Source organism: Variovorax sp. (genome assembly GCF_965279555.1).
In the GTDB taxonomy this organism is placed as follows: Bacteria; Pseudomonadota; Gammaproteobacteria; order Burkholderiales; family Burkholderiaceae_C; genus Variovorax.
Map to the genome: position 1 here is coordinate 57,672 of NZ_OZ257247.1, position 55,761 is coordinate 113,432.

Consider the following 55,761-nt stretch of genomic DNA (forward strand, 5'->3'; position numbering starts at 1 on the left):
ACATCCGCACCGGCGAGATGACCGTGGTCACCGGGCCGAGCGGCTCGGGCAAGTCGAGCCTCGTGTTCGACACCCTCTATGCCGAAGGACAGCGGCGCTACGTGGAGACCTTCTCCGCCTACGCGCGCCAGTTCCTGGATCGCATGGACAAGCCGGCGGTCGACAAGGTGGAGGGCGTGCCGCCCGCCATCGCCATCGACCAGACCAACCCGGTGCGTTCCTCGCGCTCCACGGTCGGCACCATGACCGAGCTGAACGACCACCTGAAGCTGTTGTTCGCGCGCGCGGCCAACCTGTTCGACCGCGAGACCGCGCTGCCGGTGCGGCACGACTCGCCAGACAGCATCTATGCGCAGATCGTCGAGCGCGCGGCCGCCGCGGGTGACCCACGTCTGGTGGTCACCTTCCCGGTCGAGCTGCCCGCGAGCACCACGGCAGAGGAAGTCACGCAGTGGCTGTCGGCCAGCGGCTTCACGCGTGTGCAGGCTGAGCGCGAGGTGGCCACGCCCACCGGCCCGCGCAAGGTGCTCGACGTGGTGGCGGACCGGTTCCGCGCCTCGAGCGCCGAGCGTTCGCGCGTGGTGGAGGCCATCGAGGTCGCGCTCAAGCGCGGCAGCGGGCGCGTCACCGTGCATGCCACGGGAGCCGAGGAAAACGCTGCAACCGACGTGTGGAAGTTTTCGACCGGCCTGCACTGCCCCGAGAGCGACATCCGCTACGCCGACCCGATCCCGTCGATGTTCTCGTTCAACTCGGCCGTGGGCGCCTGCGACACCTGCCGCGGCTTCGGACGCGTGATCGGCGTCGACCTGGGCCTTGTGATTCCGAACGACAAGCTCACGCTGCGCGCCGGCGCCATCAAGACCATCCAGACGCCCGCCTGGAAAGAAGCGCAGGACGACCTCATGCGCCATGCCGAGACGGCAGGCATTCCGCGCGACACGCCCTGGAACAAGCTCACCGACGAGCAGAAGCACTGGGTGATCGAGGGCACGCCCAACTACAAGGAAGGCAACTGGAACAAGCAGTGGTACGGCGTGCGCCGCTTCTTCGCCTACCTGGAGAGCAAGGCCTACAAGATGCACATCCGCGTGCTCTTGTCCAAGTACCGCAGCTACACGCAGTGCCCGACCTGCAGCGGCGCGCGGCTGAAGCTCGACAGCCTCATCTGGCGCATCGGCAGCAAGGAAGACGCCGACGCGGTGCTGCCGCCCGGGAAGCGCTTCATGCCGACCGGCGCGAAGTGGACCCGCGCGCAGCTGGAGGCGCTGCCGGGTCTGTGCCTGCATGACCTGATGCTGCTGCCTATCGAGAGGCTGCGGAGGTTCTTCGACCGCATGGGCCAGGGAATGGCTCCCTCCCCCTCCGGGGGAGGGCAGGGGTGGGGGCAGGCGGCGCTAGCAAGCCCGGCTGCCTCGAATGAGGCCGAGAGCCCCCATCCCAACCTTCCCCCAGCGGGGGAAGGGGCAAGACAGGGCGAGGCCCAGGCGCTGAAGCTGCTGTTCGAAGAAATCACCACCCGCCTGCGCTACCTCCACGACGTCGGCATCGGCTACCTGACGCTCGACCGCCAGAGCCGCACGCTCTCCGGCGGCGAAGTGCAGCGCATCAACCTCACCACCGCGCTCGGCACTTCGCTGGTCAACACGCTGTTCGTGCTCGACGAGCCCAGCATCGGCCTGCATCCGCGCGACATGAACCGCATCACCGAAGCCATGCTGCGCCTGCGCGATGCCGGCAACACGCTGGTGGTGGTCGAGCACGACCCGGCCGTGATGCTGGCTGCCGACCGAGTGATCGACATGGGCCCCGGCCCAGGCGCGCGCGGCGGGCAGATCGTGTTCGACGGCACCACCGACCAATTGCGCGACGCCGACACGCTCACCGGCCAGTACCTGGGCGGGCGCAAGAAGATCGGCATGGGCTTCAAGCGGCTGGTGAGCGAGAACACGCACCGGCTCATCCTCGAAGGCGTGCGCGAGCACAACCTGAAGAACGTGACGGTCGAGTTCCCGCTGGCGCGGCTGGTGTGCGTCACCGGCGTCAGCGGCTCGGGCAAGTCCACGCTCATACAGGACGTGCTGGCGCCCGCGCTCATGCGCCACTTCGGCAAGGCCACGGAAACGCCCGGCGCGCACGACCGCATGCTCGGCGCCGATCACCTGGGCGACGTGGTGTTCGTCGACCAGTCGCCCATCGGCAAGACCGCACGCTCCAACCCCGCGAGCTACGTGGGCGCGTGGGACGCCATCCGCGAAATCTTCGCCACCGCGGCGCTCTCGCGCCAGCGCGGCTACACCGCGAGCAAGTTCAGCTTCAACTCCGGCGACGGGCGCTGCCCGACCTGCGGCGGCTCGGGCTTCGAGCACGTCGAGATGCAGTTCCTGTCCGACGTGTACCTGCGCTGCCCCGACTGCGACGGCAAGCGCTACCGCCCCGAGATCCTCGAAGTGCGCGTGGAGCGCAAGGGCAAGAGCTACAACGTGGCCGACGTGCTCGACCTCACCGTTGCCGAAGCGGCGGCGGTGTTCGAGGCCGACCGCGACGTGCTGCGCGTGCTGCAGCCGATTTCCGACGTGGGCCTGGACTACGTCAAGCTCGGCCAGCCCGTGCCCACGCTGAGCGGCGGCGAGGCGCAGCGCCTGAAGCTCGCCGGTTTCCTGGCCGAGGCCGCGAAGAACGCGACCGCGAGCAAGCAGTCGGTGGCGCGCAAGGGCACGCTGTTCCTGTTCGACGAGCCGACCACCGGACTGCACTTCGACGACATTGCGCGGCTGATGCGCGCGCTGCGCAAGCTGCTGGACGCTGGCCATTCGCTGATCGTCATCGAGCACAACCTCGACGTGATCCGCGCGAGCGACTGGCTCATCGACCTCGGCCCCGAAGGCGGCGAAGGCGGCGGCCAGGTGGTTGCCGAAGGCACGCCGGAGCAGCTGCGCGAGAACCGCGCATCGCTCACCGGCGCCGCGCTGGCCGACTACGAACTGGCCATCGGCCCCGATGCCTACAAGGTGGCCGAGCGCGCCGCGCGCCGCTACATCGCCAACGCGAAGACGGCGCCGGGCAGCAACGCGATCGAGATCGTCAACGCGCGCGAGCACAACCTGAAGAACCTGAGCGTGGACATTCCGCGCGGCAAGTTCAGCGTGGTGACCGGCGTGAGCGGCTCCGGCAAGTCGACGCTCGCGTTCGACATTCTTTTCAACGAAGGGCAGCGCCGGTACCTCGAATCGCTCAACGCCTATGCGCGCAGCATCGTGCAGCCGGCCGGCCGGCCCGAGGTGGACGCGGTGTACGGCATTCCGCCGACCGTGGCCATCGAGCAGCGCCTGTCGCGCGGCGGCCGCAAGAGCACGGTGGGCACCACCACCGAGGTGTGGCACTTCCTGCGGCTGCTGTACGTGAAGCTGGGCATCCAGCACTGCATTCACGACGGCGCCGCCGTGCAGCCGCAGACGCCCGACAGCATCGCCGCGCAGCTGATGCGCAACTTCAAGGGCCAGCACATCGGCCTGCTCGCGCCGCTGGTGAGCAACCGCAAGGGCGTGTACACCGAGCTGGCCGACTGGGCGCGCCCGCGCGGCTTCACGCACCTGCGCGTGGACGGCGACTTCCTGCCGACCACCGGCTTCCCGCGCATCGACCGCTTCAAGGAGCACAGCATCGAGCTGCCGGTGGCCAGCCTCGACGTGCTGCCCTCGAAGGAGACCGAGCTGCGCGAGGCGCTGACCAAGGCGCTCGAACACGGCAAGGGCGTGGTGCATGTGCTGAGCGAACTCGACGGCCTGCGCGCCGCGATGATGGCGGGCGTGTCCGCCGCGGGCATCGGCCGCGTGAACGTGTTCTCCACGCTGCGCGCCTGCCCGGTGTGCAGCACCAGCTACGCCGAGCTCGATCCGCGCCTGTTCAGCTACAACAGCAAGCACGGCTGGTGCCCCGATTGCGTGGGCACCGGTGTCAAGCTCAGCAAGGACCAGCGCAAGGTGTTCGACGACTCCGTGCGCGACGACGACAACAAGGGCCGCGAGCAGACCTTCGCCGAACCCGAGGTGGAAGACCTGGCCGACGTGGTCTGCCCGACCTGCGAGGGCACGCGCCTGAATGCCACGGCCCGCGCCGTGGGCTTCGGCACCGCGGCCGACGGCACGGGCGGCATCGGCATCACCGAGCTGGCACGCATGAGCGTGACCGAGGTGCGGCAGTGGTTCGAAGGGCTGGCGCTCACGGGCCGCGAAGCCGAGATCGCGCGCGACCTGGTGCCCGAGATCAAGAGCCGGCTCGAATTCCTCGAAGAAGTGGGACTTGGCTACCTCACGCTCGACCGTGGCGCGCCAACGCTCTCCGGCGGCGAGGCGCAGCGCATCCGCCTGGCGGCTCAGCTCGGCAGCAACCTGCAGGGCGTGTGCTACGTGCTCGACGAGCCGACCATCGGCCTGCATGCGCGCGACAACCAGATCCTGCTGAACGCGCTGCACAAGCTGGGCGACAAGGGCAACACGCTGGTGGTGGTGGAGCACGACGAAGACACCATCCGCCGCGCCGACCACATCATCGACATCGGCCCGAGCGCGGGCAAGCGCGGCGGCCGGCTGGTGGCCGAAGGCTCGGTGGCCGACATCCAGAATGCCGGCGATTCGCAGACCGGCCGCTACCTGCGCGATGCCATCCGGCATCCGCTGCAGGCACGCCGCACGGTCCCCTCGCCCGACCCGAAGGCCGAGGAGAGCGGCGAATGGCTCACCGTGCACGGCGCCGACCTCCACAACCTGCAGGACGTGACCGCCACGCTGCCGCTGCACCGCCTGGTGGTGGTCACCGGCGTCAGCGGCTCGGGCAAGTCCACGCTCGCGCGCGATGTGCTGCTGGCCAACGTGCAGGGCATCGTGGTGCAGCGCATGACCAAGGCGGGCCGCGACGCCGACGCAGCCGGCAAGCGCCCGGCGTGGGCCGGCTGCAAGAAGGTCGACGGCTACGAGACCATCGACCGCGTGCTCGAGGTCGACCAAACGCCCATCGGCAAGACGCCGCGCAGCTGCCCTGCCACCTACATCGGCTTCTGGGACACTATCCGCAAGCTGTTCGCCGACACGCTCGAAGCCAAGGCGCGCGGCTACGGCCCGGCGCGCTTCAGCTTCAACACCGGCGAAGGCCGCTGCCCTGGTTGCGAGGGCGCGGGCGTGCGCACCATCGAGATGAGCTTCCTGCCCGACGTGAAGGTGCCCTGCGAGGTCTGCCACGGCGCGCGCTTCAACCCCGAGACGCTGGCCGTGAGCTGGCGCGGCAAGAGCATCGGCGATGTGCTGAAGATGGAAGTCGACGAGGCCGTCGAGTTCTTCGCGAGCATGCCCAACATCGCCCATCCGCTGCAGCTGCTGAAGGACGTGGGCCTGGGCTACCTCACGCTGGGGCAGCCATCGCCCACGCTGTCGGGCGGCGAAGCGCAGCGCATCAAGCTGGTGACCGAACTGAGCAAGGTGCGCGACGACATCACCCGCCGGGGCCAGAAGCCGCCGCACACGCTGTACGTGCTCGACGAGCCGACCGTGGGCCTGCACATGGCCGACGTCGAGAAGCTGATCCACGTGCTGCACCGGCTGGTGAACGGCGGCCACAGCGTGGTGGTGATCGAGCACGACCTCGACCTGATCGCCGAGGCCGACTGGATCCTCGACCTCGGGCCCGAGGGCGGCAATGCCGGCGGGCGCATCGTCGCGGCAGCGCCGCCGGAAGAAGTGGTGCGGCTGGGTACTCACACCGGGGTGGCGCTGGCGCCAGTCCTGGCGCGCTGACCGCCGCAAGAGTGCGCGCGCTTTCCAGCTGAACGCATAGGCCTTTCGGGGGCCTCGCCAAGGTCTTGGAAAGCGGCGCACAATGGCTTCAACCCTTGGCGCAGGCGCATCCTGAATCAGCCATGGTGGAGACCATGTGAAGGGGTGAAGCGCCGTGTCGTGGGCTACGCAAGGAGCCATGTCATGACCCGCTTCATCGATGTTCACAGCCTGGTCCGCCTGGTGGACGAGACCGGCGTTCCGCAATTCCTCGAGGCCCTGGCCGACTCATTGCGCGACGACTTCCTGCGGTGGCGAGAGTTCGACAAGAAAGCGCGCGTGGCCAGCCATTCGCACCTCGGCGTGATCGAGCTGATGCCGGTGGCCGACGACGGAGCCTATGCCTTCAAGTACGTCAACGGGCATCCCCACAACACGCAGGTCGGGTTGCCCACGGTCATGGCCTTCGGCGTGCTGGCCGAGGTCGACACGGGCTACCCCGTCCTGCTGTCGGAACTCACCCTCACCACCGCGCTGCGCACGGCCGCCACCTCGGCGATGGCCGCGAAGGCGCTGGCGCGGCCCGATTCGCGCAGCCTCGCGCTGATCGGCAACGGCTCGCAGAGCGAGTTCCAGGCGCTGGCCTTCCATGCGCTGCTGGGCATCGAGGAAGTGCGCGTGTTCGACACCGACCCGCACGCCACCGACAAGCTGGTGCGCCATCTCTCTGCCTGCACGCCGCTGGAGATCGTGCGCGCGCGCTCCGTGGCCGATGCCGTGCGCGGCGCCGACATCGTCACCACCGTCACCGCCTACCAGGGCCGCGCGACCGTGCTCACGCCCGACATGATCGAGCCCGGCATGCACATCAACGCCGTGGGCGGCGATTCGCCCGGCAAGACAGAGCTGCACCCCGACGTGCTGCGGCTCGCGCGCGTGTTCGTCGAATACGAGCCGCAGACCCGCGTGGAAGGCGAGATCCAGCAGGTGGAGGCCGACTTCCCGGTGCACGAGCTGTGGCGCGTGCTGCTGGGCGAAGTGCCCGGCCGCGAGAGCCCGGGGCAGGTCACGCTGTTCGATTCGGTCGGCTTCGCTCTGGAGGACTACACCGCGCTGCGCTACATCCAGCGCATTGCCACCGAGCGCGGCATCGGCCAGCAGATCGCGCTGGTGCCCGAGCTGGACGACCCGAAGGACCTGTTCGGCCTCACGGCCTCGGGCCGGCGCCGGGCGGTGCTGCGGCGTGCGGCATGATGGGCGGCTTCACCACCGCAGATGCCGCCTTTCTTCATCCATGCTCACCATCTACAACGACCAGCACGTTCTCCACCAGGGCAAAGTCGAGATGTTCCGCGGCGAGCTCGTGCCGTGCTTCGAGGTGCCCGCCCGCGTCGACCATGTGAGGCATGAACTGGAGCGCCGCGGCCTCGGCACGCTGCAGGCGCCCGATGCGTTCGACGAAGCCTTGCTGGCCAGGGTGCATGCGCCGCGCTACCTGGACTTCATCGCGCATGCCTGGGACGAGTGGGTGGCGCTGGACCCGGCCAACGTGTCGCGCGATGCGCTGCCGTCGTACTGGCCCACGCGCGGCATGCGCACAGACGTGCTGCCGAAGAGCTTTCCGGCGCGCATGGGGCTGTTCTCGTTCGACTCCGGTACGCCGCTGATGGCCGGCAGCTGGGCGGCGGCGCGGCATGGTGCGGCCTGTGCGTGGACGGCTGCGCAGCGCGTCATCGGCGGCGAGCGCGCGGCCTTTGCCCTCACGCGACCGCCGGGCCACCATGCGGGCGCCGACTTCTTCGGCGGCTACTGCTTCATCAACAACGCCGCCGTCGCCGCGCAGGCACTGCGTGACGCGGGCGTCGAACGCGTGGCCGTGCTCGACGTGGACTACCACCACGGCAACGGCACGCAGGCCATCTTCTACGAGCGCGACGACGTGCATTTCGCCAGCCTGCACGGCGACCCGCTGACCGACTACCCGTACTACCTGGGCCATGCCGACGAGCGCGGCGCGGGCAGGGGCGAGGGCTTCAACCACAACCTGCCGCTGCCGCGCGGCACCGACTTCCCGACCTGGCGCGCGGCGCTGAAGACCGCGCTGGCCCGCATCGCCGAGGTGAAGGCCGGCGCGCTCGTGGTCTCGCTCGGCGTCGACACCTTCGAGGGCGACCCGATCTCCGGCTTCAAGCTGAAGAGCGACGACTACCTGCGCATGGGCGAGGACCTGGCGCGCGCCGGCCTGCCGACGGTGTTCGTGTTCGAGGGCGGCTATGCGGTGGCCGAGGTGGGCGTGAACGCGGTGAACGTGCTCGAAGGCTTCGGGCAGGCATAGCCGCCGGCTGGCTGACGCGCAGGTGACTCGGATCGCCCGAATCACCCCTTGCCGGGCGGGAAATCAGGGCAGTCCCGATTGCCTTCGCTCACCGGGCGAGGCCCAATCGGCGCTTTTCCAAGTCAGGATCCAGTCAGCCATGCTCCGCCGCTCCACTTTCATTCGTGCCGCCTCTCTCGTTGCCGCGTGCGGCCTCGTCTCTCCCCTGGCGGCTTTCGCGCAGGGCTTTCCCACCAAGCCGGTCAAGCTGGTCATCGCCTTCCCGGCGGGCGGCCCGACCGACATCACCATGCGCCAGCTTGCCGACAACGCAAGCAAGATCCTCGGCCAGCCGGTGATCATCGACAACAAGCCCGGCGCCGGCGGCACCCTGCCCGCGCAGGCGCTGCAGACCGCGCAGCCCGACGGCTACACCGTCGCGCAGATCCCGCTGGGCGTGTTCCGCCTGGGCTACACCACCAAGATCAATTGGGATCCGCTGAAGGACATCACCTATGTGCTGAACGTCACCGGCTACGCCTTCGGCATCGTGGTGCCGGCCGACAGCCCCTTCAAGACCTGGGCCGACTTCGTCGCCTACGCCAAGGCCAACCCCGGCAAGCTCACCTACGGCTCCACCGGCACGCTCACCAGCCCGCACCTGACCACCGAAATCGTCGCGCAGAAGGCCGGCATCGAGCTGCAGCACGTGCCCTACAAGGGCAGCGCCGACCTGATGCTCGCGGTGGTCAGCGGCCAGCTGATGGCCGCCGCCGACAGCACCGGCTTCGCGCCGCAGGTCGAGGCCGGCAAGCTGCGCGTGCTCAACACCTGGGGCGACAAGCGCCTGGCCAAGTTCCCCGACGCGCCCACGCTGAAGGAACTGGGCTACGACGTGGTGCAGAACTCGCCGTTCGGCATCGGCGCACCCAAGGGCACGCCGCCCGAGGTGGTGAAGAAGCTGCACGACGCCTTCAAGCAGGCGATGGAAGAACCCAGCTACGTGGCGTCGCTGGGCCGCTACGACATGCTGCCGAACTACATGAGCTCGGCCACGTACACCAAGTTCGCGCAGGACACGGTGGTGCGGGAGAAAGCGGTGATCGAGAAGCTGGGGTTGGCGAAGGAGAAGTAAGCCGACTTACTTGTCGGCTCGCAGGATGGAGGCTAGCGCTGTGTTGATGTAGTAGTTGCTGCGCCCGATCTTCTGCTTCTGCACAAAGCCGCCTTCGGCCAGCGAGTCGAGATACTTGGTTGCCGTGAGGCGCGAAACCTGCAAGTCGCGCTGCACGAATTCGATCTTCGTGTACGGGTGCATGAAGAGGTTGTTGATCAGGTCCTGGCTGTAGAACCTATAGCTATCGCGAATGCGGTGCTTGTAGTCGAACAACGCCGACTTGATCGCGTTGATGGTTTCAATGGTCTGGCCGGCGGTCAGCTCCACTGCCTCGAGCAGGTAGAGCACCCAGTCCTCCCATGCATCGTCATCTCGCACGGCCTGCAGCAGCCGGTAGTAGTCGGCCTTCGTTCGCACGATGTGACTGCTCAGATAGAGCACCGGGATGTCGAGCAGGCGTTCTTTCACCAGATAGAGCACGTTGAGAATTCGTCCCGTGCGTCCATTGCCGTCGTAGAACGGGTGGATGCTCTCGAACTGGTGATGGATCAACGCCATCTTGATCAAGGGATCGACGGCAAACAGATCGGCCTCGTTGGCGAAGCGTTCCAGCGCCCGCATCAGCGTCACGATCTCATCGGGATCCTGCGGGGGCGTGTAGACAGTTCGGCCGGCTCCGTCTCTCAGCGCCGTCCCCGGCAGCTTGCGAAACCCCGCGTTGTTTCTTTCGAGCTCCGACTGAATCTGGATGACGTGATTCGATGTAATCAAGCCGCTTTCGCGCACTTGTTCGAAGCCCACGCGCAAAGCTTGCCGGTATCGCAACACCTCCTTGGCCGCTGGATTTGCGAAGGCCTCGGGTAGTACGTCGTCCTTGAACAACTCGTCGTGCGTCGTGACGATGTTTTCGATTTCCGAACTGTCTTTGGCCTCCTGCAGCCCAAGGGTGTTGATCAGGATTCCTTGATTGGGGATGGCTGCCGCAATCCCCTTGAGCTCGGCCAGTTGGCGGCTTGCGCTCGCGAGCTTTTTCAGAATCGCAGGCGTGTCGAAGCGGGCGGGGTCGAGCTGATCAAGAGGCGCAAGCGTGTGCATAGGAATTGAGAGTTTTCATGCATGTTAGGCCTGACATGTATAGAAAACTCGAATTTCTATACATGTTGATGCTCGCATGTCTAGAAATGCTCTAAAACTGCACACCGATCACCGATCACCGATCACCGATCACCGATCAGCGATCAGTCAATCCGATCGCAAACAGCTCGTCCACCAGCCGCCCCGCCAGTTCCGGCTCTACCGGGTCGCCTCCGAACACCAGCCGGAACACGATCGGCGCGATCAGGTGATCGATCACCTGCTGCGGCTCGGGCGCGTGCTCGCCACGGGCGCGCGCCTGTTCCACCAGCGCCAGCGCTTCCTTGCGGCGGTTGCGCAGGCAGTCGGTGTCCGAATCGCCGTTGGCCAGCGCGGCCGCGGCTTTCAGCAATGAGGTGTTGCACGGCTTGGCCAGGTGCTCGATGAGTTCGCGCGCCCAGGCTTCCAGGTCCTGGTGCAGGGTGCCGGTGTCCGGCAGGGGGCGGTTGGGGTCCAGCCGATGGGTGGCCGTTTCGGCCAGCAGCCCTTGCAGGTCGCCCCAGCGGCGGTAGATGCTCGACGCGCTGACGCCCGCGCGCTCCGCCACGGCCGGCACGGTGACGCGCTCGCGGCCCTGCTCGGCCACCAGTTCTTCCAGCGCGGTACGCACCTGCGCCTGCACCTGCGCGCTGCGGCCGCCAGGCCGCTTGTTGGGGAGGGTGACGTCGTTCATGTTCGGACTTTAACGCAAAGATATTTGCTTTAGATGGTTCTCGAGTCTAGAATCACAAAAGCAAAAAAAGTTGCATTAAGGATTCGACATGCCGTCCACCTGCCCAGACCTCGCAGTCGCCACTGCCGACATCGCCGTCCGCGCCAAGCCCCGGCGGCTGCCGGGGAACGTGGCGTTCCCGTTGCTGGCGGCCGTGCTGTTCGCCTTTTTCTTTGCGGCCGCCGCGCCATCGCCGCTGTTCGTGGTGTTCCAGCACGCCTGGCATTTCTCGTCGTCGTTGCTCACCGTGGCCTTCGCGATCTACGCGATCGCGCTGCTGATCTCTCTGCTGGTGGCGGGCTCGCTGTCCGACCACATCGGACGGCGGCCGGTGGTGCTCGGGGCGCTGGCGCTGCAGGCGGTGGCGATGGGGCTGTTCCTGCTGGCGCAGGACATCGGCGGGCTGATCGTCGCGCGCGTGGTGCAGGGCGTGGCCACCGGCGTTGCGAGCGGTGCGCTGAGCGCGGCGGTGGTCGAGGCCGCGCCGGCATCGCGCAAGCGGTTGGGCGCGTTGATCACCAGCGTGTCGCCGATGGCCGGCCTTGCGCTGGGCGCGCTGCTGACGGGCATGGCGGTGAAGTTCTCGATCCAGCCCGTGGCGCTGGTGTTCGGCGTGCTGGCCGGGGTGTTCGCGCTCGGCGCGGCGGTGGTGCTGTGGATGCCCGAGACGGTGACGCGCCGCCCCGGCGCCTGGGCTTCGCTGGTGCCGCGCGTGTCGATCCCGGCGCGGGCGCGTGCCGAGTTCGCGCGCGGCCTGCCGGTGTTCGTCGTGGTATGGGCGCTCGGCGGGTTGTATCTCTCGCTGGCGCCGTCGCTGATGCTGCATGTGTTCGACGTCGACAACGGGGTGGTCAACGGGCTCACCGTGGCGGTGCTGTCGGGTGTAGGTGCGATCGCGCCGACGGTGCTGGGGCGCCTTGCCGCGCCGCGGCCCGCCATCGTCGGCATGGCCAGCATCGCGGTCGGGCTGGTGCTGCTGCTTGCGTCGCTGGCCACGCGCTCGCTCGCGCTGTTCTTCGTCGGCACCGCGGTCGCGGGCGTGGGCTTCGGCGGTGCGTTCTCGGCGCTGGTGCAGACGCTGGCGCCGCTGGCGCAGTCGCACGAGCGCGGCGAACTGTTCGCGGCCATCTTCGTGGTGAGCTATCTCGCGTTCAGCCTGCCGGCGATGCTGGCGGGCTTCCTCGTCAAGCCGCTCGGCCTGCTGGCCACGGTGGAAGGCTATGCCGCCGTGCTGCTGCTGATTGCAGCCTTCGGCGTCTGGAACTACTGGGCGGTACTGCGGAAGGCGCCTGGGGCTTGAGCCCCGGCGTTGGCTATGCGCGGCGCGCGGCCAGCACGGCGCGCGCCGCTTCGGCAAACCCCGTGCCGCGCTCCCCCTGCGTCACGTAGCGCGGCAGGTGCGCCAGTTGCGGCACGAAGCGCGCCACATTCGCCACGCCGATGCTGTGCGCGAAGGTGTGGAACATCAGCTGGTCGTTGGTGGAATCGCCCACGTAGGCCCAGCGGTCCATTTCGTCGTCGAGCGTGCGGCTCCACAGCTCGCGCACGATCCAGCGCGCGCCTTCGAGCTTGTCGTTGTCGCCGTGCCAGCCGTTGATGTGGATGCTGCTCACCGTGGCGTGCATGCCTTCGCCGCGCATCAGCGCCACCACTCGCGCGACGGTGGCGTCGTCGAGCTGGACGAACTCGCTGTGGTCGATGGCGATGTCGGTCTCGCGGCCCGGCGAGTCGGTGGCGCGCGCAGCGCCCGGAATTTCGCGCTCGATGCGCGCCAGCACGGCCTGCATGCGCGCGAAGTTGGCGCGCGCGTGGCTGCATCCTGCTGGTAGCGCTTCTCGACCTCGCCGCCGGCGGCAGGCAGCAGCGCCACCGCACCGTTCTCGGCCACGATGGCATCGACCGGCCAGGCATTGACGAAGGGCAGGCTCCAGCCCACCGGTCGGCCCGTGATGGCAACCACCGAGAGGCCCGCGGCCTTGAGGTCGGCCAGCGCCTGCAGGGCGTCCGGCGTGATCGCGCCCTCGCTGGTCAGCGTGTCGTCGATGTCCGTGAAGATGCCGACCAGCGCGCCGCGCGCCGATGCCTCCCAACGGGTCAGCGGCAGCAGGTGGTTAGGCGAAGCGGGCAGGGAAGACGGCGCGGACATGGCGTGCAAGAGAGGGCTGATGAGGATGAGGGGAGGCGTGATCGTAGCGGCGCTTTTCGTGTAGCATCCCGCCCCCGCCGCGCATCGAGCCCGGCGCGGCGCCCTTCATGCCTCACATCCTCGTCGACAACCTCCTCAAGACCTACCGCATCTCCGAGCGCGACCCCGGCGTGATGGGCGCGCTGCGCGGGCTCGTGCACCGCCGCCATCGCACGGTGGAGGCGCTGTCGGGCGTGTCGTTCTCGCTTGAGCGCGGCGAGCTGCTGGGCTTCATCGGGCCCAACGGCGCGGGCAAGTCGACCACCATCAAGATCCTCGCGGGCATCCTGCGGGCAGACGGCGGGCGCGTGGAGATCGACGGGCGCGACCCCTTCGCCGACCGCGAGCGGCACGTGGGGCGCATCGGCGTGGTCTTCGGCCAGCGCACGCAGCTGTGGTGGGACCTGCCGGTGGGCGACGGCTTCGACCTGCTGCGCGACATCTACCGCGTGGACCCCCTGCGCTACCGCCGCACGCGCGACGAGCTGGTCGCGCTGCTGCACCTGGAACGCGTGCTCGACCAGCCGGTGCGGCAGCTGTCGCTGGGCCAGCGCATGCGCGCGGAGATCGCGGCGGCGCTGCTGCACGAGCCCGACATCCTGTTCCTCGACGAGCCGACCATCGGGCTCGACGCGCCGTCGAAGCTGGCGGTGCGCGACTTCGTGCGCCGCGCCAACAAGGAGCGCGGCACCACCGTGCTGCTGACCACGCACGACATGCACGACATCGAGGCGCTGGCGCAGCGCGTGATCATCATCGGCCACGGCCGCGTGCTGGCCGACGGCCCGGTCGAGGCGCTGCGTGCACAGGTGATGGCCGAGCGCCGGCTGGTGGTCGACTTTGCGCAGGACGCGGCGCTGCCCGCACAGGTGGAAGGCGCCAGGGTGCATTCGCGCGACGGCCAGACGCTGGTGCTGGACTTCGACCCGGCGGTGACGACGGCGCCCGCGCTGATCGCCCGCATCGCGGCCGGGCATGCGGTGGAAGACATCCGCCTGGAGGGCCTGGCCATCGAGGCCGTCATCGCACGCTTCTACGCGATGCACGGAGCGGCCGAAGCGTGACGACGGCCCTGCGCAAACTCGCGCGCCCCTATGTCGCGGCATTCGCTTCGCGCTTCCTGCAGATGCTGCAGTACCGCACGGCCGCGCTCGCGGGTTTCGGCACGCAGTGCTGGTGGGGCGGCATCAAGGTGATGGTGCTGGCCGCCTTCTACAGCGGCGCGTCGATGGCCGGCACGCCGATGTCGTTGACGCAGGCGATCACCTACAGCTGGCTCTCGCAGGGCTTGCTGGTGCTGGTGCCGTGGCTCGGCGACCCTGAGGTGGCCCAGGCCGTGCGCACCGGCGCGGTGGCCTATGACCGCCTGAGGCCGGTCGATGCCTATGCGCTGTGGTTCGCGCGAAGCGCGGGCTGGATCGCGGCGCGCGTGTTGCCGCGCGTGGCGTTGATGGCGGCCTTCGCGGGCATCGCGCTGCCGCTGGCCGGACTGGGCGATTGGGCCTGGCAGCCGTCGGCGAGCTTTTCGGCGGCTGTCGCATTTCTCGCGTCCGCGGTGCTGGCGTTGTTGCTGTCCACGTCGATGGTCATGCTGCTCAACATCGCGGCGACCGCGGCGCTCAACGAGCGTGGCATCAACGCGCTGGCGGGGCCTGTGGTCATCGTGTTCTCTGGAAACCTGCTGCCGCTGGTGCTGTTGCCGGACGCATGGCAGACGGCGCTGCTGCTGCAGCCGTTCGCGGGTGTGGTCGACATTCCCGCGCGGATCTATTTCGGGTTGATGAGCGGCTGGCAGGCCATGGCTGGGTTGGGGCTGCAGTCGTTCTGGATCGTGGTGCTGGTCGTGTTCGGCCGCATGGCGATGCAGCGCACGATGCGGCGGCTGGAGGTGCAGGGTGGTTGAGGTGCGGTCTTTGTGTTCGGGTTGTTCGGGGCGCGATCGTTCAGAGCACTGGTTGATCGGCGAGCACGACGGCAGCGTCCACTGTGCGCACGGCGCCGGGTGGCTCCCGCAGCGAAATAAAGGAGGAGCCCGAAGGGCGGGGGACATTCGCGGAGGGAGCTACCCGGTGGCCTGCGCACGCACCCAGAACACACGCAAAGCAATTCGGAGCCACTGAACAAATGGGATCGCTCCGCCTCCTCATGAGGCTCATCGCAGCCTCCCTCAGCGGCCAGGCACGCTATCCAGCCTCCGCGCTGATGCTGACCACGGGCCAGTTCCTCGGCACCGGCATCGAGGTCATCGCAGTGTGGGCACTGTTCCATCGCTTCGGTGAAGTGCAGGGCTGGCATCTCGGCGAAGTTGCGCTGTTCTACGGGCTCGTGAACTGCATGTTCGCCGTGGCCGACGCGCTGGGGCGCGGCTTCGACACGCTCGGCACCGAGTTCCTGCGCACTGGCGCCTTCGACCGTTTGCTGCTCCGCCCGCGCCCCGTGGCGCTACAACTGATGGGGCACGACTTCCGCATCAGCCGCGCGGGCCGCCTGTTGCAAGGCATTCTGGTGCTGGTGTTCGCGACGGCGCAGGCCAACATTGCCTGGACGCCGTCCGCCGTGGGCATCGCGCTGTTCGCACTGGCCGGAGGCGCGGCGCTGTTCCTCGGCATCCTGGTGCTGCAGGGCACGCTGTCGTTCTGGACCGTCGAAAGCCTGGAGATCGCCAACGTGCTCACCTACGGCGGCGTACAGGCCGCGCAGTACCCGCTGGCGCTGTATGCGCAGTGGTTCCGGCGTGTGCTGACATTCATCGTGCCGCTGGCCTGCGTGGCGTACTACCCGGCGCTGGCGATCCTGGGCAAGCCCGATCCGCTCGGGGCGCCCGCGTGGATGGGGCTCGTGTCACCGCTCGCGGGCTTTGTGTTCCTCGCGGCGGCTTTCGGCGTGTGGCGCTTCGGGTTGCGCCACTATGCGTCGACCGGGAGCTGATCCGGACCGGGTGCTCAGCCCGCGCTCTGCAGCGCCAACCCCGCATGCTCGCGCAGCGGATGGAAGTGGATCTTCGGAAAGCGCTCCTGCGCCAGCCGCACGTCGTACGGCGACGTGCACAAGAAAGCCAGCGTGTCCGCCGCGTCCTTGGCCATGCGCTGCGGATAGGCGTTGACGAACTCGCGCAGCTCGGCCGGGGTGTCGGCGGTGATCCAGCGCGCGCCGGTGTACTGGCAGCCTTCGAGCCGCACGTCGGCGTCGTACTCGGCCTTCAGGCGGTGCTGCACCACTTCGAACTGCAGCTGGCCGACGGCGCCCAGCAGCATCGGGCCGCCGATCTCGGGGCGGAACACCTGGATGGCGCCCTCTTCGCCGAGCTGGGCCAGGCCCTGCTGGAGCTGCTTGGTGCGCAGCGGATTCTTCAGTATCACGGTCATGAACAGCTCGGGCGCGAAGAAGGGCAGGCCGGTGAACTGCAGGCTCGCGCCGTCGGTGATGGTGTCTCCCAGCTGCACGCCGCCGTGGGTAGTGAAGCCCACGATGTCGCCCGCGTAGGCCTCTTCGACCGCCTCGCGGCGCTGGCTCATGAAGGTCACGACGCTGGTGGGGCGAAGTTCCTTGGCGGTGCGCTGCACCTTGAGCTTCATGCCGGGCGTGTACTTGCCCGAGGCCATGCGCACGAAGGCGATGCGGTCGCGGTGGTTGGCATCCATGTTGGCCTGCACCTTGAAGACCACGCCCGCGAAATCCTTGTCCTCGGGCTGGATCTCTTTCACCACCGGCTGGCGGTTGACCATGGTGGTGCTGGTGCGCGACTGCGGCGAAGGCGCCAGGTCGACCAGCGCGTCGAGCACTTCCATCACGCCGAAGTTGTTCACGCCGGAGCCGAAGAACACGGGCGTCTGCTTGCCGGCCAGGAAGGCCTCGCGGTCCCAGGTGGGCGATGCGCCGGTGGCCAGCTCCATGCTTTCCATGGCGGTCTCGAAGTCGGCGCCGAAGCGCTTGGCGAGCGTGTCGCGCTCGCTCAGCGGAATGGTCTCGAAGTCTTGCGGCAGCCGCTCGCTGCCCGACTCGAACACCGTCATGGCCTGCGTGCGCAGGTTCATGATCCCGCGGAAAGTCTTGCCCTGGCCCACGGGCCAGGTCATGGGCACGCAGGGCATGCCGAGTTCGCGCTCCACTTCGTCGAGGATGTCCAGCGGCTCGCGCACTTCGCGGTCCATCTTGTTGACGAAGGTGATGATGGGCGTGTCGCGCTGGCGGCAGACCTCGATCAGCCGGCGCGTCTGCGCTTCAACCCCGTTGGCCGCGTCGATCACCATCAGCGCCGAGTCGACGGCGGTGAGCACGCGGTAGGTGTCTTCCGAGAAGTCCTTGTGGCCGGGCGTGTCGAGCAGGTTGATGACGTGGTCGCGGTACAGCATCTGCATGACCGACGAGGCCACCGAGATGCCGCGCTGCTTTTCGATTTCCATCCAGTCGGAGGTGGCATGGCGCGAGGCCTTGCGCGCCTTCACCGAGCCGGCGATCTGGATCGCGCCCGAGAAAAGCAGCAGCTTTTCGGTCAGCGTGGTCTTGCCGGCGTCAGGGTGGGAAATGATCGCGAAGGTGCGACGGCGGCGGGTTTCGGCAACAAAAGACAAGATGGGCAATCGGGCAGGGGAATGCCGCGATTTTAGAAGGGCGGGGATTTCCGCCCGCCGGCCGGCGCAAAGCGCCCGCGAACGCCAGTGCTTCCTTACTTGCGCTGCAGCATCTTCGTGACTTCATCCACATTGGACTGGATGCGCTGGCGCACCAAGTCGAAGGCGTCGGCCTGCGACTTGGCGGCGAGGTTGGCCAGCTCCTTGATGTCGTCGATGGCGCGCTGGAACGACTGGCGCCCGAGCTCGTCGAGCCTGGCGAGGTTTTCCTTCGGATCCTTGCCCGGCATTTCCTTGGCGGCGGTCTGCCATTCGGTGATGGCGTGCTTGATCATCTCGGTCTGCCGCTGCACCACGGTCTGCAGGCCCTGGTAGGACTTCTCGTTGGCCTGCATCAGCGCCGCCAGGTCCTTGCGGCCGCTTTCCAGCAGCTTGCCGGCGCCACCTGTCAGGTTGAGGTTCTGCAGCCGGTCGGCCATGCCCTTCAGCGGATTGAGCATGTCCGCGGCAGTCGGCGCCGCCTTCTTCGCGCTGGCGGTGCTGTCGCTGCTGCTACTGCTGGCGGTGGTCTTCTTGGCGGCGGCTTTCTTGGCTGTGGCCATGGTGCGGAATCTCCTGTGACGGTGAACGGATGGATGGCGAGGACCGGCCGGACGGCAAAAGTCCATCGCCACGATACGCCGCACCGGCATGCCGCCGCGAAAAAAATGCCTGCGGGATTTCCCTTGGATGGCTTACATCGGCGGCGCGAAGCCGTTGCGGCCCGCGGTCACGCGCAGCGCCGTGGGCGTGCCGTTTTTTTCCTGCGCGTTCACCATCACCTTGGCGCCGGGCACCAGCAGCGCCTCGGTGCCGGGCCGGAACGTGACCACCGGCACGTTGGGCGGCACGATCACGGTCTTCTCGCCGCCCTTGTAGGTCAGCCGCATCTGCTGGCCGCCGCGCACCGACTTCGGCGCCGCGGCCAGGTCGGCGACGGTGGCGTTGGTCATGGTGCTCTCGGGCATCAGGTCCCAGGGGCGGTGGCCTTCGCCGGTGCCGCGCGCGGCCTCGGGGAACACCACCACTTCGATCGCCTTCTGCGTGCCGTCGGCCTGCGGCATGGCGGCCGTGCCGACGAAGCTGCCGCGCTTGATGTCGGACAGCTTGATGCGATAGACCTCCGACACCGGCATGTCCGCCGGCCGAGCGAGCGAGACGACTTCGCCGCCGCGGTCCTGCACGACGAGCGTCGTCGCGTCGACGCGGACGATGGTGCCTCGGATGCGCACGGGGTCGGCGGTCTGGGCGGATGCGCCGGTGGGCAGCGCGGCGAAGCCCAGGCTGAGGACCGTGGCGGCGAGCAGCGCCCGGCGGTTGTGGGACAGGAAGATCTGCATGTGTGCTTTCGGCGGAGTGGGGGTCGGGGCAATGTACGCCGCGGCGCCGGAATCTGCTGGCGGCCGACTTAGGCCTGAATGAGCAAGGGCCGCATGCCGGTGTTGCGGCATGCGGCCCCGGGGCGCCTGACGCGCCGGTGCGTCAGTCGATCAGGCCGATTTCAAGCGCGCCGCCGGTGGCCGGGCTGCGCGCGCCGACCATCGCGAACAGCTTGCTGCTCTGGCTCGAGAAATGGAAGGTCGAGTTGGGGAACCCCACCGCCCGCATGTTGATCGGGCCGGCGACACCCATGGAGCCCAGCGTGGCGTTCAGCGTGCCCGCCGTGCCGTCGGGAAGCACACGGGTGCGCGCATAGCTCGATGCGTCGACGGCCGTGCTGCCCCAGCCGCCGTTGGCGGCGCCGCCGCGCGCGGTGACCGTGGGCCAGGCCGCGCGTTCGGGCAGGCCGATGCGGAACACCGACGTGGTGGGCGTCGAGGGCACGACACCGGCCGAGAGATAGACGTTCTCGTTGCCCACCCGCGCGATCGCGAAGCTGCCGTGGTCCAACGGGTTCGCCACGTTCACGATGTTCCAGGTGTCGACGGTGGCGCCCGGCGACACCGTATAGGTCAGCAGCGTTGCCGCGGGGCAGGTGTCGATGCGGTAGATCGTGCTGTTGTTGCACAGGTAGAGCGTGGTGCCGCCGCTCGCAACCTGGATCTGCGTGATCGACGAATCGCCGGTGGTCGCAGTCAGGTTGATGCCCAGCCGGTTGTAGACGCCGTCGAGCGCTGCCTGCGTCTTCACCAGCGCGCGCGATGCCACGAAGGGCCGCACGCCGTAGCTCGCCGGCGTGACCTGCGCAACCGCGAACGGGAACGATCCGACCACCGTGTCCGCGGCCAGCCGGAAGCGCGCCGTGTTCACCGGGCTCGTGATGCGGCTGCTGTCGAACACGAAGCTGCCGGCCTCGGCCGTGTCCTCGGCGAAGCTGCCCGAGGCGACGGTGCCGGCTTCGTCGGTCATCTCGTAGCGCTTGCTGTCGAGGTTCAGCGCCAGCGTCTGCCGCGTGCCGTTGGTGGCGTAGACCTTGTAGCGGCCGTTGCGCGCATCGGGCGCCGCGCCGGGGTCGATCAGGTTGAGCTGCAGGTAGCCCTGCGTGTTCGGGTTGCGCGCGCCGACGAGCACCGAGAGCAGGCCGTTCTGCATGGCGAAGTACTTGCTCGTGCCGCTGCCGTTGACGAGCCGGATGCCTTCGGGCTGCTGCGCAAACGTGCCGCCCACCGGCATCGTCAGGCTGCCGTAGGTGCCGTCCGTGCCGGTGGACGTGCGCACCGAGTTCGCGGTGTCGATCAGGTTGCTGCCCCAGCTGCCCGTGGTCGACGCGCCGACACCTCGAGTGGTGGGCCAGCCGGAGGACTCTGGCAGGCCGATGCGCATGAACTGCATGGCCGGCGCCAGGTTGACGCCCCCGGCGAGATAGACGTTCTGGCCACCGATTCGCGCCATGCGGAAGTTGGCGACGTCGCTGCTGTTGGTGACGTTGGTGCCGACCCACGTGTCGTCGGCGCCGGCCGCTACCGCATAGGTGCGCTTCGAGGCTGCCGGGCAGAGATCGATCTTGTAGATGATCGCGTCGTTGCACATCTCCAGCACCGTGCCGCTGCCCGAGAGGCGCATGGCCAGCAACGTCGAGTCCTGCGCGCCGCCGGGGCTGCGCGTCACGCTGAAGCGGTTGTAGGTGCCGTCCAGCAGCGCCGCGGTGTTGACGAAGTCGCGCGCCGCCACGAAAGGCTGCGCCGCGTAGGCCGCGTAGGCCGCGGGGCTCGAGTACGCCGTCTGGAACGGGAACGCGCCGACGACAACGTCCGCCGCCACGCGAAAGCGCGCCGTGTTGGCGGCCGTGGTGATGCGGCTGCTGGCGAAGACGTAGGTGCCCGGCTCGGTGAAGTCTTCGGCGAAGGTGCCGGCCTCGGCCGCGCCGAGGTTGTCCGTCATCGTGTAGCTGCCGGCGTCGAAGTCGAGCGCCAGCTGCTGCTGGGTGCCGTTGGATGCATAGACGCGGTAGGTGCCGCTGCGCGCGTCGGCGCCGGCCAGTGCGGCCTTGCTTGCCCGGGCCGCCGGCGCGGACTCGGGCGTTGCCGCCGGGGCCTGCGCCTGCTGCCCGGCATCCAGGCCCGCCAGCGGCAGGCCGCCGCCCGCGCCGCCACCACTGCTGCCTCCGCCCCCGCAGGCCGCCAGCAAGGCGGCCAGTCCACAACCCGCGAGATATCTCGTCATCCTCATGTTGAGCCCTCTTCTTTGTCTGATGGGCCCGGCAGCGAGCCGGCTGGATACTGAACCGAACCTGAGCAAATCGTAAAAAGCGGGGGCTTTAACGTTGAGGCTGGCAAATGTCAGCCGAAGACGGCAGAAGATGGTCGAAATTGGTGCAAATCCCCGAGGTTGGCGCGGCCGCTCGCCCCGTCTACAATGCCCCGTCCCGAGGAGCGTTGCAGCGCCGCCAGGCGTGAGGCTCGGATCCACATCGCAACCACGCTCACCCGCTGTTCTCGCGGTGAGTCCTTTTCCCCGAACGCAGTGGCATCTTTCAAACCAGTTTTGTTGGAGTTCTCATGAGCGCTGTTCTCAAGCCCACCCCCGTTTCGACCGCCGACCAGGCGATCGCCGACCTGTCCCTCGCTGCCTGGGGCCGCAAGGAAATCCGCATCGCGGAAACCGAAATGCCCGGCCTGATGGCCATCCGCGAAGAGTTCTCGAAGGCGCAGCCGCTGAAGGGCGCGCGCATCACGGGCTCGCTGCACATGACCATTCAAACGGCCGTGCTGATCGAGACGCTGCAGGCCCTGGGCGCCGAAGTGCGATGGGCCTCGTGCAACATCTTCTCGACGCAGGACCACGCCGCCGCCGCCATCGCCGAAAAGGGCACGCCGGTGTTCGCCATCAAGGGCGAGTCGCTGAAGGACTACTGGGACTACACCCACGCCATCTTCGACTTCGGCCCCAAGGGCTCGAAGGGCGAAGGCCCGAACATGATCCTGGACGACGGCGGCGACGCCACGCTGCTGATGCACCTGGGCCAGCGCGCCGAAAAAGACCAGAGCGTGCTGGCCAACCCGACCAGCGAAGAAGAACGCATCCTGTACGCCGCCATCAAGGCCAAGCTGGCGGTCGATTCGACCTGGTACACCCGCAAGTCCGCCGAAATCATCGGCGTGACCGAGGAAACGACCACCGGCGTGCACCGCCTGAACGAAATGTCGGCCAAGGGCACGCTGCTGTTCCGCGCCATCAACGTGAACGACTCGGTCACCAAGAGCAAGTTCGACAACCTGTACGGCTGCCGCGAGTCGCTGGTGGACGGCATCAAGCGCGCGACCGACGTGATGATCGCCGGCAAGGTCGCTTGCGTGGCCGGCTACGGCGACGTGGGCAAGGGCTCGGCACAGGCGCTGCGCGCGCTGTCGGCGCAAGTGTGGGTCACCGAGATCGACCCGATCAACGCCCTGCAGGCCGCGATGGAAGGCTACAAGGTCGTGACGATGGAATATGCAGCCGACAAGGCCGACATCTTCGTGACGACCACGGGCAACAAGGACGTGATCACGCACGACACCATGGTCAAGATGAAGGACCAGGCCATCGTCTGCAACATCGGCCACTTCGACAACGAGATCGACGTCGCCTCGATCGAGAAGTACGAGTGGGAAGAAATCAAGCCGCAGGTCGACCACATCACCTTCCCGGACGGCAAGAAGATCATCCTGCTGGCCAAGGGCCGCCTCGTGAACCTGGGCTGCGGCACGGGCCACCCGAGCTTCGTGATGTCGTCGTCGTTCGCGAACCAGACCATCGCCCAGATCGAGCTGTTCACCAAGCCCGACGCCTACGAGGCCGGCAAGGTCTACGTGCTGCCCAAGCACCTCGACGAGAAGGTCGCCCGCCTGCACCTGAAGAAGGTCGGCGCCATGCTCACCGAGCTGACCGACGCGCAGGCCGCCTACATCGGCGTGGACAAGAACGGTCCGTACAAGCCGGACACGTACCGCTACTGATCGACAGCGCATGCGCGCCGATCAATTGCTGGTGGAGCGCGGCCTGGCCGCGTCGCGTTCGCAGGCCGTGCGGCTCATCGCCGGCGGCATGCGCTGGCGCGACGCGGGCACGAGCGACGCGTGGCGCAACGTCGCCAAGAACAAGGACGAAGTGCCCGAGTCGGCCGAGCTCGAGCTGGTCGACGCGGCCGAGGCGCGCTATGTGTCGCGCGGCGGCCTCAAGCTCGAAGGCGCGCTGGCCGCGAGCGGTGTCGATCCGGCCGGCAAGCTGTGCCTCGACGTGGGCCAGTCGACCGGCGGCTTCACCGACTGCCTGCTGCAGCGCGGCGCCACGAAAGTGGTGGGCGTCGACGTCGGCCACGGGCAGCTGCATGCGAAGCTGCGCGAGGACGAGCGCGTGGTGCCCATCGAGGGCGTCAATGCGCGCGCGCTGTCGCCCGACGACCTCGGGGAAGAGGGCGAGTCGCGCTTCGACCTGATCGTGGGCGACCTGTCTTTCATCTCGCTCACGCTGGTGCTGCCGGCGGTGGTCGGGTTCCTGGCGGACGACGGCCGCCTGCTGATGCTGGTCAAGCCGCAGTTCGAACTGCAGCCGGGCCAGGTCGGCAAGGGCGGCATCGTGCGCGACGAAGCCATGTATGCGGTGGTCGAGAAGCGCCTGCGCGACGCCTGCGAGGCCCTCGGGCTGCGCGTGCTGCAGTGGTTCGACAGCCCGATCGCCGGCGGCGACGGCAACCGCGAGTTTTTCATTCACGCCGTGCGCGCTGTTCACGCGAACGGTTCCTAAGGAGACGCAGGTGCGCCTTCCGCTGAGTTTCGAATTCTTCCCGACCAAGACGCCCGAAGGCGCGGTCAAGCTGCGCGCCGTGCGCCAGCAGCTGTATGCGCGCAAGCCGCAGTTCTGCTCGGTCACCTACGGCGCGGGCGGCTCCACGCACCAGGGCACCTTCGGTGCGGTGCAGGAGATCCTGTCCGAGGGCGTGGACGCGGCGAGCCACTTCTCGTGCATCGGCGCCACGCGCGCCACGGTGCGCGAGCAGCTCGCCGAGCTCAAGGCCATGGGCGTCAAGCGCCTGGTGGCGCTGCGCGGCGACCTGCCGAGCGGCTACGGCATCGGCGGCGAGTTCCAGTATGCGAGCGACCTGGTCGCCTTCATCCGCGAGGAGACCGGCCGCGACTTCCACATCGAGGTGGCCTGCTACCCCGAGATCCATCCGCAGGCCCGCTCGCCCGAAGCCGACCTGCAGGCCTTCGCCGCCAAGGTGAAGGCGGGCGCCGATTCGGCGATCACGCAGTACTTCTTCAGCCCCGATGCGTACTTCCGCTTCGTCGACGACGCGCGCAGGCTGGGGCTCGACACGCCCATCGTGCCGGGCATCATGCCGATCACCAGCTCGACGCAGCTCATGCGCTTCTCGGATGCCTGCGGCGCCGAGATCCCGCGCTGGATCCGCCTGCGCCTGCAGGGCTTCGGCGACGACACGGCGTCGATCAAATCCTTCGGCCTCGACGTGGTCACGGACCTGTGCGCGCGCTTGGCTGAGGGCGGCGCGCCGGCTATGCACTTCTACACGATGAACCAGTCGACCGCGACGCTGGCTCTGCTGGAGCGCCTGGATTGAGAGGGCGCGCGGTCGGGGTGACGGCAGCGTCGCTGCGCAGCGTGCTGCACGCGGCCCTCGTGGCCGCGACCTGCGCACTCGTGGGCTGCGCCATGCCGCCCGCTACCGATGCCGAAGGCGACGGCAGCCTGAAACCCCTGCCACGGGCGCTGGCGGTGCCGCCGGGCGCCGCGGCGCGCTCGAGCGTGCCCTCGGTGCGCTATGACCTGGCGGTGTCCGGCACGGGCGAACTGACGCCGGACGACGGCGTGCCCGGCGACGACGGCCCGCGCGAGATCTTCGAGCGCGGCGGCGCTTCCTGGTACGGCATCCAGTTCCACCAGCGCAAGACAGCCAGCGGCGAACGCTTCGACATGACCGCCATGACGGCGGCCCACAAGACACTGCCCTTCAACACGCGCGTGTGCGTGCGCAGCCTCGTCAACGGCAGCGAGGTGCTGGTGCGCATCAACGACCGCGGCCCCTATGCGATGGGCCGCGTGATCGACCTGAGCCGCGCCGCGGCCGACCGCATCGGCCTGACCGGCCTGGGCATCAAGCAGGTGGCACTGACCGTGGTGGACCACGACGGCATGCGCTGCGGCGGCTTGCCGGTGGAGCCGGGCGACGCGCAGGCTCCCGTGGCGTCGGCCGAGCCGCAGCAGCGTGCCAAGGTGCAGGTACCGGCGCGGCGCAAGGTGATCGTGCCGCAGCGCCGTCGCAAGTAACGGGAAGGGGCTAGCCGCCCGATTCGAGCGAGAAGGTGGCGTTGCGGTCCTGCCCCAGGCGTTGCGCCAGTTGCGGCAGCGCTTCGGCGAGCAGCGGCTTCAGCGTGTAGGGCGGATTGATCAGGAACATGCCGCTGGCCGGCAGGCCCGGGCGCTGCGTTTCGCCCGATGCGGCGTCTTTCGTGATCTTGCTCGACTTGACCGTCAGCGTGGCGTGCAGCCACGACTTTCCGGCCTTGGTCGCCATCGTCTTCAGGCGACGCGGCAGGTCGTGCGCCTCGGGGCGCGGAATGATCGGATACCAGATCGCGTAGGTGCCCGTGGCAAAGCGCTTGAGCGCCTCGGCCGCGAAGTCGAGCACACGGCCGTAGTCCGTCTTCATTTCATAGCTCGGGTCCATCAGCACCAGCGCGCGGCGCGAGGGCGGCGGCAGGAACTTGGTGGCGCTTCCGAAGCCGTCTTCGAGCAGCACGGCGATCTGGCGGCCGGCTTCGAGCTGCGCGATGTTGGCGCTCAGCGTTCGGGAGTCGGTGGGGTGCAGTTCGAACAGCTTGAGCTTGTCGTGGTCGCGCAGCAGGTGCTGGATGATGAAAGGCGAGCCCGGGTAGACGCGCGCGCCGCCCTTGGGGTTGAAGTCGTTGATCACGCCGAGGTAGCGGGCGATGGCATCTGCCAGCGGGGCTTCGGCGTCGGGTGCCGCCTTCTTTGCGGCGGACTTCGCCGCGGGGGCGGGTGCTGCTGCTGCTGCTGCGGGCGCGGCGGGCTCGTTCTTGCCGGAAAGAAGGCGCAGGATGCCTTCGGCCGCTTCGCCGCTGGTGCCGGCGTAGTCGCCGTCCAGGCGGTAGAGGCCGGCGCCGGCGTGGGTGTCGACGACCGTGAGGGCTGCGTCTTTTTCGAGCAGGTGGTCGAGCGTGGCAATCAGCACCGTGTGCTTGAGCACGTCGGCGTGGTTGCCGGCATGGAAGGCGTGGCGGTAACTGAACATGGGAATGGGCCTGAAAAAAGTGGATGGACGACGCTAGACTCTCGCGCCGAAACATCGATTTACAAAAAAGAGGGCGTCGCGGATGCGAGGAGCTGGATGGCGATTTTGGGGCCTGTGCGTCTGCACGGGTGTTCTGTCTATTCTGACGGGCTGCGCGTCGGTGACGCACGGCACCACGCAGAACGTGAAAATCGAGACCATGACGGCGGCGGGCAAGGTGGTCGACGGCGCGAAATGCCTGGTCACCAACGACCGCAACGACTCGGTGATGCGCTCCGGCGACACGGTGCCGATCAGGCGCTCGAGCGCCAATCTCAACATCGAATGCAGCCAGCCCGGCTTCGCACCGGCCAACGGACAGGCCGTGTCGCGCGCCAACGTGGGCATGGCGGGGAACATCCTGATCGGCGGCTTGATCGGCGCGGCGGTCGATGCCGGCACGGCGGCGGGCTACAACTATCCGAGCTGGATCCAGCTGATTTTCGGCGAAGTGCGAAGCATCGACCGCAGCGCCCAGACGGGCGAAGGGCCGACGGCCGGCATCCGGATCGGCACGACGGAGATGGCCGCGGCACCGCCCGCAGCGCCCAAGGCCGTGGCAGTGAAGCCGCCCGAGGAGGCACGTCCGGCGCCCCCGGTGCCTGCGCCGGAGCCGCCGCCTGTCAAGGTGGTGGCGCCTGCCGCTCCGGTGGCCCCGCCGCCGAGCCAGGCCCTGGCGCCGCCTGCGCCCCAGCCCAAGGCCGGAACACGGGTTTCGATGGACGACCTGAGCGGCTTGCTGCCGACCAAGCCGTGAGCGGGCCGGTGAAGGCCCTGCCGCTGCGCGCGGCATCCGCGTTCCTGGGCCTGGCCCTGGCGGCGGGCGCGGCCGCCGCGCTGGAGCCGGAGGTGCTTTTCAGCAAGGTGTCGAGCAGCGTCTGGGCGGTTCGCACCTTCGACGCGCAGGAGCGGCCCCTGCGCGCGGGCAGCGCGGTGGTGATCGCGCCCGGGCGCCTCGTCACCAACTGCCATGTGCTGGCCAAGGCGAGCAGCTTCGTCATCAAGCAGGACAACGTCACCTACGGGGCGACGCTGGAGTTTCCGGACCCGGTGCGCGACCTGTGCCAGATCAAGGTGGCCAATTTCACGGTGCCGCCGGTGGCGCTGGCGCCTGCGGGCAGCGCGCGCGTGGGACAGCGGGTGTACGCCATCGGCAACCCGCGCGGGCTGGAGAACACGCTCAGCGAGGGCATCCTGTCGGGCCTGCGCGGTGGTGGCGGCGGTGGCGAACCGGAAGCGCGGCTGTTGCAGACCACCGCGGCCATCTCGCCCGGCTCGAGCGGCGGCGGCCTCTTCGACAGCGAAGGGCGCCTGCTCGGCATCACCACCTTTGCCGCGCGCGACGGCGGCAGCCTCAATTTCGCGATGCCGGTCGAGTTTCTGGCGGAATTGCCGGGGCGAGCGAAGGCGATGCTGGAGGCCCGGGCCAGGGAGCCCGCCGGGTCTTCGCTCCGAAGGGTGCCTGGCGTCGAAGTGCCGTTGAACGAGCCGCTGCGCCCCGGAGACGCCCTCGAGTACGTGCGGATCGACAAGCTCACGGGTAACCGGTCGCCGGTGATCTATCGCCTGGACAAGGTCAACGGCGACGAGCTGTCTTTCAACATGGGAGGGCGCGTCGAGAAGCTCGGCGGCGAAGTGGTGTCGGTCGCTTCACCGGCTGGCGGCATGTTCGATACCTCGTCGCCCCCCGGGGGCTGGGTCCGGAAAGACATGCAGCCCGGCATGCGCTGGCACCTCGACTACATCGCCGCAAGCGGGGACAGGCTGCGGCATGAACTGGATGCAACGGTCGGCGGCGAGCGTCCGTTCCGGGTGGCGGGCGTGGAGCTCAACGTGCTGCGCATCGGGTACGAAGGGTGGATCTATGCCTCCTATGGCACGGGCGCCTCCCTCGTCGGCACGCGTTTCGTGGGCTCCGCGCTCTACAGTCCTGAACTGGGGCGCATCGTCAGGTTCGAAGGCGAACATCGGCGCGGCAATTCCAGCGCAACCAGCGAGGCCCTGGAGCTGGTCCGCATCCAGCGCTGAAACCGGCCCAAACCCCGGAAATTGGCCATTTCGCCGTTTCTTCATATAATCGCGGGCTTCGCAGCGTTTTTGCAGCCCCGCGGCGAAGTTTCAAATCCCACCTAAGAGATTCCCGTCAGAGGAACGCCGACCGTGGAAAAGGGCTCGCCAAACCCTCTTTTCAAGAGAAAAACTCATGACCAAAACGTTCAGCGCCAAGCCCGCTGACGTGACGCACGAGTGGTTTGTGATTGACGCGACCGACAAGGTCCTCGGACGAGTAGCCAGCGAAGTTGCTCTCCGTTTGCGCGGCAAACACAAGGCCATTTACACGCCTCACGTCGATACCGGTGACTTCATCGTCATCATCAACGCCGCGCAACTGCGCGTCACCGGCGCCAAGTCGATCGACAAGGTGTACTACCGTCACTCGGGCTACCCGGGCGGTATCACGGCGACGAACTTCCGCGACATGCAGAACAAGCATCCGGGCCGCGCCCTGGAAAAGGCTGTCAAGGGCATGCTGCCCAAGGGCCCGCTCGGTTACGCAATGATCAAGAAACTCAAGGTGTACGGTGGCGCTGAGCACCCGCATACCGCCCAACAGCCCAAAGTGCTGGAACTGTAAGGAGCCTTGAGAATGATTGGTGAATGGAACAATGGCACCGGCCGTCGCAAATCCAGCGTCGCCCGTGTGTTTCTGAAAAAGGGCACCGGCAAGATCACGGTCAACGGCAAGGACATCCAAGCGTTCTTCGGCCGCGAAACCTCGATCATGATCGCGAAGCAACCCCTCGTGCTGACCAACAACCTCGAAGCTTTCGACGTGATGGTCAACGTGAACGGCGGCGGCGAATCGGGTCAAGCTGGCGCCACGCGCCACGGCATCACCCGTGCCCTGATCGACTACGACGCGAGCCTGAAGCCCGTCCTGAGCCAAGCCGGCTTCGTGACGCGCGATGCACGTGAAGTCGAGCGTAAGAAGGTCGGTCTGCACTCCGCCCGTCGTCGCAAGCAGTTCAGCAAGCGCTGATCCTGTTCGCTTCGAACAAAAAGCCGCCTCCGGGCGGCTTTTTCGTTGCGACGCCTTGGCGCATTGCCGTCCGACCCCACTTGCGTAGGGGTGCACGCCACAGTCCGCCTGCCGAAAATGCGGCATTGCAGTAGCATTCGTTCCATTGGCCGCCTGTTCGGCCCCCCAGGAGTTATCACCCCATGAGCGCCGTAGCCGAAAACATCCAGACCCAGATGCCCGAGCCGATCGTCTTCACCGACAGTGCGGCAGCCAAGGTGGCCGACCTGATCGCCGAAGAAGGCAACCCCGACCTGAAGCTGCGCGTGTTCGTGCAAGGTGGCGGTTGCTCCGGCTTCCAGTACGGCTTCACCTTCGACGAGATCACCAACGAAGACGACACCACCATGACCAAGAACGGTGTGTCCCTGCTGATCGACGCCATGAGCTACCAGTACCTGGTCGGCGCCGAGATCGACTACAAGGAAGACCTGCAAGGCGCCCAGTTCGTGATCAAGAACCCGAACGCCACCAGCACCTGCGGCTGCGGATCGAGCTTCTCGGCCTGATGCCCGGATGCCGCTGACCAAGCCCTCCCCAAAAAGCCGCCTCCGGGCGGCTTTTTCGTTCCTGCTTCTTTTTCCTCGTACCCATGACTTCAGAGGCTGAAACCGCCGTCCAACCCGTTCGCAAGAGCCTGCTGTGGCTCGTCGCCGTCGGCTTCTTCATGCAGACGCTCGATGCCACCATCATCAACACGGCGCTGCCGGCAATGGCGGCCAGCCTCGGCGAGAGCCCGCTGCGCATGCAGTCGGTGGTGGTGGCCTATGCGCTGACCATGGCGATGCTGATCCCGGCCTCGGGCTGGATCGCCGACCGCTTCGGCACGCGGCGAATCTTCTTCTCGGCCATCGTGCTGTTCGCGCTCGGCTCGGTGCTTTGCGCGCTGTCGCACAGCCTGGGGCAGCTGGTGGCGGCGCGCGTGGTGCAGGGGCTCGGCGGGGCGCTGCTGCTGCCCGTGGGGCGGCTGTCGCTGCTGCGCACGGTGCCGCGCGGGGAGTTCCTCCAGGCGATGAGTTTCGTGGCCATCCCGGGGCTCATAGGGCCCTTGCTGGGCCCCACGCTGGGCGGGTGGCTGGTGCAGTACGCCTCCTGGCACTGGATTTTCCTGATCAACGTGCCCGTGGGGCTGGCCGGCTGCATCGCCACGCTCAAGTACATGCCCGACCTTCGCGGCGTGGTGCAGAAGCGCTTCGACAGCGTCGGCTACGCGCTGCTGGCCTTCGGCATGGTGGCGATTTCGCTTTCGCTCGACGGCGTGGGACTGCGCCAGGGTGGCGTGATGGTCGTGCTGATCTTCGGCTTTGCCAGCATCGCCGCTTACTGGCTGCGCGCCTCGCGCACGCCCGAGCCGCTGTTCGCGCCCTCGCTCTTCCATGTGCCGACGCTCAGCATCGGGCTGATCGGCAATCTGTTCTCGCGGCTCGGCAGCAGTTGCATGCCCTTCCTGGTGCCGCTGCTGCTGCAGGTGTCGATGGGCTATTCGCCGGTGCGCGCCGGGCTGATGATGCTGCCGATCGCGCTGGCCGGCATGGCCATGAAGCGCTTCGCCACGCCGCTGATCACGCGCCACGGTTACCGCCGGGTGCTGGTGGTCAACACCGCCCTCGTGGGCTGCACCATGGCCAGCTTCGGCCTCACGGCACCGGGCCAGCCGATGGTGCTGCACGTTCTGCAGCTGCTGGCTTTCGGCGCGGTCAATTCGCTTCAGTTCACCGCCATGAACACCATCACGCTGAAGGATCTGGACGGCAGCATGGCCAGCAGCGGCAACAGCCTGCTGTCGATGGTGCAGATGCTGGCCATGAGCATGGGCGTGGCCGCCGCCGGGGCGGTGCTGGCTGGCTACAACGGCATCTTCGGCACCGAGACGGCCGCCCACACGCTGGATGCCTTCCAGGCGACGTTCGCGACCATGGGGCTGATCACCGTGGCGTCCGCCCTGATCTTCTGGCACCTGCCGGCGGAGGTGCGCGCGGTGCATCCCGCTCAGCCGGAGGTGTCCGGCCAGGGCTGACGGACGCCCGGTGTCAGGCGGGGTAGGCGGGATAGATAGCGCCCAGCACCCGCGCCCCGCGCGCGCCGGTCACGCTGGCAAGGTTCCCGGGCTCGCGCCGAACAGTGGCACGGGCCAGCCAGGCAAAGGCCGCGGCCTCGACCTGCTGGGGCGGCAGGCCGTGTTCGGTCGACGCTTCCACGCTGACGCCGGGCAGCAGCGCACGCAAGCGGCCCAGCAGGTGGCCGTTCAGCGCGCCGCCGCCACAGACGATCAGCAACCTGGCGTCCTTTCCATGGCTGCGCAGGTCGGCCGCGCAGGCGCTCGCGGTCAGCTCGGCCAGCGTCGCCTGCACGTCGGCTGGCGGCACGGCCGTGGTGCCTAGTTGCGCGGCCAGCCAGTCCGGATTGAACAGGTCGCGCCCCGTGCTCTTGGGCGGCGCCTTGCCGAAGTAGGGATCGGCCAGCAGTTGCGCGAGCAGGCCGGGCAGCACCTGCCCGCTGGCGGCCCACTGTCCGTCGCGGTCGAAGGGCTGGCCTTGGTGCGCCTGGCACCAATGGTCCATCAGCCCGTTGCCGGGGCCGCAGTCGAAGCCGAGCACGATCGCGCCTTCGGGTGCATCGGCGGGCGGCAGCAGGCTCAGGTTCGAGATGCCGCCGACGTTCAGCACCGCGACAGGCTCGCCGGCACGGGCGAACAGCGCGCGGTGAAAGGCCGGCACCAGAGGCGCGCCCTGGCCGCCGGCAGCCAGGTCGCGGCTGCGGAAGTCGCCGACCACGTCGATGCCCGTCAGCTCGGCCAGCAGCGAGGGGTTGTTGATCTGGAGCGTGTAGCCGACCTCGTCGAACTCCAGCGGCCGGTGGCGCACCGTCTGCCCGTGCGCGCCGATGGCGGTGACGGCGCTGGCGTTTGTGCCACTGTCCGCCAGCAGTTGCCGGACCACGCCGGCATAGGCTCTTGCAAGCCCGTTGCCGGCCAGTGCCGCGCGATGCAGTTCGTTGTCGCCGGGAGTATTGAGTGCGAGCAACTCGGCGCGCAGTGCCACGGGGAAGCCGGCCGTGGCGTAGGACCGCACCGCGATGCGGCCGCCGGAAAGATCGGCGAGCACGCCGTCGACGCCGTCGAGCGATGTGCCCGACATCAGGCCGATGAAGAGTTCGGCGGCCATCCTGTAGTCAGGTCAAGAAAGAAGGGCAGCCGCGCGTGCTCAGTCCGCGCTGGCCTGGATGACGGAGAAGGCTGCCGCCAGTTCGGTGCGGGCACCGCTGGCGATGCGTTCGAAGGCCGGGCGCATGGCCGCGGTGATCGGTGCGCCGCCTTCCTGCGCGATGGACGTCGGGTTCTGGTAGACCCCGCCCACGCGGAATTCGAAGTGCAGGTGCGGGCCGGTGGCCCAGCCGGTCATGCCCACGGCGCCGATCGTCTGGCCCTGGCTCACGCTCTGGCCGGCCTTGACGTCGACGCGGCTCAGGTGGGCGTACGCCGTCTGCTGGTTGTTGCGGTGATTGATGATGACGATGTTGCCGTAGCCGTTCTGCGTGCCCGCGAAATCGACCGTGCCGTCGCCGACCGTGCGCACCGAGGTGCCCGTGGGCGCCGCGTAGTCGATGCCGTTGTGCTGGCGCCAGCTGTTCAGGATCGGGTGCATGCGCATCGCGAAGCCGCTGGACACGCGCGAGAACTCGACCGGCGTCGCCAGGTAGGCCTTGCGCAGGCTGTCGCCGTTCGGGCGGTAGTAGCTGCCCTTCTGGCCCGCGCCCGGGGGCTGGAACCACACGGCCTGGTGGATCTTGCCGTTGTTCTCGAACTCGGCCGAGAGCACGCGGCCGCTGCGCAGCGCCTGGCCATCGGCTTCCAGGGTCTCGTAGACCACGGCGAAGCGGTCGCCCTTGCGCAGGTTTCGCACGTCGACGTCGCCCGCGAAGATGTCGGCCAGTTGGCTTGCCACCGCGTCGGGAATGCGCGAGTCGTCGGTGGCGGCGAACAGCGAGGTGCGGATGGTGCCGCTCGCCAGGCGCGTGCCTGCGGTGAGGGCGTCGCGCTCGGTCACGCCGGCAAAGCCGGTTGGCGTGCGTTCGATGACGTAGCGCTTGAAGCCGCCGTCGCCGTCCGGAATCCAGCGGGCGCTGAGCTTCTTGAGCTGGTTTTCCTGCGTGGCCTCGGCCGTCACGGTGCGGCCGGCGCGCGAGAACAGCGCGTTGCGGGCCTCGACGCTGCCGCGCACGAAGGCGGTGGCGGCGGGGTCGGAAATGCCCAGGCGCTTCAGCAGCGCCTCGGCCGTGTCGCTCGAGCGGGTGACGTCGGTGCGGAACAGCGTGAAGCTGAAGCTTTCCAGTGCTTCGCTCTGGTCGGCCACGGAAACAGGTGCCGTGGCTTCCAGGATCTGGCGCACGGGGAGGTCGGATGCATCCGGGCCGAGCGATGCCACCGCGAGGGTGCCGGCGCTCAGCAAGGCAGCCGCGATGACTGCGGTGATCTGCTTGGGGTACGTCCGGAATGTGTAAGCCACGCGGGAAGCAAGGAGCTCCTCGGCGGCAAGAATGCCGTTGATCAAACTTGAATTCCAGCTCAGGTTCTGCAAATCCGTGCTGCAAGGCCCAGTACGTTCAGGGCGGCAGGAGACGGTGCGGAAAAAAGCGCCGCTTAGAATTCGGCGCTTGAAAAGTCGGGCTGAGTATAGCTTCGGCACCCCAAAAGTCAGCCAAAAAAGCCCGTAAAGGCCGAATCTGTTACATCCATGAGCCTCTCAAATAGTGTAGGACGCGCGCTCGAAATCTCCCTCCGGGGCGCTGACGAACTGCTGCCGCAGGACGAATGGGTGCGCAAGCTGCAGCGCTCCGAAGCCACCGGGACGCCGCTGCGCATCAAGCTGGGCCTGGACCCGACCGCGCCGGACATCCACATCGGCCACACGGTGGTGCTCAACAAGATGCGCCAGCTGCAAGACCTGGGCCACCGGGTGATCTTCCTGATCGGCGACTTCACCAGCACCATCGGCGACCCCTCCGGCCGCAACAACACCCGCCCGCCGCTCACCCGCGAGCAGATCGAGGCCAACGCCCAGACTTATTACAAGCAGGCCAGCCTGGTGCTGGACCCCGAGAAGACCGAGATTCGCTACAACTCCGAGTGGAGCGACCCGCTGGGCGCCCGCGGAATGATCCAGCTGGCCGCCAAGTACACGGTCGCCCGCATGATGGAGCGCGACGACTTCAACAAGCGCTTCAAGGCCGGCCAGTCGATTTCGGTACATGAATTCCTCTACCCGCTGATGCAGGGCTACGACTCGGTCGCGCTCAGGAGCGACCTCGAACTGGGCGGCACCGACCAGAAGTTCAACCTGCTCGTCGGCCGCCACCTCCAGCAGGAATACGGCCAGGAGCCGCAGTGCATACTGACTATGCCGCTGCTGGAAGGCCTCGACGGCGTCGAGAAGATGTCGAAGAGCAAGAACAACTACATCGGCATCAGCGAGGACGCCAACACCATGTTCGCCAAGGTGCTGTCGATTTCCGACGACCTGATGTGGCGCTGGTACACGCTGCTGAGCTTCCAGTCGCTCGAGCAGATCGCGGCGCTGAAGGCCGAGATCGAAGGCGGCCGCAATCCCAAGGACGCCAAGGTTGCGCTGGCCAAGGAAATCACCGCGCGCTTCCACAGCGTGGCGGCGGCCGAGGCGGCCGAGCAGGATTTCATCAACCGCAGCAAGGGCGGCGTGCCGGACGAGATTCCCGAAGTGGCATTGAGCGGCGCCCCGCTGGGCATCGCCCAGGTGCTCAAGCAGGCCAACCTGGCGCCGTCGACTTCGGAGGGCAACCGCCTGATCGACGGCGGCGGCGTGCGGATCGACTCCGCCGTGGTCAGCGACAAGGCGCTGAAGCTGCCCGCGGGCAGCTACGTGGTGCAGGTCGGCAAGCGCAAGTTCGCGCGCGTGACGCTGAGCTGACCGGCCCTAGCGGACTTCGATGGTGACGCGCCGGTTGCGCGGCTCGTCCACGTCGTCCGCGGTCTGCACCGCCAGTTCGCGCTCGCCGCGCCCGACAGCCTCGATGCGGCTCGACGGGAACTGGCGCTCCACCAGCAGCTGAACCACTTCCTGCGCGCGCCGGCGCGAGAGTTCGTCGTTCTGCTCGATCGTGCCCTTGGTGTCGGTGTGGCCGGTGACGACGACGTCGCTGCCGCTGCGCGCCTGCGCTTCGGCCAGCGCCTCCGACAAGGTCAGCTGCGAGGACGCCGTGAGCGTGGTGCCGCCGAGTTCGAAGTACACCGTGTAGCGCTTCGGCGGCGGCGGGCGCATGTCGAACAGCTGCCTGTTTTCCGCCTGCACCTTGGCAGCGTCGGCCTGGTCGACGACCGGGGCGCCGCTGGCGCCCACCGCTGCGGTGGCGCGCTGGTAGGGCTTGGACAGGACTTCTTCACCGTCCTTGACGCGCACAACCACGGCTGAAGGCTTGCCGTCGTCCTGCGGCAGCAGCACCACGCGTGTGCCGGGGGTCGAACATGCGACGAGCGACAGCGCCGTCAGCGCGGCCATGCCGAGACCGAGGGTGGGGAGAAATGCAAAACGGTTTTTCATGGCCGGCCGTCTGCTTGAACGATGAAATCGGTGCCACGGATGCCGATGGTGGCGGTCTGGGTCTCGACCCGCACTGCGTCGGGGTTGGTCTTGCCGATCAGGCCAGTGATCATGCGCATCGAGCCGCGCAGCAGCGACAGCAGCATGCCGCCTTCGTGCGTGGTGCCGTCGAAATGGAATTCCTTCAGGTCGAGCCGTGAAGCGGGGCCGACCACCAGCGTGGTGTCGTCGCGCATCACCACGGAGGCCGAGGAATCGGGCCCGGTGACGATGCGGTCCACCGCGCCCAGCGCATCGCCTGGCTTGGCGTTGCGAACGGCACCGCCCGCATCGAGCAGTTGAACGCTGCCGCGCACGGACTTCACGAAGCCCGCCTTCGGTTCGGCGGCGGGCGTCTGGGCCATCGCGGCCGAGCCCACAATGGCGAGGACGCACAAGGCGATCACGATTTTTTTCATCATCCTGACTTTTCTGCGAGAGATTGTTTCGCAATGGTCACAAATATTAAGGCGAAGGCGTTACATATGGTCACGAGGCCGAAAATTCAGGCGGATCTTGCGGCCTATTACCGCTTTTCACGTGGCAATTGGTCCAAATTCACCGCCGATCCCGCATGACGCTGACCCCCAAGACCCTGCTTCGCCTCTCCGTCGCGGTCGCCCTTATCACCATCGTGCTCAAGGGGACGGCCGGCTACATCACCAATTCGATGGGCCTGATCTCGGATGCGATGGAGTCCTTCGTCAACCTTGCGAGCGCCATGTTCGCGCTGGCCATGGTGACCATCGCCGAGCGTCCGGCCGACGACGAGCATCCCTACGGCCACCACAAGGCCGAGTACTTCTCCTCCGGCTTCGAGGGCATCCTGATCGTCGGCGCGGCCATCGCGATCCTCTGGGTGTCGGTGCAGCGGCTGCTGTCTCCGCAGCCGCTGGAGCAGGTGGGCTGGGGCCTGGCGCTGTCGGTCGTGAGCTCGGGCTTCAACGCCGCGCTGGCCGTGATGCTGTTCCGGGCGGCTCGCGAACGTCGCTCCATCGCCCTGGAGGCCGACGGCCGCCACCTGATGACCGACGTCTGGACCTCGGCCGCGGTGGTGATCGGCATCGTCGGCGTGCAGCTCAGCGGCTGGCTCTGGCTCGACCCGGTGCTGGCCATCGGCGTGGCGCTCAACATCGTGCGCGAGGGCGCGAAGCTGGTGTGGCGCTCGTCCCAGGGGCTCATGGACCGGGCGCTCGATCCCGAGACGCTCGCCACCGTGCGCGCCACGCTCGACGCCTTCGCCGCCCGCATGCCCGAAGGCACCCCGCTGCGCTTCGACGACATGGTGACGCGCAGCGCCGGCCAGCGCCGCTTTGCCGACCTCCACATGCACGTGCCCGGCGACTGGACGCTGCAGCACGCCGCCGGCATGCGCGACCAGCTCGAGCAGTCCCTGATGGACGCCGTGCCGGGCCTGCGCGTCACCATCCAGCTCCTGCCCCTGACCATGGAAGCCCGCGCCACCCAGGCCGGCGAACATCACCCCCCATGAAAGCCGTTCTCCAGCGTGTCGCCCATGCACGCGTCGACATTTCGGGCCGAACCGTCGGCGCCATCGATTCCGGCCTGCTCGTGCTGCTGTGCGCCGAGCGCGGCGACGTCGATGCGCTGGCCGACCGCATGCTCGCCAAGATCCTCAAGCTGCGCATCTTTGCCGACGAGGCCGGCAAGATGAACCGCAGCGTGCAGGACATCGGCGGCGGCCTGCTGGTGGTGAGCCAGTTCACGCTGGCGGCCGACGCGAGCGGCGGCAACCGTCCCAGCTTCACCCAGGCGGCCCCGCCCGACGAGGGGCGCCGGCTCTACGAATACTTCGTGGCGCAGGCCCGTGCCGCGCACCCGGTGGTGGCCACCGGCGAATTCGGCGCGGACATGCAGGTGCACCTGCTGAACGACGGGCCGGTGACGATCCCGCTGCAGATGACGGCGTAGCGCCTGCTATCCAACTACTTGCCGTACGGGCTGCGGATGCCCAGGCCAGCGAGGATCTCGATCTCGCAGGCCTCCATCTCGTCGGCGTCGGCCTCGCTGGTCTCGTGGTCCCAGCCCTGCGCATGCAGGGTGCCGTGCACCAGCAGGTGCGCATAGTGGTCGGCCAGGGTCTTGCGGTTTTCCCTGGCCTCGCGCGCCACAACCGGCGCGCACAGCACCAGGTCGGCCATCACCAGCGGGCTTTGCGCATAGTCGAAGGTCAGCACGTTGGTGGCGTAGTCCTTGCCGCGGAATTCGCGGTTCAGGCGCTGGCCCTCCTCGGCATCGACGATGCGCACGGTGATCTCGCCGTCGATGTCGAGCGCATGGCGGATCCAGCGCGTCACGCTGTGGCGCGGCAATGCGGCGCGATGCCGCTCCACGCCCTTGAAGCGGCCGAACTGCAGCGACAGGGAAAGTGCGGGGAGCGCCATCTCAGTGCGCTCCCGCGCGCTTGCGCTGGCCGTCGTAGGCGTCGACGATCTTCGCCACCAGCGGGTGGCGCACCACGTCGGCGCTGGTGAAGTGCGTCATGGCGATGCCGTTGACCCGCTTGAGCACGCGTTCGGCGTCGATCAGGCCGCTGAGCTGCTGCTTGGGCAGGTCGATCTGGCTCACGTCGCCCGTGACCACCGCGCGGGCGCCGAAGCCGATGCGCGTGAGGAACATCTTCATCTGCTCGGGCGTGGTGTTCTGCGCCTCGTCGAGGATCACGAAGGCGTTGTTCAGCGTGCGCCCGCGCATGAAGGCCAGCGGCGCAATCTCCAGCGCGTTGCGCTCGAAGGCCTTCTGCACCTTCTCGTAGCCCATCAGGTCGTAGAGCGCGTCGTACAGCGGGCGCAGGTAGGGGTCGACCTTCTGCGTCAGGTCGCCGGGCAGGAAGCCGAGCCGCTCGCCCGCTTCCACGGCCGGGCGCGTCAGCACGATGCGCTGCACCGCCGCGCGCTCCAGCGCGTCGACCGCGCAGGCCACCGCGAGATAGGTCTTGCCGGTGCCCGCCGGGCCGATGCCGAAGGTGATGTCGTGCTTGGCGATGTTGTCCAGGTACACCGCCTGGGTGGGCGTGCGCGCGCGCAGGTCGGTGCGGCGGGTGACGAGCATCGCGATGTCGTCGTCGCCCTCGAGCATCGAGCCGTCGCCGGCCAGCGTGAGCTGCACCACGGCCGCGTCGATCGGCCGCTGGGCGATTTCGTACAGCGCCTGCAGCACGTCCATGGCGCGCTGGGCGCCGGCCTTGGGGCCGTCGACCTTGAACTGCTCGTGGCGGTGCGCGATCTTCACGCCCAGCGCTTCCTCGATGCGGCGCAGGTGCGCGTCCAGAGGTCCGCACAGGTGGCCGAGGCGCGAATTGTTCAGTGGGGTAAAGGTGTGTCGCAGAATCACGCCGGACATTTCAAGGAAAAAGGGCACCCATGATAGGCAAACTCACCGGCATCCTTGCCGAACGCAATCCGCCGCAGGTGGTGGTGGACTGCAACGGCGTCGGCTACGAGGTCGATGTGCCGATGAGCACGTTCTACAACCTGCCGAACGTCGGCGCGAAGGTGTCGCTGCTCACGCACTTCGTCGTGCGCGAGGACGCGCAGATTCTCTACGGCTTCGGTACCGCCGAGGAGCGTGCGGCTTTTCGCCAGCTCATCAAGATCACCGGCGTGGGGCCGCGCACCGCGCTGGGCCTGCTCTCGGGCATGAGCGTGGGCGAGCTGGCGCAGGCGATCACCACCCAGGAGCTGGGCCGGCTCGTGAAGATCCCGGGCATCGGCAAGAAGACCGCCGAGCGGCTTCTGCTGGAGCTCAAGGGCAAGCTGGGCGCCGACATCGGCCTGCCTGCTCATGCGGCCTCCGATGCGCAGGCCGACATCCTGCAGGCGCTGATCGCGCTGGGCTACAGCGACAAGGAAGCCGCGCTCGCGCTCAAGGCGCTGCCGAAGGACGCGACGGTGAGCGAGGGCATAAAGCTCGCGCTGAAGTCGCTGGCCAAGTGAGCCTGCGCGGCGCCTGGTCACGCGTCCAGGCGCTGCGCCAGGAGTCGGTCCGCAGCGACGAACTGCTGATGCGCGCAGCCCATGCCGGCTGCGTGCCGATCCTGCTGGCCTACGGCTGCGCGGGCCTCGTGTACGGCAACCTGCCGATGTTCACGCCGATCGGCTTCGTCGACATGCCGGGCGCCTGCGCCTGGCTGACGGCCGCGATGGCCTTTGCGCTGGCGATCTTCGCCGTCGACTGGCTGGTGCGCGGCGAACTGGCGGTGGCGCCGCCGCCGGTCACGGTGGTGAAGCAGGTCTGGCGGCCGGGAACATTTCCGTTGCCCATTCTGCCGTCGCATGCCGTTGCGCAGCCGCGCTCATCGCCATTGCGCATCGGCTGCCTGAGCGTCGCGGCCGTGGCCTGCGCCTGCGCGCTGGTGGGGCGCGTCACCCTCGCGCTGGGCTGGCAGGCCTTTGCGCGCCCCGGCGGCCTGGCGCCGCAGGCGGAGTGGCCGCTCTACCCGCTGCAATGGGTCTGGCCATGGCTGCTTCCGTTGGCGCGCGACCGCTTCGTGCTGGGGCTGATCGGTGTCGGCGTGGCGTTGTTCGTGGCGGCGCAGTTGATGTCGTGGCGCAAGGTGCGCGGCGCGTGGTTTGCGCTGCTGACCATCCTGCCGTTGTTGCTGACGCTCAACTTCCTCGGTTCGGCAGGCTTCGACTTCGCCGCCGCACGGGGGCTTGGCGGCTTGAATGAGCCCGAACTGGCGAGCGCGCTCGCGCAGCAGCCCGGACGCTACAACGTCTTCACCTTCCTGAGCCTCTGGATCGCCATCGGCTTCGGCACCGTCGGCCTGATCGTGGGCTTCTGGTTCGGCCGGTCACGGTCCATGGACGACGTCTGACCGCTCGTTGGTGAAGTTCGGTTTCAGGGGTGGATCTTCTCGCCCTTGGCCAGCATCTCGACGAACTGCGCGATGCGGCGCGCGCGGGTCTCGGGTTTCTTCGCACCCTGGATGCGGAACAGCACGGCGAAGCGGTTGCGCGCATCCAGCGCGGCGAAGAACTTCGCGGCCTTCTTGTTCGCATCGAGTGCGGCCTGCAGGTCGGGCGGCACGGTGGCCGTGCTCGAGGCTTCGTAGGCCGCGTCCCATCGCCCGTCGGCCTTTGCGCGCTCGATCTCGGCCAGCCCGGCGGGCTGCATGCGGCCTTCGTCGATGAGCTTCAGCACCTTGGCGCGGTTGATCTGCGACCAGATGCTGCGCCTGGTGCGCGGCGTGAAGCGCTGCAGAAAGTATTGCGCGTCGTCGCTCTTGCGCTGGCCGTCGATCCAGCCCCAGCACAGCGCCTCTTCGAGCGCGGCGGGGTGGTCGATGGAGGCGATGCCGCTGTCCTTCTTCGCGATGCGCAGCCACACGCCGGCGGCGGTGGCGTGGTGGCGCCTGAGCCAGCGCGTCCACGACTCGGCGTTGGTGCACTCCACCGGCGTGTCGTGCGCCACGCGCTCTGTCGCCACCGCCTGCTTGTTCGTGCTCATGGCACCCACCAGTAGCGCAGCGCGTGGAAGTAGATGGGTGCCGCGAAGATCACCGAGTCCAGCCGGTCGAGCATGCCGCCGTGGCCCTCGATCATCGAGCCCCAGTCTTTCACGCCGCGGTCGCGCTTGATGGCCGACATCACCAGCCCGCCGAAGAAGCCCATGAGGCAGATGGTGAGCGCCATCAGCGCAGCCTGCCACGGATTGAAGGGCGTGGCCCAGTAGAGCGCCGCGCCCAGCGCGGTGGCGCTCGCCACGCCGCCGATCAGGCCTTCCCAGGTCTTGGAAGGCGACAGCTCGGGCGCCACCTTGCGCTTGCCGAAGAGCTTGCCCCACACGTACTGCAGCACGTCGCTGCCCTGCACCACGATCACCAGGAAGGCGATCAGCAGCAGGTTGCGGCCCTCGAAGCCGGGGATCTGCAGCGTCAGCAGCGCGGGCACGTGGCTGATGCAGAACACGCACACCATCAGGCCCCACTGGATCTTCGAGGTGCGCTCCAGGAAGCGCTGCGTGTCGCCACCCACCGCCGCAAGAATGGGCAGCAGCAGGAAGGCATAGACCGGGATGTAGATCGCGTAGAGCCCGTACCAGTCGATCCAGATCAGGAAGTACTGCCCCGGCAACGCAAGGTAGAAGGCCAGCGCGATCGCGCCGTGGTCGCCGCGGCGGGTGTAGGCCAGGCTGATGAACTCGCGCAGCGCATAGAAGGAGATCAGGTAGAACAGCACGATCACGCCGCCCTTGCCGAAGGCAAAGGCAATGCCGATCACCGCCACCATCACCCACCACGCGTTGACCCGCGCGTTGAGGTTGTCGATCACCGAGTTGGGCTGGCCGTGCGCCACGCGCCACTTGAGCAATGCGCCGATGGCCGAGGCCAGAATCAGCACGCCGGCGACGCCGCCGAACAGCTCCAGCGTGGTCTGGGTGGAAGCGGAGATGTTCATGGCGTGGTCGTCTTTGTTTTTTCTTGTTCGGGCTCGCGGTCGTATTCGGGGCGCATGTCGAGCATGGCGGCGCGCGCCCGTGCCAGGAACGGCACCTTGTCCTCGCCTTCGGCCAGCGTGATCGGCGTGCCAAAGCGCACCGTGCAGGCCAGCGGAATCGGCAGCAGCACGCCCTTGGGCAGCACGCGCTTGAGGTTCTCGATCCACACCGGCACCAGCCGCACGTTGGGGCAGGCGCGCGCCAGGTGAAAGAGGCCGCTCTTGAGCGGCAGCAGGATGTCGTCGCCGGTGTTGCGAGTGCCCTCGGGGAACATGATGAGCGAGTCGCCGCCTTCCAGCGCCTCCTTCATCTGGTCGACCGGATTGCCGCCCTGGCCCGAGCCGTCGCGCCGGATCATGAGCGCGTTGAACACGTCCTTGCCGATGAAGTTGCGCAGCTTGGAGGCTTCCCAGTAGTCCTGGCCCGCCACCGGCCGCGTGAGGGCGCGCAGGTCGGGCGGCAGCGTGGCCCAAAGCAGCACGAAGTCGCCGTGGCTCGTGTGGTTGGCGAAGTACAGCGTCTGCTCGGCCTTGGGGCTGGTGCCCGACCAGATGGCGCGCACGCCGGTCAGCAGCCCGGCCGCGCCGATGATGAGCTTGCCCGCCACCACGGCGAGCCCGCGCCGCAGCACCGTGCTTTCGGTCGGCGGCTTGTCGTTCTTGTTGTTGTCTGCTTCGGTCAAGAGATGTCCTGTGTCATCAAGGCAAGGAGGAACATGGCGCTCTGGCAGGCCACCACGATGGCATGGCGCTGCATGAGCTGGCGGGTGCCGGCCGCGCGGTCGTCGAGCGGCCGGGTGGTGCGTGGCTGTTGTTGCTGCTGTTGCTGCGTCTCGCGCAGGCCGAGGGCCGACAGTGCGCTGTCGAGCGCATCGAGCGACGCGATGCGGCCTTTCGAAAGCCCGTCGAACAGCGCTTCGTCGAAGCGCAGCCGGAATGAAAAGTAGCGCTCCAGTGCACCGAGGATCACGACGGCGCCGAGGCTCATGGTGGCGGTGGTCGAGAGCGAGCGCAGCGTCAGCGCGAGCACCAGCGCCGCGATGCATGTCAGCGCGAAGCCCCACAAGGCCAGCACGGCAGCAGCGCGCAGCAGTCCGGCCAGCGTGGCGCAGGTGGCGCGGTCGTTGTCATTCATGGGTGCGCTCCTCCGCCGCAGGGTTCAGGGCCTCCAGCGATACGCGCCAAGCCTGCCGCAGCACGATCTGCGGCCGTGCGCGGCGCACCGCGTCTTCGGCCTGCGCGACGCCGCCGGCCGCGCCGTAGCGGTCCAGCCAGGCGATCACCGCGGCGGCGCTGCGCGAGAAGCCGAGCGCGCAACACACCCACACCGGCGCGCCATCGGCAACGCGGCGCTGACCTTCGATGACCGCCGCCGCGCGCTGCAGCCGCACCGGCGGCGGCACCGTCAGGTCGAGCAGGGGCACGCAGCGCGCATGCGGCACGCCGGGCGGCAACTGCAGCTCGGCGCACAGGCTCACCAGCCGGGGCTGGCCGGCCGCGAGCCATTCGGCGTGCGTCGGCCGGCGGCCCAGCCGCAGGCCGGGCACCACCTCGACCGAAGCCGGCAGCTTGCGCGTCCAGAGCCAGGCGTTGATGGCGGCGCCCAGGCGATAGGGCGCGAACAGCCAGCGCGCGGCCCAGCCCATGCGGCCCTGCCCGTCCATCTGGAAACCGCGCGCGCCGAAGCCGATGTAGTCGAGCGCGACCAGCGCGAGCGCTGCGGCCGGCCACGCCAGCCACAGCGCAATGGCCAAGACAGCGCCGCCGTACAGCGCAGCCGCAAGGAACAGCGCCGCGCCCCCTGCATAGAAACCCGCCAGCTTCCATCGCTGCGGGTCGCGGGTGACGCGCCACGCGCGCGGCATCGACGCCACGCGCTCCAGCGGCCATAGCCACACGCAGAACAGCCCGAGCAGCGCGCCGGTCGGAATGTCGATGAAGTGGTGCTGCCACGTCGTGAGCACCGACGCGCAGATGGCGAAGGCCCACACATGCAGCACCAGCCGCGCCCACAGGGGACGGATGAACTGCCGGTACCAGTCCCACAGGATCACCGCCAGCGCGATGTGCAGCGACGGCGCCTGGTTGAACGGCTGGTCGAAGCCGCGCAGCGCGTTGAACAGGAAGGCAGGCGCCCCGTCGACCGGCGGCTGCCCGAAGCTGAAGTGCAGCGGCCAGAGGATGAAGCAGGTGCAGGCCACCAGCGTGGCCGTCACCAGCCGCAGCGCATGCCGGTCGAGCGTGTGCTTGCTGCGCGCGAGGAACAGCGAGAGCGCGTAGAAGACGTTGATCGTCCAGTACGGAAAGATCGTCCACGGCCAGAACGGTATTTGCCGCTCCCAGTCGAAAGCCATCGACGGCACGTTGGCCCGCGTGGTCGCCCACCAGTTGGCGAAGCCGTAGGTCGCATAGAACAACGGCCCGAGGAACACCAGCCATGCGGCGGCGCGCTTCCAGGGCCGTCGTGCCAGCCGGGCGCTCATCGCTCGGTGCGCACCGCCAGCGACACCGTGAAGATGCCCCACTCGTCGACCCGCTGGTCGATCTTGCGGAAGCCCGCTTCTTCCACCAGCTGGTCCATCTCGTACTGGGTGCGGCGGCGCATCACCCAGGCCTCGCCCTGGCGGTGGCTGGTGAGGGCGCGCGCGATCATCTCGAGCTGCGGATGCCAGGGCTGGCCGGTGTAGACCAGGTAGCCGCGGTCTTCCACCGCGTCGCCGACGCCCGCGAGCGAGCGGCGCACCATCTCGTTGTCGGGGAACAGCTCGTACAGGCCCGACACCACCGCCAGCGTGGGCCGGGGCGTCACGCTCGCGAGGCTCATGCGGTCGAAGGCGTCGGCCTGCACGAATTGCGCGACGTCTTCCAGCCCCTTCTCGGCGATGAGCGCGCGGCCTTCGCGCACGTTGATGTCGCTGTAGTCGCGCAGCAGGATCGAGCTGGCCTTGACGGGGCTGGCGAGCACCGCGTCGAGCACGTAGCGGCCGTGGCCGGCGGCGATGTCCATCACGCGCACCTCGCGGTGCATTTCGGCCAGCCGCTCCATCGCGATGCGCAGCAGCTCCTCGACGTGGATCTTGCGCTGGCGGATGCCGCGCCAGCCGATCGATTCAAGGTAGGTCTTGTCGATCGAGCGGCCGATGAACGAGCCGCCCCTGGGCTGGTTGCGGTACACGTAGTCGAGCGTGCTGCCGGAGTCGAAGCCGGTGTCGTGGCCCAGCTTGATGCCTTCGGACATCTTGCCGCCCAGCTTCAGCCCGGCGCGGGTCATGGCCCAGTAGGCGCCGCGCGGCGACAGGGGCGACAGCGGCTCGGCCAGCGCGCGCGACTCGTCGGCCGTGTCGCCGCTCAGGTGCGCCTCGCGTCGGTCGACCGGCACGGCCGGCTCGTCGAAGCGCTGCAGGATGAATTCGCGGATCTGTGCCACCGCCGGCGCACGGTCTTTCTCGCCCAGCGTGTCGTGGAAGAAGCCCGGCAGTTCGGTCTTGGTCTTCACCGCGCTGCCCAGCCGCTCGAAGAACTGGTGCTGCGGCTTGTGGTGCACCACCCAGTCGGCGCCCGAGATGAGCAGCTGCACCGGCAGCGTGATCGCATTGGCATCGGCCACCACGCGGTCGGCCGCCTCGTACAGGCCGAGCAGGATGTTGACCGCGATGGGCCGGCTGATGAGCGGGTCGTTCTCGTAGCTGGCGATGCGCGCGGGGTCGTGCGTGAGGAACTTGGCCTTCACGTAGCTGTTGACGAAGAACAGCCCGCGCAGCTTGTGCATCAGCGCCAGGCCGGGCCGCGCGAACGGCACATACAGCTTGACCTTGAAGGCCGGCGAGGCGAGCGTGAGGCCGCGCACCTTGGGTGCGTAGTCGTGCGCCCAGGTGGCGATCAGCACCGCGCCCACGCTCTGTGCGACCACGTGGATGTCGTGCTCGGGCACGCCGTGCGCGGTGCCGATGTGCTGCACGAAGGTCTGAACGTCGCGCACCGAGGTGCCGAAGCTGGGGCTGTAGCCGCGCTGGCCCGGCGAGCGGCCGTGGCCGCGCGCGTCCCAGGCGAAGAAGTCGAAGTCGGGCAGGTCCAGTTCGTCGACCAGGTGCGCCATGCGCGCGCCGTGCTCATGGCCTCGGTGGAACAGCAGGATGGCGCCGCGCCGTGCGCCGCTGGTGGCGGGCCAGTGGCGGTAGAACAGCGATTCGCCGTCGTGCGTCTGGAAATGGTGTTCGTGCGGAACGCGTTGCGTGATGTCGGTCATTGAATCCCTGTGTGTCTTGTTCTGTGTCAGTGGCTGGCGGCGGTGCCCGCCCCGGCCTCGGCCAGCGCGCGCCGGATGCGGTTGACGATGGTCCAGGCCACCAATGCCGCCAGCAGCGGCATCAGCCAGGCCGTCCAGCCCGGCAGCGGCCAGCCCAGCGCCACATAGAGGCCGAGCGCGCCGAACACGAAGGCCCGGTCGCTCTTGCCCAGCGGGCCGTCGTAGCGGCGCGAGGCGCCCACCGTGGGGCCGAGCGCCCCGGCGAATTCGCTCAGGCCGGCCAGCACGATCACAGTGCCGACCCAGAAGCCGCTGAAGGGCGTCACCAGCGCGAAGGGGAGGTACAGCGCGGCGTCGGAAACCACGTCGGTCAGTTCGTTGAGGAACGCGCCCAGCTTGCTCTGCTGGTTGTGCTCGCGTGCCAGCATGCCGTCGATGGCGTTGAAGGCCATGCGCAGGAACATCCACAGCGGAATGAGCGCGAAGGCCGCCGGCGAGGGCGCGGCGAAGAAGAGCCAGAGCCCGAGCACCACCGACACGACACATGCCGCCAGCGTGACCTGGTTGGCGGTGACGCCCATCGCATGCAGGCGGACCACCAGCGGCCGCAGCAGGGCCTGGAAACGCGGCTTCAGTTCGTAGATCGACACGTGCTGGCTTCCCCTCGTTTGTTATGTGGCCGGAGCATTCTGCCAGTGTGCAGGTACTAAACTCGTAGGCGAAAAACCCTCTCTCATGACTATCCAGACAGACGATTTCGCGCCCGCTCCCCAACGCGTGGTGTCCGCAGCCCCCGCATCGCCCAACGAAGAGGCGATAGAGCGGGCACTGCGCCCCAAGCTGCTGGACGAGTACGTCGGCCAGGCCAAGGTGCGCGAGCAGCTCGAGATCTTCATCGGCGCCGCGCGCAAGCGCAAAGAGGCGCTCGACCACGTGCTGCTGTTCGGCCCGCCCGGCCTGGGCAAGACCACGCTGTCGCACATCATCGCGGCCGAGCTGGGCGTCAACCTGCGCCAGACATCCGGCCCGGTGCTCGAGAAGCCCAAGGACCTGGCGGCGCTGCTGACCAACCTGGAGCCCAACGACGTGCTCTTCATCGACGAGATCCACCGGCTGAGCCCGGTCGTCGAAGAAATCCTGTACCCCGCGCTGGAGGACTACCAGATCGACATCATGATCGGCGAAGGCCCGGCGGCGCGCAGCATCAAGCTCGACCTGCAGCCCTTCACGCTGGTGGGTGCCACCACCCGCGCCGGCATGCTGACCAACCCGCTGCGCGACCGCTTCGGCATCGTGGCGCGGCTGGAGTTCTATACCCCCGAGGAGCTGGCGCTGATCGTGCACCGCAGTGCCGGCCTGCTCAAGGTGGAGACCGACACCGCCGGCGGCTTCGAGATCGCCCGCCGCTCGCGCGGCACGCCCCGCATCGCCAACCGGCTGCTGCGCCGAGTGCGCGACTATGCCGAGGTCAAGGGCAACGGCCGCATCACCGAAGAAATCGCGCACAAGGCGCTGGCCATGCTCGACGTCGATCCGCAGGGCTTCGACCTGATGGACCGCAAGCTGCTCGAGGCCGTGATCCACCGCTTCGACGGCGGCCCGGTCGGCCTGGACAACGTCGCGGCCAGCATCGGCGAGGAGCGCGACACCATCGAGGACGTGATCGAGCCCTACCTCATCCAGCAGGGCTATCTGCAACGCACGCCGCGCGGGCGCATCGCCACGCTGGCGGCCTACCGCCACCTCGGCGTGGCGCCTCCCTCTGGCCGGGGCGACGTTCCCGACCTCTTCGGAGCCTGAGCACCGCATGCACACCCATGACCTGAGCGCCTGGCGGCACGACCACCAGTTCGGCGCGGACAACACCTCCGCCGAGCGCAGCACGCGCCTCGTGATGTGGATCACCGCCGTGATGATGGTGATCGAGATCGGCGCAGGGTGGTGGTTCAACTCGATGGCGCTGCTGGCCGACGGCTGGCACATGAGTTCGCACGCCCTGGCCATCGGCCTGAGCGCCTTTGCCTATGCCGCCTCGCGGCGCTATGCGCGCGATCCGCGCTTCGCCTTCGGCACCTGGAAGATCGAAGTGCTCGGCGGCTTTGCCAGCGCGCTGGCGCTGCTGGGCATTGCGGTGCTGATGGTGGCGGGCTCGCTGGAGCGGCTGTGGTCGCCCGCGGCCATCCACTACCCCGAGGCGATCTCGGTGGCGGTGCTGGGGCTGGTGGTCAACCTCGTCTGCGCGAGGCTGCTGGGCGGGGCGCACCATCATCACGGGCATGACCACGGGCATGCGCACGACCACCACGACCATGGCCATGCACACGACCACCACGACCTGAACCTGCGCTCCGCCTACATCCACGTGGTGGCCGACGCCGCCACATCTGTGCTGGCCATCGCGGCGCTGCTGGGCGGCTGGTTCTACGGCTGGGCCTGGCTCGACCCGGCCATGGGCATCGTCGGCGCGGTGCTGGTGGCGGTCTGGGCCAAGGGGCTGTTGAAGGAAACCGGCAAGGTGCTGCTCGACCGCGAGATGGACCACCCGGTGACGCAGGAAATCCGCGAAGGCGTCGAGACCCTGCTGGCCGATTCGGAAACCCGCGTGGCCGACCTGCACGTGTGGCGCGTGGGCCGCGAGGCTTACGCCTGTGCGCTCACCGTGGTGACGCACTCGACCACGCTGACCGCCGACCAGGTGCGGGCCTGCTTCTCGATGCATGAGGAGATCCGCCACTCGACGGTGGAAATCCAGCGCTGCGTGGACTAGGTTTTGCTCCAGGCCATCGGCCGAGCGTGCCGCACGATCAGCATCTGCGCCGCGTAATACGTGCCCAGCACCCACAACGACGCCAGCGGCAGCGGCGTCACGAACCGGTTCGTCGCCAGCAGCGAATCGCTCAGCATGAAGAAGCACGCACCCACCGCCACCCACCGCGCGGACGGGTCGGTGCCGTGCAGCACGGCCGCGCGCCCGATCGCCTGCGCCGCCATGCAGGCGATCACCACCACATAAGCCGCGACCGGGATCCGCAAGGCCGCGGGCAGCCCGCCCTGCCAGAGGAACGCGTACATGCCCGCGCCGATCAGCAGCGTCGCCGCCAGCACCCCGCGCCGGGGAAACATGCCGACCCCCATGCTGAACAGCGCGATGTACGCCAGATGCGCCAGCAGGAAGCCCACGAGCCCGGGCACGAACAGCGTCGCCGGGCCCATGAGCAGCACGTCGCCCGCGAGCGAAGCGGCCAGCCCGGCGAGCAGGAACCCATCGAACAGCGTCACTGCGCCCGCCGCCATCGCCCGCCTGGCCGCGAAGAAGATCGCGACGGCCAGCGCCAGCGGCTTGAAGACGAAATGCAGCCAGCCGATGCCCAGCGCCGCGCTCGCCGTGGCCAGGGCGGCCGCCTCGATGAACAGCACCTCGGTCACGCTCAGCCGCCCCTGCAGCACGCCGCCGATGGCCCAAAGGGCGGCCGTCAACGCGGCCAGCCACACGGCGGCACGCGGCAGCGGAATGACGTCGGAGAACCACAGGAAGAAGGCCACGCCCGCCAGCAGCAGCAGGAACTGCACGCCCGCGAACCACTTCACGCCACGGCCCACCTCGGGCTCGTAGCGCGTGACCTTGGCGATGTCGAAGGCCGGCTTCGGAAAGCGCGCGGCCACGTCCGCCGGCCGCCAGCCCGGTGGCTTGAGCCACACGCGCAGCTTGTCGGCCCAACTGCGCGCATGCCACGAGTCCTTGGCCAGCGCCCAGTACACCTCGGCGTTGGCCCACAGCGGATCCCAGCTGCGCAACTCGCCGCGCGTGCCGTACACGCAGCGCTCGTCTTCCTCGCGGAAGGTGCCGAACATGCGGTCCCACACGATCAGGATGCCGCCGTAGTTGCGGTCGAGGTAGTTGTCGTTCACCGCGTGGTGCACCCGGTGGTTCGACGGCGAGCAGAACCAGCGGTCGAACCAGCCCAGCTTGCCCACTTGCTCGGTGTGCACCCAGAACTGGTAGAGCAGGTCGATGAGCGCCACCACGCCGAACACCAGCGGCGGCACGCCCGCCACTGCCATCGGCAGGTAGAAGATCCAGCTGAACAGCGCGCCGCTGGAGGTCTGCCGCAGCGCCGTCGACAGGTTGTAGTGCTGGCTCTGGTGGTGCACCACGTGCGCCGCCCACAGCACCGCCGACTCGTGGCCCATCCGGTGCAGCCAGTAGTAGCAGAAGTCGTAGAACACCAGCGCCAGCAGCCAGCCGTACCAGGTGGTCCAGAAGTCGCGCGCCGCCTCCAGCGGAAAGAGTGCCACCGCCGAATACACCGCCGTGTAGATGCCGATGCGCAGCAGCCCGGTGAGCACCGCGCTGATCTGGCTCAGCATGCCAAGGCCGATGCTGTTCACCGCGTCGGCCAGTCGGTAGGTGTCCTGCCCCGTGCCCCGGCGGGCGCGCACGCGGCCCACCGCGAATTCGATCGCGATAAGAAGAAGGAAGACGGGCGTTGCAAGAACGATGATCTGGCCGGGGCGCATCGCGGGATTGTGGCGTTGCCGGGTGGCAACGCGTCATCGGGATGTCACGGGTGTGCCATCGCGCGGTCATGGGGCAGTGGGAGCCTACCCGTCCATGCAACGCGACGACGCTTTCCTTCGCGCATGGCGCGACTCCGCGACCCAGGCCCTCGACCCCGAGGACGAAGATCGCGCACGCCCACCCCTGCAGTTCCGCACCCTCTGGATCTCCGACCTGCACCTGGGCACGCCCGGCTGCCAGGCCCGCGCCCTGCTCGATTTCCTGAAGCACACCGAGTGCGAGACCCTGTTCCTGGTCGGCGACATCATCGACGGCTGGCAGCTCAAGCGCCACTGGTACTGGCCGCAGGCCCACAACGACGTGATCCAGAAGCTGCTGCGCAAGGCGCGCAAGGGCACGCGCGTGATCTTCATTCCGGGCAACCACGACGAGTTCGCCCGCAAGTACCTGCACCACAACTTCGGCGGCATCGACGTGGCCGATGAATGGATCCACGAGACGGCCGACGGTCGCAAGCTCTGGATCATCCACGGCGACCTGTTCGACGGCGTGATCCAGTGCGCCAAGTGGCTGGCCTACGTGGGCGACTCGCTCTACGAATTCACGCTCAAGCTCAACCGCCACCTCAATTCGCTGCGCGCGCGCATGGGGCTGCCGTACTGGTCGCTCTCCAAATACCTCAAGGGCAAGGTGAAGCGCGCCGTGAGCTACGTGGGCGACTTCGAGGCCGCCGTGGCCCGCGAGGCCCGCAATCGCGGCGCCCAGGGCGTGGTCTGCGGTCACATCCACCATGCCGAGATGCGCGACATCGACGGCATCCTCTACTGCAACGACGGCGACTGGGTCGAAAGCCTCACCGCATTGGCCGAACACGCCGATGGCAGGCTGGAGATCATCGACTGGGCCCAGCACATGCCCGTGCCGTCGAAGGCGCCAGCGACGCGCGAAGCCATCGCAGCCTGAGAGGGCTGTTCCCCGTTCGATCTTCGTCCGATCCGACGATGCCGCCCGGGGCATTCCGGGCGCACACTGCGTGGTGCATTCCAACGGGACGACACCATGGCCTGGACCCTCAGCGCGGCGGAGACCGCATTCCGAGACGAAGTGCGCGACTTCCTCGCGCGCGAACTGACGCCCGAGCTGCGCATGGCCGGCCGCCGCTGCTCCGGCATCTTCACCGACTACGAGTACGGCAACCGCTGGCACCGCATCCTCGCCAAACGCGGCTGGAGCGTGCCGCAATGGCCTGTGGAGCACGGCGGCACCGGCTGGACGCCGATGCAGCACTACCTGTTCGCGAGCGAACTGGCCGCCGCCGACGCACCGCCGCGTGCGCCCATGGGCCCCGGCATGGTTGCGCCGGTGATCATCGCCTTCGGCACCGAGGCGCAGAAGCGCGCCTGGCTGCCCGGCATACGCTCGGGCGAGGACTACTGGTGCCAGGGCTACTCGGAGCCGCAATCGGGCTCCGACCTGGCTTCGCTGCAATGCAAGGCTGTGCGGCAGTCCGGCGAAGGCGACCACTACGTCATCAACGGCACCAAGATCTGGACCACGCACGCGCAGTACGCCAACCGCATGTTCTGCCTGGTGCGCACCGCCTCGGGCGGCAAGCCGCAGCAGGGCATCAGCTTCCTGTGCTTCGACATTCCCGCGCCGGGCATCACCATCCGGCCGATCATCAGCATCTCCGGCGACCATGAACTCAACCAAGTGTTCTTCGACGACGTGCGCGTGCCCGCCGAAGGGCTGATCGGCGAGGAGAACCAGGGCTGGACCATCGCCAAGTACCTGCTGCAGCATGAACGCGGCGGTGCCTGGGCACCCATGCTGCGAGCGCGCCTGCGCCGCCTGAGCACGGCGGCCGATGGGGCGTTCGCGGGGCCCGGACATGACAGAGACGAGGCTGGCGACATGGCCCTGCGCCTGGCCGGGATGGACTGCGCCATCGACGCGCTCGAAGCCACCGAGCTGCAGTCGCTGCGCGCGCAGGCACGCGGCGAGCCGCACGGCATCCGTCCGTCGATGGGCAAGGTGCTCGGCTCCGAGCTGCGGCAGCGCCTGACCGAACTGGGCGTGGAAATCGCCGGCCACTACGCAGCCGCCAACCTGCCGCTGGACGACGGTCTGGCGGGCGAGCTGCCGATCCCTGAAGAGGCCGTGTTCTCGATGTCGGCCTACCTCAACGACCGCGCCGCTTCCATCTATGCCGGCTCCAACGAGGTGCAGCGCAACATCGTCGCCAGCCACCTGCTCGCCCGCTGAGGCCGCCGCCATGAACACACGCACCGAACAGGAAGACACCCTCGCGATGCTGCGCGACAGCCTCGCGCGCTATCTCGACAACCACCACGGCTTCGAACAGCGCCTGCATGCGCTGGCCGATGCCGGCGATGCGCCGCCGCCGTTCTGGCAGGGCCTGTCGCGCGAACTCGACCTGCTGGGCGCGGCGCTGCCCGAATCGCACGGCGGCATGGGCTTGGGCATGGCCGCGCACCTCGCGCTGATGGAAACGCTGGGCGGCGCGCTCGCGGCCGAGCCTTACCTGTCGACGATGGTCATCGGCGCGGGCCTGCTGCAACGCCGCCCCGGTACGCTGGCCGATGCCTTGCTCGCGAGCGTCGTCGCCGGGCAGGCGGTGCTGGCCTTTGCGCACGGCGAGCCGCAAAGCCGGCACGGCCGCGCCGACGTGCAGGCGCGTCTCGTGCGCGAAGGCGACGGCTTCCGGCTCGACGGCCACAAGGCGGTGGTGCAGGCCGCGCCGTGGGCCAGCCACCTGATCGTCACTGCGCGCAGCAGTGGCGCCCCTGGCGATGCGGACGGCCTCTCGCTGGTCGTGGTGCCCAGGGAGGCGCCGGGCCTGCGCATGCGCGCGTACCCCATGCGCGACGGCGGTCGTGCCGCCGACATCGGCTTCGACTGCGTGCGCGTGCCGCCCGATGCCTTGCTAGGCACCGAAGGCGAGGCGCTGCCGCAGATCGAACAGGCGCTCGACGAGGCCACGCTCGCCGTCTGCGCCGAATCCATCGGCGTCATGCGCCGGCTGATGCGCGACACGCTCGACTATGTGCGCCAGCGCAAGCAGTTCGGCGTGCCGATCTCCAGCTTCCAGGTGCTGCAGCACCGGCTGGCCGACATGCACATGGCGCTGGAGCAGGCCGATGCGCTTACCGCGAGCGTGGGCGAGGCCATCGACACCGCTTCGCCCGGCGAGCGCGCGCGCGCCGTGTCGTCCGCCAAGGTGGCGGTCGCGAAAGCCTGCAGGGCCGTGGGGCAGGGCGCGGTGCAGATGCACGGCGGCATGGGCATGACCGAGGAGCTGGCCGTGGGCCACTACTTCCGGCGCGCCACGCTCATCGAGACCCAGTTCGGCCCGCCCGCATGGCATTTGCGCCGCGTGGCGCGGTGGCGCGCCGCGAATCCCGCGGGCTGACCGAACGCGCCTTGCGCGCCGCATTCGTCGTTTTGGACGATGCAGCGCCGCCGCCCAGGCGCCAAGATGGCTCCCAGCAACAGGAGACAAGCCATGGCAGGCCCATTGCAGGGACTACGGGTGATCGAGATGGCGGGCATCGGCCCCGGGCCTTTCTGCGCCATGCTGTTCGCCGACATGGGCGCGGAGGTGCTGCGCATCGAGCGCCCCGGCACGCGCACCGCGCCGCACGACATCCTCGCGCGCGGGCGCAGCACGCTGCAGGTCGACCTGCGCGCGGAGGGCGCCGCGCAACCGGTGCTCGATGCCATCGCGAAGGCAGACGTGCTCATCGAAGGCTTTCGCCCCGGCGTGATGGAGCGGCTGGGCCTGGGCCCCGAGCCCTGCCACGAGAGGAACCCGCGCCTGGTGTACGGCCGCATGACCGGCTGGGGCCAGCACGGCCCGCTGGCGCATGCGGCGGGGCACGACATCAACTACATCGCGATCAGCGGCGCGCTGCACGCCATCGGCCGCGCTGGCGAGCCGCCCGTGCCGCCGCTCAACTACGTGGGCGACTTCGGCGGCGGCGCGATGCTGCTGGCTTTCGGCATCCTGGCCGCGCTGCACGAGGCGAAGCAGTCGGGGCGCGGCCAGGTGGTCGACGCCGCCATGACCGACGGCGCGGCGCTGCTGTCGGCCATGATGTACGGCTTCAAGTCGGCCGGGCAGTGGAGCAACCAGCGCGGCGAGAACATGCTCGACGGCGGCGCGCACTTCTACGACACCTACGCCTGCGCCGACGGCAAGTACGTGGCCGTGGGCGCCATCGAGCCGCAGTTCTATGCGCTGATGCGCGAGC

At 68.3% G+C, this 55,761-nt stretch carries 50 protein-coding genes, 1 pseudogene and 1 riboswitch (2 of these 52 running past the window's edge); of the genes and pseudogenes, 29 read left to right on the plus strand and 22 right to left on the minus strand.

Going from position 1 to position 55,761, the window contains the following annotated elements:
• The 4 genes from uvrA to ACQY8B_RS00310 all read left to right on the plus strand — a co-directional run.
• On the plus strand, positions 1–5,789 hold the 3' portion of the coding sequence (gene uvrA / locus ACQY8B_RS00295; protein WP_422089123.1) for an excinuclease ABC subunit UvrA. The gene continues 64 nt to the left of window position 1, outside the view; the window shows 5,789 of its 5,853 coding nt (coding positions 65–5,853); its start codon lies beyond the left edge, outside the window; the stop codon is at positions 5,787–5,789.
• 183 nt (positions 5,790–5,972) lie between these two features.
• Positions 5,973–7,022, plus strand: a complete 1,050-nt coding sequence (locus ACQY8B_RS00300) for an ornithine cyclodeaminase (RefSeq protein WP_422084878.1) — start codon at positions 5,973–5,975, stop codon at positions 7,020–7,022.
• A 40-nt stretch (positions 7,023–7,062) separates the two neighbouring features.
• Positions 7,063–8,103, plus strand: a complete 1,041-nt coding sequence (locus tag ACQY8B_RS00305) for a histone deacetylase family protein (RefSeq protein ID WP_422084879.1) — start codon at positions 7,063–7,065, stop codon at positions 8,101–8,103.
• Positions 8,104–8,242: 139 nt separating this feature from the next.
• Positions 8,243–9,217, plus strand: a complete 975-nt coding sequence (locus tag ACQY8B_RS00310) for a Bug family tripartite tricarboxylate transporter substrate binding protein (protein ID WP_422084880.1) — start codon at positions 8,243–8,245, stop codon at positions 9,215–9,217.
• 6 nt (positions 9,218–9,223) lie between these two features.
• Here ACQY8B_RS00310 and ACQY8B_RS00315 read toward each other — a convergent pair whose 3' ends face one another.
• Complete coding sequence (locus tag ACQY8B_RS00315) at positions 9,224–10,294, minus strand: Fic family protein (protein WP_422084881.1); 1,071 nt, start codon at positions 10,292–10,294, stop codon at positions 9,224–9,226.
• A 136-nt stretch (positions 10,295–10,430) separates the two neighbouring features.
• A complete protein-coding gene (locus tag ACQY8B_RS00320; RefSeq protein WP_422084882.1) occupies positions 10,431–11,006 on the minus strand; it encodes a TetR/AcrR family transcriptional regulator in 576 nt (191 codons plus the stop codon).
• Between the two features lie 88 nt (positions 11,007–11,094).
• Between ACQY8B_RS00320 and ACQY8B_RS00325 the strand changes: the two genes are divergently transcribed.
• A complete protein-coding gene (locus ACQY8B_RS00325) occupies positions 11,095–12,345 on the plus strand; it encodes an MFS transporter (protein WP_422084883.1) in 1,251 nt (416 codons plus the stop codon).
• Positions 12,346–12,358: 13 nt separating this feature from the next.
• Here the strand turns inward: ACQY8B_RS00325 and ACQY8B_RS00330 are convergent.
• Positions 12,359–13,191 (minus strand): annotated as a pseudogene (locus tag ACQY8B_RS00330) (HAD-IIB family hydrolase).
• 107 nt (positions 13,192–13,298) lie between these two features.
• Here ACQY8B_RS00330 and ACQY8B_RS00335 point away from each other — a divergent pair.
• The 3 genes from ACQY8B_RS00335 to ACQY8B_RS00345 all read left to right on the plus strand — a co-directional run bounded on the left by ACQY8B_RS00335 (position 13,299) and on the right by ACQY8B_RS00345 (position 16,158).
• Complete coding sequence (locus ACQY8B_RS00335) at positions 13,299–14,294, plus strand: ABC transporter ATP-binding protein (RefSeq protein ID WP_422084885.1); 996 nt, start codon at positions 13,299–13,301, stop codon at positions 14,292–14,294.
• Between the two features lie 62 nt (positions 14,295–14,356).
• A complete protein-coding gene (locus ACQY8B_RS00340) occupies positions 14,357–15,133 on the plus strand; it encodes an ABC transporter permease (RefSeq protein ID WP_422089124.1) in 777 nt (258 codons plus the stop codon).
• A gap of 221 nt (positions 15,134–15,354) precedes the next feature.
• Positions 15,355–16,158: an ABC transporter permease gene (locus ACQY8B_RS00345; protein WP_422084886.1), complete on the plus strand. Its 804-nt coding sequence runs from the start codon at positions 15,355–15,357 to the stop codon at positions 16,156–16,158.
• Positions 16,159–16,172: 14 nt separating this feature from the next.
• Here ACQY8B_RS00345 and ACQY8B_RS00350 read toward each other — a convergent pair whose 3' ends face one another.
• The 4 genes from ACQY8B_RS00350 to ACQY8B_RS00365 all read right to left on the minus strand — a co-directional run bounded on the left by ACQY8B_RS00350 (position 16,173) and on the right by ACQY8B_RS00365 (position 21,449).
• Positions 16,173–17,801: a peptide chain release factor 3 gene (locus ACQY8B_RS00350; RefSeq protein WP_081269679.1), complete on the minus strand. Its 1,629-nt coding sequence runs from the start codon at positions 17,799–17,801 to the stop codon at positions 16,173–16,175.
• 95 nt (positions 17,802–17,896) lie between these two features.
• Positions 17,897–18,403: a TIGR01841 family phasin gene (gene phaP, locus ACQY8B_RS00355; protein WP_422084887.1), complete on the minus strand. Its 507-nt coding sequence runs from the start codon at positions 18,401–18,403 to the stop codon at positions 17,897–17,899.
• A 132-nt stretch (positions 18,404–18,535) separates the two neighbouring features.
• Positions 18,536–19,180 carry a hypothetical protein gene (locus ACQY8B_RS00360; protein ID WP_422084888.1) on the minus strand — a complete coding sequence of 215 codons (645 nt, stop codon included), beginning with the start codon at positions 19,178–19,180 and terminating at the stop codon, positions 18,536–18,538.
• Between the two features lie 142 nt (positions 19,181–19,322).
• A complete protein-coding gene (locus ACQY8B_RS00365; RefSeq protein WP_422084889.1) occupies positions 19,323–21,449 on the minus strand; it encodes a hypothetical protein in 2,127 nt (708 codons plus the stop codon).
• Positions 21,450–21,641: 192 nt separating this feature from the next.
• A riboswitch (S-adenosyl-L-homocysteine riboswitch) is annotated at positions 21,642–21,711 on the plus strand.
• A gap of 67 nt (positions 21,712–21,778) precedes the next feature.
• Between ACQY8B_RS00365 and ahcY the strand changes: the two genes are divergently transcribed.
• The 4 genes from ahcY to ACQY8B_RS00385 all read left to right on the plus strand — a co-directional run bounded on the left by ahcY (position 21,779) and on the right by ACQY8B_RS00385 (position 25,547).
• Positions 21,779–23,218, plus strand: coding sequence for an adenosylhomocysteinase (gene ahcY / locus ACQY8B_RS00370; protein WP_422084890.1), 1,440 nt, complete (start codon positions 21,779–21,781; stop codon positions 23,216–23,218).
• A 10-nt stretch (positions 23,219–23,228) separates the two neighbouring features.
• Complete coding sequence (locus ACQY8B_RS00375; RefSeq protein ID WP_422084891.1) at positions 23,229–24,005, plus strand: TlyA family RNA methyltransferase; 777 nt, start codon at positions 23,229–23,231, stop codon at positions 24,003–24,005.
• Between the two features lie 10 nt (positions 24,006–24,015).
• Positions 24,016–24,840, plus strand: a complete 825-nt coding sequence (gene metF / locus ACQY8B_RS00380; protein ID WP_422084892.1) for a methylenetetrahydrofolate reductase [NAD(P)H] — start codon at positions 24,016–24,018, stop codon at positions 24,838–24,840.
• A 92-nt stretch (positions 24,841–24,932) separates the two neighbouring features.
• Complete coding sequence (locus ACQY8B_RS00385; RefSeq protein WP_422089125.1) at positions 24,933–25,547, plus strand: septal ring lytic transglycosylase RlpA family protein; 615 nt, start codon at positions 24,933–24,935, stop codon at positions 25,545–25,547.
• A gap of 10 nt (positions 25,548–25,557) precedes the next feature.
• Here the strand turns inward: ACQY8B_RS00385 and ACQY8B_RS00390 are convergent, their stop codons facing one another.
• Entirely contained in the window at positions 25,558–26,532 is a 975-nt protein-coding gene (locus ACQY8B_RS00390; protein ID WP_422084893.1) for a 23S rRNA (adenine(2030)-N(6))-methyltransferase RlmJ, read from the minus strand.
• A gap of 160 nt (positions 26,533–26,692) precedes the next feature.
• On the opposite strand from ACQY8B_RS00390, the gene ACQY8B_RS00395 reads away from it, so the two are divergent.
• The 6 genes from ACQY8B_RS00395 to mdtD all read left to right on the plus strand — a co-directional run bounded on the left by ACQY8B_RS00395 (position 26,693) and on the right by mdtD (position 31,667).
• The gene (locus ACQY8B_RS00395) at positions 26,693–27,328 is read left to right on the plus strand and encodes a hypothetical protein (protein ID WP_422084894.1); all 636 of its coding nucleotides are present in this window, start codon (positions 26,693–26,695) and stop codon (positions 27,326–27,328) included.
• Entirely contained in the window at positions 27,325–28,599 is a 1,275-nt protein-coding gene (locus ACQY8B_RS00400) for a S1C family serine protease (RefSeq protein WP_422084895.1), read from the plus strand. The genes ACQY8B_RS00395 and ACQY8B_RS00400 overlap by 4 nt, the downstream gene beginning before the upstream one ends.
• Positions 28,600–28,774: 175 nt before the next feature.
• The gene (gene rplM / locus ACQY8B_RS00405; RefSeq protein WP_007827946.1) at positions 28,775–29,206 is read left to right on the plus strand and encodes a 50S ribosomal protein L13; all 432 of its coding nucleotides are present in this window, start codon (positions 28,775–28,777) and stop codon (positions 29,204–29,206) included.
• A gap of 12 nt (positions 29,207–29,218) precedes the next feature.
• A complete protein-coding gene (gene rpsI, locus ACQY8B_RS00410; RefSeq protein WP_081269689.1) occupies positions 29,219–29,611 on the plus strand; it encodes a 30S ribosomal protein S9 in 393 nt (130 codons plus the stop codon).
• A 182-nt stretch (positions 29,612–29,793) separates the two neighbouring features.
• Complete coding sequence (gene erpA, locus ACQY8B_RS00415) at positions 29,794–30,159, plus strand: iron-sulfur cluster insertion protein ErpA (protein ID WP_007827949.1); 366 nt, start codon at positions 29,794–29,796, stop codon at positions 30,157–30,159.
• Between the two features lie 83 nt (positions 30,160–30,242).
• A complete protein-coding gene (gene mdtD, locus ACQY8B_RS00420) occupies positions 30,243–31,667 on the plus strand; it encodes a multidrug transporter subunit MdtD (RefSeq protein ID WP_422084896.1) in 1,425 nt (474 codons plus the stop codon).
• A 13-nt stretch (positions 31,668–31,680) separates the two neighbouring features.
• On the opposite strand, the gene ACQY8B_RS00425 is transcribed toward mdtD, so the two are convergent.
• Positions 31,681–32,814: an anhydro-N-acetylmuramic acid kinase gene (locus ACQY8B_RS00425; RefSeq protein ID WP_422084897.1), complete on the minus strand. Its 1,134-nt coding sequence runs from the start codon at positions 32,812–32,814 to the stop codon at positions 31,681–31,683.
• Positions 32,815–32,853: 39 nt separating this feature from the next.
• A complete protein-coding gene (locus ACQY8B_RS00430; protein WP_422084898.1) occupies positions 32,854–34,200 on the minus strand; it encodes a peptidoglycan DD-metalloendopeptidase family protein in 1,347 nt (448 codons plus the stop codon).
• Positions 34,201–34,383: 183 nt separating this feature from the next.
• Between ACQY8B_RS00430 and tyrS the strand changes: the two genes are divergently transcribed.
• Entirely contained in the window at positions 34,384–35,592 is a 1,209-nt protein-coding gene (tyrS, locus tag ACQY8B_RS00435) for a tyrosine--tRNA ligase (protein WP_422084899.1), read from the plus strand.
• Positions 35,593–35,598: 6 nt separating this feature from the next.
• Here the strand turns inward: tyrS and ACQY8B_RS00440 are convergent, their stop codons facing one another.
• The gene (locus tag ACQY8B_RS00440; protein ID WP_422084900.1) at positions 35,599–36,222 is read right to left on the minus strand and encodes an OmpA family protein; all 624 of its coding nucleotides are present in this window, start codon (positions 36,220–36,222) and stop codon (positions 35,599–35,601) included.
• On the minus strand, positions 36,219–36,683 hold the full coding sequence (locus tag ACQY8B_RS00445; RefSeq protein WP_422084901.1) for a FecR family protein: 465 nt from the start codon (positions 36,681–36,683) through the stop codon (positions 36,219–36,221). The genes ACQY8B_RS00440 and ACQY8B_RS00445 overlap by 4 nt, the downstream gene beginning before the upstream one ends.
• Before the next feature lie 152 nt (positions 36,684–36,835).
• Here ACQY8B_RS00445 and ACQY8B_RS00450 point away from each other — a divergent pair, with 152 nt between their 5' ends.
• Both ACQY8B_RS00450 and dtd read left to right on the plus strand, forming a co-directional pair.
• On the plus strand, positions 36,836–37,753 hold the full coding sequence (locus ACQY8B_RS00450; RefSeq protein ID WP_422084902.1) for a cation diffusion facilitator family transporter: 918 nt from the start codon (positions 36,836–36,838) through the stop codon (positions 37,751–37,753).
• Positions 37,750–38,193: a D-aminoacyl-tRNA deacylase gene (dtd, locus tag ACQY8B_RS00455; RefSeq protein ID WP_106936757.1), complete on the plus strand. Its 444-nt coding sequence runs from the start codon at positions 37,750–37,752 to the stop codon at positions 38,191–38,193. Before ACQY8B_RS00450 ends, dtd begins: the two co-directional genes overlap by 4 nt.
• Positions 38,194–38,207: 14 nt before the next feature.
• Here dtd and ybeY read toward each other — a convergent pair whose 3' ends face one another.
• Positions 38,208–38,666, minus strand: coding sequence for an rRNA maturation RNase YbeY (gene ybeY / locus ACQY8B_RS00460; RefSeq protein WP_422084903.1), 459 nt, complete (start codon positions 38,664–38,666; stop codon positions 38,208–38,210).
• Position 38,667: 1 nt separating this feature from the next.
• The gene (locus ACQY8B_RS00465; RefSeq protein ID WP_422084904.1) at positions 38,668–39,624 is read right to left on the minus strand and encodes a PhoH family protein; all 957 of its coding nucleotides are present in this window, start codon (positions 39,622–39,624) and stop codon (positions 38,668–38,670) included.
• Between the two features lie 20 nt (positions 39,625–39,644).
• On the opposite strand from ACQY8B_RS00465, the gene ruvA reads away from it, so the two are divergent.
• Positions 39,645–40,217, plus strand: coding sequence for a Holliday junction branch migration protein RuvA (ruvA, locus tag ACQY8B_RS00470; protein WP_081269699.1), 573 nt, complete (start codon positions 39,645–39,647; stop codon positions 40,215–40,217).
• Positions 40,214–41,101, plus strand: a complete 888-nt coding sequence (locus tag ACQY8B_RS00475; protein WP_422084905.1) for a hypothetical protein — start codon at positions 40,214–40,216, stop codon at positions 41,099–41,101. Before ruvA ends, ACQY8B_RS00475 begins: the two co-directional genes overlap by 4 nt.
• A gap of 23 nt (positions 41,102–41,124) precedes the next feature.
• Here ACQY8B_RS00475 and ACQY8B_RS00480 read toward each other — a convergent pair whose 3' ends face one another.
• From ACQY8B_RS00480 to ACQY8B_RS00510, 7 genes are read right to left on the minus strand one after another with little or no spacing between them, the layout of a single operon-like run.
• A complete protein-coding gene (locus tag ACQY8B_RS00480) occupies positions 41,125–41,733 on the minus strand; it encodes a YdeI/OmpD-associated family protein (protein WP_422084906.1) in 609 nt (202 codons plus the stop codon).
• On the minus strand, positions 41,730–42,683 hold the full coding sequence (locus tag ACQY8B_RS00485; RefSeq protein ID WP_081269701.1) for a phosphatidate cytidylyltransferase: 954 nt from the start codon (positions 42,681–42,683) through the stop codon (positions 41,730–41,732). The genes ACQY8B_RS00480 and ACQY8B_RS00485 overlap by 4 nt, the downstream gene beginning before the upstream one ends.
• The gene (locus tag ACQY8B_RS00490) at positions 42,680–43,405 is read right to left on the minus strand and encodes a lysophospholipid acyltransferase family protein (RefSeq protein ID WP_422084907.1); all 726 of its coding nucleotides are present in this window, start codon (positions 43,403–43,405) and stop codon (positions 42,680–42,682) included. Before ACQY8B_RS00490 ends, ACQY8B_RS00485 begins: the two co-directional genes overlap by 4 nt.
• Positions 43,402–43,857: a hypothetical protein gene (locus ACQY8B_RS00495; RefSeq protein WP_422084908.1), complete on the minus strand. Its 456-nt coding sequence runs from the start codon at positions 43,855–43,857 to the stop codon at positions 43,402–43,404. The genes ACQY8B_RS00490 and ACQY8B_RS00495 overlap by 4 nt, the downstream gene beginning before the upstream one ends.
• Positions 43,850–45,205, minus strand: coding sequence for a phosphatase PAP2/dual specificity phosphatase family protein (locus tag ACQY8B_RS00500; protein WP_422084909.1), 1,356 nt, complete (start codon positions 45,203–45,205; stop codon positions 43,850–43,852). The genes ACQY8B_RS00495 and ACQY8B_RS00500 overlap by 8 nt, the downstream gene beginning before the upstream one ends.
• A complete protein-coding gene (locus ACQY8B_RS00505; RefSeq protein ID WP_422084910.1) occupies positions 45,202–46,968 on the minus strand; it encodes a bifunctional alpha/beta hydrolase/class I SAM-dependent methyltransferase in 1,767 nt (588 codons plus the stop codon). The genes ACQY8B_RS00500 and ACQY8B_RS00505 overlap by 4 nt, the downstream gene beginning before the upstream one ends.
• A gap of 26 nt (positions 46,969–46,994) precedes the next feature.
• A complete protein-coding gene (locus tag ACQY8B_RS00510) occupies positions 46,995–47,618 on the minus strand; it encodes a CDP-alcohol phosphatidyltransferase family protein (RefSeq protein WP_422084911.1) in 624 nt (207 codons plus the stop codon).
• 85 nt (positions 47,619–47,703) lie between these two features.
• Here ACQY8B_RS00510 and ruvB point away from each other — a divergent pair, with 85 nt between their 5' ends.
• Positions 47,704–48,768 (plus strand): Holliday junction branch migration DNA helicase RuvB, encoded by a 1,065-nt coding sequence (gene ruvB / locus ACQY8B_RS00515; protein ID WP_422084912.1) that lies wholly within the window; start codon positions 47,704–47,706, stop codon positions 48,766–48,768.
• Between the two features lie 7 nt (positions 48,769–48,775).
• Positions 48,776–49,735, plus strand: a complete 960-nt coding sequence (gene dmeF, locus ACQY8B_RS00520) for a CDF family Co(II)/Ni(II) efflux transporter DmeF (protein ID WP_422084913.1) — start codon at positions 48,776–48,778, stop codon at positions 49,733–49,735.
• On the opposite strand, the gene ACQY8B_RS00525 is transcribed toward dmeF, so the two are convergent.
• The gene (locus ACQY8B_RS00525) at positions 49,732–51,486 is read right to left on the minus strand and encodes a lysoplasmalogenase family protein (RefSeq protein ID WP_422084914.1); all 1,755 of its coding nucleotides are present in this window, start codon (positions 51,484–51,486) and stop codon (positions 49,732–49,734) included. The two genes, dmeF and ACQY8B_RS00525, sit on opposite strands and share 4 nt — an antisense overlap.
• A gap of 94 nt (positions 51,487–51,580) precedes the next feature.
• Between ACQY8B_RS00525 and ACQY8B_RS00530 the strand changes: the two genes are divergently transcribed.
• The 4 genes from ACQY8B_RS00530 to ACQY8B_RS00545 all read left to right on the plus strand — a co-directional run.
• Positions 51,581–52,450: a UDP-2,3-diacylglucosamine diphosphatase gene (locus tag ACQY8B_RS00530; protein WP_422084915.1), complete on the plus strand. Its 870-nt coding sequence runs from the start codon at positions 51,581–51,583 to the stop codon at positions 52,448–52,450.
• A gap of 96 nt (positions 52,451–52,546) precedes the next feature.
• Entirely contained in the window at positions 52,547–53,752 is a 1,206-nt protein-coding gene (locus tag ACQY8B_RS00535) for an acyl-CoA dehydrogenase family protein (RefSeq protein WP_422084916.1), read from the plus strand.
• Positions 53,753–53,762: 10 nt separating this feature from the next.
• Positions 53,763–54,920, plus strand: coding sequence for an acyl-CoA dehydrogenase family protein (locus tag ACQY8B_RS00540; protein ID WP_422084917.1), 1,158 nt, complete (start codon positions 53,763–53,765; stop codon positions 54,918–54,920).
• A gap of 93 nt (positions 54,921–55,013) precedes the next feature.
• Positions 55,014–55,761 carry the 5' portion of a CaiB/BaiF CoA transferase family protein gene (locus ACQY8B_RS00545; protein ID WP_422084918.1) on the plus strand. It continues 365 nt past the right edge of the window, so 748 of the gene's 1,113 nt are visible here — the first part of the coding sequence; its start codon is at positions 55,014–55,016; its stop codon lies off the right edge, out of view.

What these genes read in the sequence shown, in the direction of transcription:
- ybeY (WP_422084903.1), bottom strand. Translation starts at nt 38,666, where the DNA reads ATGGCGCTCCCCGCACTTTCCCTGTCGCTGCAGTTCGGCCGCTTCAAG.
- ACQY8B_RS00360 (WP_422084888.1), bottom strand. Translation starts at nt 19,180, where the DNA reads ATGCAGATCTTCCTGTCCCACAACCGCCGGGCGCTGCTCGCCGCCACG.
- rpsI (WP_081269689.1), top strand. Translation starts at nt 29,219, where the DNA reads ATGATTGGTGAATGGAACAATGGCACCGGCCGTCGCAAATCCAGCGTC.
- ruvB (WP_422084912.1), top strand. Translation starts at nt 47,704, where the DNA reads ATGACTATCCAGACAGACGATTTCGCGCCCGCTCCCCAACGCGTGGTG.
- ACQY8B_RS00335 (WP_422084885.1), top strand. Translation starts at nt 13,299, where the DNA reads ATGCCTCACATCCTCGTCGACAACCTCCTCAAGACCTACCGCATCTCC.
- dmeF (WP_422084913.1), top strand. Translation starts at nt 48,776, where the DNA reads ATGCACACCCATGACCTGAGCGCCTGGCGGCACGACCACCAGTTCGGC.
- ACQY8B_RS00320 (WP_422084882.1), bottom strand. Translation starts at nt 11,006, where the DNA reads ATGAACGACGTCACCCTCCCCAACAAGCGGCCTGGCGGCCGCAGCGCG.
- tyrS (WP_422084899.1), top strand. Translation starts at nt 34,384, where the DNA reads ATGAGCCTCTCAAATAGTGTAGGACGCGCGCTCGAAATCTCCCTCCGG.
- ACQY8B_RS00445 (WP_422084901.1), bottom strand. Translation starts at nt 36,683, where the DNA reads ATGATGAAAAAAATCGTGATCGCCTTGTGCGTCCTCGCCATTGTGGGC.
- ACQY8B_RS00385 (WP_422089125.1), top strand. Translation starts at nt 24,933, where the DNA reads ATGCCGCCCGCTACCGATGCCGAAGGCGACGGCAGCCTGAAACCCCTG.
- ACQY8B_RS00505 (WP_422084910.1), bottom strand. Translation starts at nt 46,968, where the DNA reads ATGACCGACATCACGCAACGCGTTCCGCACGAACACCATTTCCAGACG.
- ahcY (WP_422084890.1), top strand. Translation starts at nt 21,779, where the DNA reads ATGAGCGCTGTTCTCAAGCCCACCCCCGTTTCGACCGCCGACCAGGCG.
- ACQY8B_RS00345 (WP_422084886.1), top strand. Translation starts at nt 15,355, where the DNA reads ATGGGATCGCTCCGCCTCCTCATGAGGCTCATCGCAGCCTCCCTCAGC.
- ACQY8B_RS00495 (WP_422084908.1), bottom strand. Translation starts at nt 43,857, where the DNA reads ATGAATGACAACGACCGCGCCACCTGCGCCACGCTGGCCGGACTGCTG.
- phaP (WP_422084887.1), bottom strand. Translation starts at nt 18,403, where the DNA reads ATGGCCACAGCCAAGAAAGCCGCCGCCAAGAAGACCACCGCCAGCAGT.
- ACQY8B_RS00525 (WP_422084914.1), bottom strand. Translation starts at nt 51,486, where the DNA reads ATGCGCCCCGGCCAGATCATCGTTCTTGCAACGCCCGTCTTCCTTCTT.
- ACQY8B_RS00535 (WP_422084916.1), top strand. Translation starts at nt 52,547, where the DNA reads ATGGCCTGGACCCTCAGCGCGGCGGAGACCGCATTCCGAGACGAAGTG.
- ACQY8B_RS00485 (WP_081269701.1), bottom strand. Translation starts at nt 42,683, where the DNA reads ATGAACATCTCCGCTTCCACCCAGACCACGCTGGAGCTGTTCGGCGGC.
- ACQY8B_RS00530 (WP_422084915.1), top strand. Translation starts at nt 51,581, where the DNA reads ATGCAACGCGACGACGCTTTCCTTCGCGCATGGCGCGACTCCGCGACC.
- ACQY8B_RS00425 (WP_422084897.1), bottom strand. Translation starts at nt 32,814, where the DNA reads ATGGCCGCCGAACTCTTCATCGGCCTGATGTCGGGCACATCGCTCGAC.
- ruvA (WP_081269699.1), top strand. Translation starts at nt 39,645, where the DNA reads ATGATAGGCAAACTCACCGGCATCCTTGCCGAACGCAATCCGCCGCAG.
- mdtD (WP_422084896.1), top strand. Translation starts at nt 30,243, where the DNA reads ATGACTTCAGAGGCTGAAACCGCCGTCCAACCCGTTCGCAAGAGCCTG.
- ACQY8B_RS00365 (WP_422084889.1), bottom strand. Translation starts at nt 21,449, where the DNA reads ATGAGGATGACGAGATATCTCGCGGGTTGTGGACTGGCCGCCTTGCTG.
- ACQY8B_RS00390 (WP_422084893.1), bottom strand. Translation starts at nt 26,532, where the DNA reads ATGTTCAGTTACCGCCACGCCTTCCATGCCGGCAACCACGCCGACGTG.
- ACQY8B_RS00465 (WP_422084904.1), bottom strand. Translation starts at nt 39,624, where the DNA reads ATGTCCGGCGTGATTCTGCGACACACCTTTACCCCACTGAACAATTCG.
- rplM (WP_007827946.1), top strand. Translation starts at nt 28,775, where the DNA reads ATGACCAAAACGTTCAGCGCCAAGCCCGCTGACGTGACGCACGAGTGG.
- ACQY8B_RS00340 (WP_422089124.1), top strand. Translation starts at nt 14,357, where the DNA reads ATGCTGCAGTACCGCACGGCCGCGCTCGCGGGTTTCGGCACGCAGTGC.
- ACQY8B_RS00440 (WP_422084900.1), bottom strand. Translation starts at nt 36,222, where the DNA reads ATGAAAAACCGTTTTGCATTTCTCCCCACCCTCGGTCTCGGCATGGCC.
- ACQY8B_RS00300 (WP_422084878.1), top strand. Translation starts at nt 5,973, where the DNA reads ATGACCCGCTTCATCGATGTTCACAGCCTGGTCCGCCTGGTGGACGAG.
- ACQY8B_RS00315 (WP_422084881.1), bottom strand. Translation starts at nt 10,294, where the DNA reads ATGCACACGCTTGCGCCTCTTGATCAGCTCGACCCCGCCCGCTTCGAC.
- ACQY8B_RS00500 (WP_422084909.1), bottom strand. Translation starts at nt 45,205, where the DNA reads ATGAGCGCCCGGCTGGCACGACGGCCCTGGAAGCGCGCCGCCGCATGG.
- erpA (WP_007827949.1), top strand. Translation starts at nt 29,794, where the DNA reads ATGAGCGCCGTAGCCGAAAACATCCAGACCCAGATGCCCGAGCCGATC.
- ACQY8B_RS00450 (WP_422084902.1), top strand. Translation starts at nt 36,836, where the DNA reads ATGACGCTGACCCCCAAGACCCTGCTTCGCCTCTCCGTCGCGGTCGCC.
- ACQY8B_RS00375 (WP_422084891.1), top strand. Translation starts at nt 23,229, where the DNA reads ATGCGCGCCGATCAATTGCTGGTGGAGCGCGGCCTGGCCGCGTCGCGT.
- ACQY8B_RS00310 (WP_422084880.1), top strand. Translation starts at nt 8,243, where the DNA reads ATGCTCCGCCGCTCCACTTTCATTCGTGCCGCCTCTCTCGTTGCCGCG.
- ACQY8B_RS00540 (WP_422084917.1), top strand. Translation starts at nt 53,763, where the DNA reads ATGAACACACGCACCGAACAGGAAGACACCCTCGCGATGCTGCGCGAC.
- ACQY8B_RS00305 (WP_422084879.1), top strand. Translation starts at nt 7,063, where the DNA reads ATGCTCACCATCTACAACGACCAGCACGTTCTCCACCAGGGCAAAGTC.
- ACQY8B_RS00325 (WP_422084883.1), top strand. Translation starts at nt 11,095, where the DNA reads ATGCCGTCCACCTGCCCAGACCTCGCAGTCGCCACTGCCGACATCGCC.
- dtd (WP_106936757.1), top strand. Translation starts at nt 37,750, where the DNA reads ATGAAAGCCGTTCTCCAGCGTGTCGCCCATGCACGCGTCGACATTTCG.
- ACQY8B_RS00480 (WP_422084906.1), bottom strand. Translation starts at nt 41,733, where the DNA reads ATGAGCACGAACAAGCAGGCGGTGGCGACAGAGCGCGTGGCGCACGAC.